At 72.1% G+C, this 55,545-nt stretch carries 57 protein-coding genes, 1 tRNA gene and 2 pseudogenes (1 of these 60 running past the window's edge); 27 read left to right on the top strand and 33 right to left on the bottom strand.

Features of this window, described 5'->3' with window-relative positions; all coding sequences use genetic code 11:
- On the bottom strand, positions 1 to 1,740 hold the 5' portion of the coding sequence (gene dnaK / locus MW084_RS14885; RefSeq protein WP_010471734.1) for a molecular chaperone DnaK. 111 nt of this gene lie to the left of the window's left edge; 1,740 of the gene's 1,851 nt are visible here — the first part of the coding sequence; its start codon is at positions 1,738 to 1,740; its stop codon lies beyond the left edge, outside the window.
- A 684-nt stretch (positions 1,741 to 2,424) separates the two neighbouring features.
- Here dnaK and MW084_RS14880 point away from each other — a divergent pair.
- Both MW084_RS14880 and MW084_RS14875 read left to right on the top strand, forming a co-directional pair.
- Positions 2,425 to 4,704, top strand: coding sequence for a (Fe-S)-binding protein (locus MW084_RS14880; RefSeq protein WP_010471732.1), 2,280 nt, complete (start codon positions 2,425 to 2,427; stop codon positions 4,702 to 4,704).
- 177 nt (positions 4,705 to 4,881) lie between these two features.
- Positions 4,882 to 5,763 carry a Yip1 family protein gene (locus MW084_RS14875; protein ID WP_010471731.1) on the top strand — a complete coding sequence of 294 codons (882 nt, stop codon included), beginning with the start codon at positions 4,882 to 4,884 and terminating at the stop codon, positions 5,761 to 5,763.
- A 68-nt stretch (positions 5,764 to 5,831) separates the two neighbouring features.
- Here the strand turns inward: MW084_RS14875 and MW084_RS14870 are convergent, their stop codons facing one another.
- From MW084_RS14870 to MW084_RS14860, 3 genes are all read right to left on the bottom strand, one after another.
- The gene (locus tag MW084_RS14870; RefSeq protein WP_010471730.1) at positions 5,832 to 6,329 is read right to left on the bottom strand and encodes a phosphoribosyltransferase; all 498 of its coding nucleotides are present in this window, start codon (positions 6,327 to 6,329) and stop codon (positions 5,832 to 5,834) included.
- A gap of 2 nt (positions 6,330 to 6,331) precedes the next feature.
- On the bottom strand, positions 6,332 to 6,907 hold the full coding sequence (gene dcd, locus MW084_RS14865; RefSeq protein ID WP_010471728.1) for a dCTP deaminase: 576 nt from the start codon (positions 6,905 to 6,907) through the stop codon (positions 6,332 to 6,334).
- A gap of 90 nt (positions 6,908 to 6,997) precedes the next feature.
- Positions 6,998 to 7,177: a hypothetical protein gene (locus MW084_RS14860; protein WP_010471726.1), complete on the bottom strand. Its 180-nt coding sequence runs from the start codon at positions 7,175 to 7,177 to the stop codon at positions 6,998 to 7,000.
- 219 nt (positions 7,178 to 7,396) lie between these two features.
- Between MW084_RS14860 and MW084_RS14855 the strand changes: the two genes are divergently transcribed.
- Positions 7,397 to 7,470, top strand: a tRNA-Gly gene (locus tag MW084_RS14855).
- 52 nt (positions 7,471 to 7,522) lie between these two features.
- On the opposite strand, the gene MW084_RS14850 is transcribed toward MW084_RS14855, so the two are convergent.
- The 10 genes from MW084_RS14850 to MW084_RS14805 form a co-directional block, all read right to left on the bottom strand.
- Positions 7,523 to 8,680 (bottom strand): tyrosine-type recombinase/integrase, encoded by a 1,158-nt coding sequence (locus MW084_RS14850; protein ID WP_010471724.1) that lies wholly within the window; start codon positions 8,678 to 8,680, stop codon positions 7,523 to 7,525.
- On the bottom strand, positions 8,680 to 8,892 hold the full coding sequence (locus tag MW084_RS14845; RefSeq protein ID WP_010471723.1) for an excisionase family DNA-binding protein: 213 nt from the start codon (positions 8,890 to 8,892) through the stop codon (positions 8,680 to 8,682). The genes MW084_RS14850 and MW084_RS14845 overlap by 1 nt, the downstream gene beginning before the upstream one ends.
- Entirely contained in the window at positions 8,889 to 10,247 is a 1,359-nt protein-coding gene (locus MW084_RS14840; RefSeq protein WP_010471721.1) for a replication initiator, read from the bottom strand. The genes MW084_RS14845 and MW084_RS14840 overlap by 4 nt, the downstream gene beginning before the upstream one ends.
- Positions 10,248 to 10,398: 151 nt before the next feature.
- Complete coding sequence (locus MW084_RS14835) at positions 10,399 to 10,644, bottom strand: hypothetical protein (RefSeq protein WP_010471720.1); 246 nt, start codon at positions 10,642 to 10,644, stop codon at positions 10,399 to 10,401.
- Positions 10,645 to 10,669: 25 nt separating this feature from the next.
- Positions 10,670 to 10,864 carry a hypothetical protein gene (locus tag MW084_RS14830; protein WP_010471719.1) on the bottom strand — a complete coding sequence of 65 codons (195 nt, stop codon included), beginning with the start codon at positions 10,862 to 10,864 and terminating at the stop codon, positions 10,670 to 10,672.
- A gap of 15 nt (positions 10,865 to 10,879) precedes the next feature.
- Positions 10,880 to 11,071, bottom strand: coding sequence for a mobile element transfer protein (locus MW084_RS14825; RefSeq protein ID WP_010471718.1), 192 nt, complete (start codon positions 11,069 to 11,071; stop codon positions 10,880 to 10,882).
- 12 nt (positions 11,072 to 11,083) lie between these two features.
- Entirely contained in the window at positions 11,084 to 11,731 is a 648-nt protein-coding gene (locus MW084_RS14820) for a DUF2637 domain-containing protein (protein WP_010471717.1), read from the bottom strand.
- Positions 11,732 to 11,817: 86 nt separating this feature from the next.
- Positions 11,818 to 13,194: an FtsK/SpoIIIE domain-containing protein gene (locus tag MW084_RS14815; RefSeq protein ID WP_010471716.1), complete on the bottom strand. Its 1,377-nt coding sequence runs from the start codon at positions 13,192 to 13,194 to the stop codon at positions 11,818 to 11,820.
- Positions 13,194 to 13,547 (bottom strand): SCO3933 family regulatory protein, encoded by a 354-nt coding sequence (locus MW084_RS14810; protein ID WP_029553587.1) that lies wholly within the window; start codon positions 13,545 to 13,547, stop codon positions 13,194 to 13,196. Before MW084_RS14810 ends, MW084_RS14815 begins: the two co-directional genes overlap by 1 nt.
- A gap of 165 nt (positions 13,548 to 13,712) precedes the next feature.
- Positions 13,713 to 14,501 carry a GntR family transcriptional regulator gene (locus tag MW084_RS14805; RefSeq protein ID WP_010471713.1) on the bottom strand — a complete coding sequence of 263 codons (789 nt, stop codon included), beginning with the start codon at positions 14,499 to 14,501 and terminating at the stop codon, positions 13,713 to 13,715.
- Positions 14,502 to 14,608: 107 nt separating this feature from the next.
- On the opposite strand from MW084_RS14805, the gene MW084_RS14800 reads away from it, so the two are divergent.
- From MW084_RS14800 to MW084_RS14790, 3 genes are all read left to right on the top strand, one after another.
- On the top strand, positions 14,609 to 15,016 hold the full coding sequence (locus tag MW084_RS14800; protein WP_029553586.1) for an NUDIX hydrolase: 408 nt from the start codon (positions 14,609 to 14,611) through the stop codon (positions 15,014 to 15,016).
- Between the two features lie 46 nt (positions 15,017 to 15,062).
- Complete coding sequence (locus tag MW084_RS14795) at positions 15,063 to 15,494, top strand: ATP-binding protein (RefSeq protein ID WP_029553585.1); 432 nt, start codon at positions 15,063 to 15,065, stop codon at positions 15,492 to 15,494.
- A gap of 167 nt (positions 15,495 to 15,661) precedes the next feature.
- Positions 15,662 to 15,835, top strand: coding sequence for a hypothetical protein (locus tag MW084_RS14790; RefSeq protein ID WP_275563631.1), 174 nt, complete (start codon positions 15,662 to 15,664; stop codon positions 15,833 to 15,835).
- A 439-nt stretch (positions 15,836 to 16,274) separates the two neighbouring features.
- On the opposite strand, the gene MW084_RS14785 is transcribed toward MW084_RS14790, so the two are convergent.
- Complete coding sequence (locus tag MW084_RS14785) at positions 16,275 to 17,486, bottom strand: hypothetical protein (RefSeq protein WP_158684338.1); 1,212 nt, start codon at positions 17,484 to 17,486, stop codon at positions 16,275 to 16,277.
- 651 nt (positions 17,487 to 18,137) lie between these two features.
- Between MW084_RS14785 and MW084_RS14780 the strand changes: the two genes are divergently transcribed.
- The 3 genes and pseudogenes from MW084_RS14780 (at position 18,138) to MW084_RS14770 (ending at position 21,269) form a co-directional block, all read left to right on the top strand.
- Positions 18,138 to 18,851, top strand: a complete 714-nt coding sequence (locus tag MW084_RS14780; RefSeq protein ID WP_078572178.1) for an endonuclease VII domain-containing protein — start codon at positions 18,138 to 18,140, stop codon at positions 18,849 to 18,851.
- Positions 18,852 to 18,926: 75 nt separating this feature from the next.
- A pseudogene (locus tag MW084_RS14775) lies at positions 18,927 to 19,771 on the top strand (IS5 family transposase).
- Positions 19,772 to 20,180: 409 nt separating this feature from the next.
- Positions 20,181 to 21,269, top strand: coding sequence for an IS630 family transposase (locus MW084_RS14770; RefSeq protein WP_255128825.1), 1,089 nt, complete (start codon positions 20,181 to 20,183; stop codon positions 21,267 to 21,269).
- Positions 21,270 to 21,609: 340 nt separating this feature from the next.
- Here the strand turns inward: MW084_RS14770 and MW084_RS14765 are convergent, their stop codons facing one another.
- Positions 21,610 to 21,753 carry a hypothetical protein gene (locus MW084_RS14765; protein WP_275563630.1) on the bottom strand — a complete coding sequence of 48 codons (144 nt, stop codon included), beginning with the start codon at positions 21,751 to 21,753 and terminating at the stop codon, positions 21,610 to 21,612.
- A 661-nt stretch (positions 21,754 to 22,414) separates the two neighbouring features.
- The gene (locus MW084_RS14760) at positions 22,415 to 23,119 is read right to left on the bottom strand and encodes a DUF4386 domain-containing protein (protein WP_039830230.1); all 705 of its coding nucleotides are present in this window, start codon (positions 23,117 to 23,119) and stop codon (positions 22,415 to 22,417) included.
- 117 nt (positions 23,120 to 23,236) lie between these two features.
- Here MW084_RS14760 and MW084_RS14755 point away from each other — a divergent pair, with 117 nt between their 5' ends.
- A complete protein-coding gene (locus MW084_RS14755) occupies positions 23,237 to 23,920 on the top strand; it encodes a TetR/AcrR family transcriptional regulator C-terminal domain-containing protein (protein ID WP_010476397.1) in 684 nt (227 codons plus the stop codon).
- 716 nt (positions 23,921 to 24,636) lie between these two features.
- Here MW084_RS14755 and MW084_RS14750 read toward each other — a convergent pair.
- A complete protein-coding gene (locus tag MW084_RS14750) occupies positions 24,637 to 24,915 on the bottom strand; it encodes a hypothetical protein (RefSeq protein WP_010476395.1) in 279 nt (92 codons plus the stop codon).
- A gap of 45 nt (positions 24,916 to 24,960) precedes the next feature.
- Positions 24,961 to 27,348 carry a type I restriction-modification system subunit M/S gene (locus MW084_RS14745; RefSeq protein ID WP_275563629.1) on the bottom strand — a complete coding sequence of 796 codons (2,388 nt, stop codon included), beginning with the start codon at positions 27,346 to 27,348 and terminating at the stop codon, positions 24,961 to 24,963.
- A gap of 1,458 nt (positions 27,349 to 28,806) precedes the next feature.
- Between MW084_RS14745 and MW084_RS14740 the strand changes: the two genes are divergently transcribed.
- The 3 genes from MW084_RS14740 (at position 28,807) to MW084_RS14730 (ending at position 31,385) form a co-directional block, all read left to right on the top strand.
- Positions 28,807 to 29,010: a cold-shock protein gene (locus MW084_RS14740; protein WP_004986771.1), complete on the top strand. Its 204-nt coding sequence runs from the start codon at positions 28,807 to 28,809 to the stop codon at positions 29,008 to 29,010.
- A 329-nt stretch (positions 29,011 to 29,339) separates the two neighbouring features.
- Positions 29,340 to 30,851, top strand: coding sequence for a DEAD/DEAH box helicase (locus MW084_RS14735; RefSeq protein ID WP_010476384.1), 1,512 nt, complete (start codon positions 29,340 to 29,342; stop codon positions 30,849 to 30,851).
- 228 nt (positions 30,852 to 31,079) lie between these two features.
- Positions 31,080 to 31,385: an SCO5918 family protein gene (locus tag MW084_RS14730; protein WP_010476383.1), complete on the top strand. Its 306-nt coding sequence runs from the start codon at positions 31,080 to 31,082 to the stop codon at positions 31,383 to 31,385.
- A gap of 87 nt (positions 31,386 to 31,472) precedes the next feature.
- On the opposite strand, the gene MW084_RS14725 is transcribed toward MW084_RS14730, so the two are convergent.
- From MW084_RS14725 to MW084_RS14715, 3 genes are all read right to left on the bottom strand, one after another.
- Positions 31,473 to 32,273 (bottom strand): IS30 family transposase (locus MW084_RS14725; protein ID WP_275563628.1); only part of this gene is annotated, 801 nt, incomplete at its 5' end.
- A gap of 7 nt (positions 32,274 to 32,280) precedes the next feature.
- The coding region (locus tag MW084_RS14720; RefSeq protein WP_420833765.1) for a helix-turn-helix domain-containing protein at positions 32,281 to 32,706 on the bottom strand (426 nt) is incomplete at its 3' end.
- Between the two features lie 283 nt (positions 32,707 to 32,989).
- A complete protein-coding gene (locus MW084_RS14715) occupies positions 32,990 to 33,349 on the bottom strand; it encodes a hypothetical protein (protein WP_010468055.1) in 360 nt (119 codons plus the stop codon).
- Positions 33,350 to 34,510: 1,161 nt separating this feature from the next.
- Here MW084_RS14715 and MW084_RS14710 point away from each other — a divergent pair.
- Positions 34,511 to 34,849 (top strand): MerR family transcriptional regulator, encoded by a 339-nt coding sequence (locus tag MW084_RS14710; protein WP_010468054.1) that lies wholly within the window; start codon positions 34,511 to 34,513, stop codon positions 34,847 to 34,849.
- A gap of 117 nt (positions 34,850 to 34,966) precedes the next feature.
- On the opposite strand, the gene MW084_RS14705 is transcribed toward MW084_RS14710, so the two are convergent.
- Complete coding sequence (locus tag MW084_RS14705) at positions 34,967 to 35,317, bottom strand: hypothetical protein (RefSeq protein WP_010468053.1); 351 nt, start codon at positions 35,315 to 35,317, stop codon at positions 34,967 to 34,969.
- Positions 35,318 to 36,107: 790 nt separating this feature from the next.
- Here MW084_RS14705 and MW084_RS14700 point away from each other — a divergent pair.
- A complete protein-coding gene (locus tag MW084_RS14700) occupies positions 36,108 to 36,386 on the top strand; it encodes a hypothetical protein (RefSeq protein WP_010468052.1) in 279 nt (92 codons plus the stop codon).
- Positions 36,387 to 36,458: 72 nt separating this feature from the next.
- Positions 36,459 to 36,833, top strand: a complete 375-nt coding sequence (locus MW084_RS14695) for a hypothetical protein (protein WP_010468051.1) — start codon at positions 36,459 to 36,461, stop codon at positions 36,831 to 36,833.
- A 59-nt stretch (positions 36,834 to 36,892) separates the two neighbouring features.
- On the opposite strand, the gene MW084_RS14690 is transcribed toward MW084_RS14695, so the two are convergent.
- The 3 genes from MW084_RS14690 to MW084_RS14675 all read right to left on the bottom strand — a co-directional run bounded on the left by MW084_RS14690 (position 36,893) and on the right by MW084_RS14675 (position 39,124).
- On the bottom strand, positions 36,893 to 37,147 hold the full coding sequence (locus MW084_RS14690; RefSeq protein ID WP_010468050.1) for an SCO5918 family protein: 255 nt from the start codon (positions 37,145 to 37,147) through the stop codon (positions 36,893 to 36,895).
- A gap of 158 nt (positions 37,148 to 37,305) precedes the next feature.
- Positions 37,306 to 38,770: DEAD/DEAH box helicase (locus tag MW084_RS14685; RefSeq protein ID WP_420833764.1), on the bottom strand; the 1,465-nt coding region annotated here is incomplete at its 3' end.
- A gap of 150 nt (positions 38,771 to 38,920) precedes the next feature.
- On the bottom strand, positions 38,921 to 39,124 hold the full coding sequence (locus MW084_RS14675) for a cold-shock protein (RefSeq protein ID WP_010468045.1): 204 nt from the start codon (positions 39,122 to 39,124) through the stop codon (positions 38,921 to 38,923).
- Positions 39,125 to 39,493: 369 nt separating this feature from the next.
- Here MW084_RS14675 and MW084_RS14670 point away from each other — a divergent pair, with 369 nt between their 5' ends.
- On the top strand, positions 39,494 to 39,877 hold the full coding sequence (locus tag MW084_RS14670; protein ID WP_010468043.1) for a MerR family transcriptional regulator: 384 nt from the start codon (positions 39,494 to 39,496) through the stop codon (positions 39,875 to 39,877).
- Positions 39,878 to 40,112: 235 nt separating this feature from the next.
- On the opposite strand, the gene MW084_RS14665 is transcribed toward MW084_RS14670, so the two are convergent.
- The gene (locus MW084_RS14665; protein WP_158684293.1) at positions 40,113 to 40,619 is read right to left on the bottom strand and encodes a hypothetical protein; all 507 of its coding nucleotides are present in this window, start codon (positions 40,617 to 40,619) and stop codon (positions 40,113 to 40,115) included.
- A 356-nt stretch (positions 40,620 to 40,975) separates the two neighbouring features.
- Between MW084_RS14665 and MW084_RS14660 the strand changes: the two genes are divergently transcribed.
- Complete coding sequence (locus MW084_RS14660) at positions 40,976 to 41,275, top strand: hypothetical protein (protein WP_010468039.1); 300 nt, start codon at positions 40,976 to 40,978, stop codon at positions 41,273 to 41,275.
- 17 nt (positions 41,276 to 41,292) lie between these two features.
- On the opposite strand, the gene MW084_RS14655 is transcribed toward MW084_RS14660, so the two are convergent.
- Together MW084_RS14655 and MW084_RS14650 are read right to left on the bottom strand one after the other, a co-directional pair.
- Entirely contained in the window at positions 41,293 to 42,441 is a 1,149-nt protein-coding gene (locus tag MW084_RS14655) for an FAD-dependent monooxygenase (RefSeq protein WP_010468037.1), read from the bottom strand.
- Positions 42,438 to 43,061, bottom strand: a complete 624-nt coding sequence (locus MW084_RS14650; RefSeq protein ID WP_010468035.1) for a TetR/AcrR family transcriptional regulator — start codon at positions 43,059 to 43,061, stop codon at positions 42,438 to 42,440. The genes MW084_RS14655 and MW084_RS14650 overlap by 4 nt, the downstream gene beginning before the upstream one ends.
- Before the next feature lie 173 nt (positions 43,062 to 43,234).
- On the opposite strand from MW084_RS14650, the gene MW084_RS14645 reads away from it, so the two are divergent.
- The 7 genes from MW084_RS14645 to MW084_RS14615 all read left to right on the top strand — a co-directional run bounded on the left by MW084_RS14645 (position 43,235) and on the right by MW084_RS14615 (position 50,365).
- Entirely contained in the window at positions 43,235 to 44,125 is an 891-nt protein-coding gene (locus MW084_RS14645; protein WP_029553234.1) for a sigma factor, read from the top strand.
- A gap of 181 nt (positions 44,126 to 44,306) precedes the next feature.
- Positions 44,307 to 45,404 (top strand): tetratricopeptide repeat protein, encoded by a 1,098-nt coding sequence (locus MW084_RS14640; RefSeq protein WP_050986695.1) that lies wholly within the window; start codon positions 44,307 to 44,309, stop codon positions 45,402 to 45,404.
- 105 nt (positions 45,405 to 45,509) lie between these two features.
- Complete coding sequence (locus MW084_RS14635; RefSeq protein WP_029553232.1) at positions 45,510 to 46,580, top strand: polyprenyl synthetase family protein; 1,071 nt, start codon at positions 45,510 to 45,512, stop codon at positions 46,578 to 46,580.
- 311 nt (positions 46,581 to 46,891) lie between these two features.
- On the top strand, positions 46,892 to 47,959 hold the full coding sequence (locus MW084_RS14630; RefSeq protein ID WP_010468026.1) for a polyprenyl synthetase family protein: 1,068 nt from the start codon (positions 46,892 to 46,894) through the stop codon (positions 47,957 to 47,959).
- A 52-nt stretch (positions 47,960 to 48,011) separates the two neighbouring features.
- Positions 48,012 to 48,911 carry a somaliensene A/B synthase gene (locus tag MW084_RS14625; RefSeq protein WP_010468024.1) on the top strand — a complete coding sequence of 300 codons (900 nt, stop codon included), beginning with the start codon at positions 48,012 to 48,014 and terminating at the stop codon, positions 48,909 to 48,911.
- Positions 48,912 to 48,926: 15 nt separating this feature from the next.
- Positions 48,927 to 49,562, top strand: a complete 636-nt coding sequence (locus MW084_RS14620; RefSeq protein WP_010468022.1) for an ABC transporter ATP-binding protein — start codon at positions 48,927 to 48,929, stop codon at positions 49,560 to 49,562.
- A complete protein-coding gene (locus MW084_RS14615) occupies positions 49,559 to 50,365 on the top strand; it encodes a hypothetical protein (RefSeq protein WP_106428003.1) in 807 nt (268 codons plus the stop codon). The genes MW084_RS14620 and MW084_RS14615 overlap by 4 nt, the downstream gene beginning before the upstream one ends.
- Positions 50,366 to 50,439: 74 nt before the next feature.
- Here the strand turns inward: MW084_RS14615 and shc are convergent.
- On the bottom strand, positions 50,440 to 52,408 hold a 1,969-nt coding region (shc, locus tag MW084_RS14610), incomplete at its 3' end, for a squalene--hopene cyclase (RefSeq protein ID WP_275563627.1).
- 441 nt (positions 52,409 to 52,849) lie between these two features.
- Here shc and MW084_RS14605 point away from each other — a divergent pair.
- Entirely contained in the window at positions 52,850 to 53,215 is a 366-nt protein-coding gene (locus MW084_RS14605) for a PH domain-containing protein (protein ID WP_010468018.1), read from the top strand.
- A gap of 120 nt (positions 53,216 to 53,335) precedes the next feature.
- Entirely contained in the window at positions 53,336 to 53,746 is a 411-nt protein-coding gene (locus MW084_RS14600) for a MerR family transcriptional regulator (protein WP_010468016.1), read from the top strand.
- A 132-nt stretch (positions 53,747 to 53,878) separates the two neighbouring features.
- Here the strand turns inward: MW084_RS14600 and MW084_RS14595 are convergent, their stop codons facing one another.
- From MW084_RS14595 to MW084_RS14585, 3 genes and pseudogenes are all read right to left on the bottom strand, one after another.
- Positions 53,879 to 54,676, bottom strand: coding sequence for a VOC family protein (locus MW084_RS14595; RefSeq protein ID WP_010468014.1), 798 nt, complete (start codon positions 54,674 to 54,676; stop codon positions 53,879 to 53,881).
- Positions 54,677 to 54,812: 136 nt separating this feature from the next.
- Positions 54,813 to 55,175: a fluoride efflux transporter CrcB gene (gene crcB / locus MW084_RS14590; protein ID WP_010468012.1), complete on the bottom strand. Its 363-nt coding sequence runs from the start codon at positions 55,173 to 55,175 to the stop codon at positions 54,813 to 54,815.
- A pseudogene (locus tag MW084_RS14585) lies at positions 55,172 to 55,545 on the bottom strand (fluoride efflux transporter FluC); the annotation flags it as partial. The gene crcB and the pseudogene MW084_RS14585, both read right to left, overlap by 4 nt.

Genomic DNA, 55,545 nt, shown 5'->3' with positions numbered 1-55,545 from the left:
GGCCGCCTGGGCGTCGGCGTACATGGCCTGGCCGAGCTTCTGGGAGACGGCCGCGACCTTCTCGGTGGCGGTGCGGATCTCCGCGGTGTCCTCGCCCTTCAGCTTCTCCTTGAGCTCGTTCACCGCCGTCTCGACCTCGGTCTTGATCTCGCCCGGGACCTTGTCGGCGTTGTCGGCGAGGAACTTCTCGGTCTGGTAGACGAGCTGCTCGCCCTGGTTGCGCGTCTCGGCGGCCTCGCGGCGCTTGTGGTCCTCCTCCGCGTACCGCTCGGCCTCCTCGCGCATCCGGTCGACCTCGTCCTTCGGGAGCGAGGAGCCGCCGGTGACGGTCATCTTCTGCTCCTTGCCCGTGCCGAGGTCCTTGGCCGTGACGTGCATGATGCCGTTGGCGTCGATGTCGAAGGAGACCTCGATCTGCGGGACGCCGCGCGGGGCCGGCGGAAGGCCGGTCAGCTCGAACATGCCGAGCTTCTTGTTGTACGCGGCGATCTCGCGCTCGCCCTGGTAGACCTGGATCTGCACCGACGGCTGGTTGTCCTCCGCCGTGGTGAAGATCTCGGAGCGCTTCGTCGGGATCGTGGTGTTCCGCTCGATGAGCTTGGTCATGATGCCGCCCTTGGTCTCGATGCCGAGGGACAGCGGGGTCACGTCGAGGAGCAGGACGTCCTTGACCTCGCCCTTGAGGACACCGGCCTGGAGCGAGGCGCCGATCGCCACGACCTCGTCCGGGTTCACGCCCTTGTTGGCCTCCTTGCCGCCGGTCAGCTCCTTGACGAGCTCGGCGACGGCGGGCATGCGGGTCGAACCGCCGACGAGGACGACGTGGTCGATCTCGGAGAGCTGGATGCCCGCGTCCTTGATGACGTTGTGGAACGGGATCTTGCAGCGCTCGAGCAGGTCGGCGGTGAGCTGCTGGAACTGGGCGCGGGTGAGCTTCTCGTCCAGGTGCAGCGGGCCCTCGGCGGACGCCGTGATGTACGGGAGGTTGATCGAGGTCTCGGTGGACGAGGACAGCTCGATCTTCGCCTTCTCGGCGGCCTCGCGGAGGCGCTGGAGCGCCATCTTGTCCTTGGAGAGGTCCACGCCGTGGCCGCTGTGGAACTGCTTGACCAGGTAGTCGACGACGCGCTGGTCCCAGTCGTCGCCACCGAGGTGGTTGTCGCCGTTGGTGGCCTTCACCTCGACGACGCCGTCACCGATCTCCAGCAGCGAGACGTCGAAGGTGCCGCCGCCGAGGTCGAAGACGAGGATCGTCTGGTCGTCCTTGTCGAGGCCGTACGCCAGGGCAGCGGCGGTGGGCTCGTTGACGATGCGCAGGACGTTCAGGCCGGCGATCTCGCCGGCCTCCTTGGTCGCCTGCCGCTCGGAGTCGTTGAAGTACGCCGGGACGGTGATGACCGCGTCCGTGACCTTCTCGCCCAGGTACGCCTCGGCGTCCCGCTTCAGCTTCTGCAGGATGAACGCGGACATCTGCTGCGGGTTGAACTTCTTCCCGTCCAGCTCGATCTTCCAGTCCGTGCCCATGTGGCGCTTGACCGAGCGGATGGTCCGGTCGACGTTGGTGACGGCCTGCCGCTTGGCGACCTCACCCACGAGGACCTCGCCGTTCTTGGCGAAGGCGACGACGGACGGCGTGGTCCTGGCGCCCTCGGCGTTGGTGATGACGGTGGGCTCGCCGCCTTCCAGAACGCTGACGACGGAGTTAGTCGTGCCCAGGTCGATGCCGACCGCACGTGCCATTTCGATTCCTCCAGCTGACTTGAGCGGAACAGACTCAAGGATGCACCAGCCGCCTGCCCCCGTCAACAGACCTGAGCCGATCCGGCTCAACTTTTATCCGGCTCTTATACGCAATGCATGGCGCATCGAGCCGCCGCGCGGACGTCCCCAGCCCATCCTGCTGCACATCAGGTGATTCTCACCGCTTTAACCCTCTCTACACCTCTTGCCGGATTTACCCATCAGGTCACCCGGAACGGCTGCCACCACCCCGCCACGACCCCCCGGAACGGCCGGGTGCCGCGCCACGCCCCCGAACGCATCCCGGATCCGGCCCCCGGCCCGCTCCGCACTCCTCGCCCTCGCCGCACCCGCGCCCCTCGTCGCCGCGACCGTCCGCGACCCGCGCCACCCGCCCGGCGATGTCCTCCTACGAGAGACCGCGACCGGCCCGCACGGCCGGACCCTCACCCCGCGCACCCCGCCCGTACGCCCACTGCCCCTGGACGCGCCGTCACGGTCGCCCCGCGCCGTACGGGGCGAGATGCCGCCGGCCGCGGGCGGCGGCCCGGCGCGCCTGAGCGACGCAGATCACCGCGTACGCGGCTACAGTGCGGCGGAATAACTGGGTACGCTCGACAGCGAACCCAATAAGTTACCGCTTAGTAGTGCCGAACTCCCACCTCGCAGGCCCGAGGAGCCCCCATGCAACTCGCCGCGATCATTGTGTCGCTGACCCTGACCGTGGTCGGCGTTGCGCTCTTTGCCCGAGCGATCGCGCACATCTACCGGTTCGTCAGGCTCGGCCAGCCCGTGCCGGCCGGCAGCCGCACCGACGACTGGAAGGCCCGGACCGCCACCGTGGTCCGGGAGTTCCTCGGCCACACCCGGATGAACCGCTGGGGGATCGTCGGCTTCGCGCACTGGTTCGTCGCGATCGGCTTCCTCACCCTGCCGCCCACCCTGGCGCAGGCGTACGGGCAGCTCTTCCGGGCCGACTGGACCCTGCCGGTCGTCGGCGGCTTCCTGCCGTTCGAGATGTACACCGAGGCGATCGGCCTGGCCACCGTCCTCGGCATCGCCGTCCTGATCGTGATCCGGCTGCTGAGCCTGCCGTCCCGGCCCGGCCGCAAGTCGCGCTTCGCCGGCTCCAAGGCCTGGCAGGCGTACTTCGTCGAGTACGTCATCCTCACCATCGGCCTGGTCATCCTGGTCCTGCGCGGCCTGGAGGGCGCGCTGCACCACGTCGACTCGTACGACCCGGCCTACTTCGTGTCGTACCCGCTCGTCCTCGCCTTCGACGGGCTGAGCACCGGCACCCTGCAGAACCTGGTGTACCTCGCTGCCATGGTGAAGATCAGTGTCTCCCTGATCTGGATGATCACGGTCTCGCTCAACACCAACATGGGCGTCGCCTGGCACCGCTTCCTCGGCTTCCCCAACATCTGGTTCAAGCGCAACGCCGACGGCGGGACCGCGCTGGGCGCCCTGCTGCCGATGACGTCCGGCGGCAAGGAGATCGACTTCGAAACCGTCTTCGACGACGAGGAGGGCGCCGAGGAGACCGTCTTCGGCGTCTCCCAGGTCGAGCACTTCTCCTGGAAGGGCATCCTCGACTTCTCCACCTGCACCGAGTGCGGCCGCTGCCAGTCGCAGTGCCCCGCCTGGAACACCGGCAAGCCGCTCTCCCCGAAGCTGCTGATCATGTCGCTGCGCGACCACGCGCACGCCAAGGCCCCGTACCTGCTCGCCGGCGGCGGCAAGACCGCGGAGGGCGAGGAGAAGGCGTCCGCCGAGGCGCTGAAGGACGTCCCCGCCTCCGCCCTCGCCGAGGCCGAGCGCCCGCTGATCGGCACCGCCGAGGAGAACGGCGTCATCGACCCGGACGTCCTGTGGTCCTGCACCACCTGCGGCGCCTGCGTCGAGCAGTGCCCCGTCGACATCGAGCACGTCGACCACATCGTCGACATGCGCCGCTACCAGGTGATGATCGAGTCCGCGTTCCCGTCCGAGGCGGGCACGATGCTCAAGAACCTGGAGAAGAAGGGCAACCCCTGGGGCCTGGCGAAGAAGCAGCGCGTCGAGTGGACCAAGGAGGTCGACTTCGAGGTCCCGATCGTGGGCAAGGACGTCGAGGACCTCTCCGAGGTCGACTACCTGTACTGGGTCGGCTGCGCCGGCGCCCTGGAGGACCGCGCCAAGAAGACCACCAAGGCCTTCGCGGAGCTGCTGCACATGGCGGGCGTCAAGTTCGCGATCATGGGCGGGGACGAGAAGTGCACCGGCGACTCCGCCCGCCGCCTGGGTAACGAGCCGCTGTTCCAGCAGCTCGGCCAGGAGAACGTCGCGATGCTGAACATGGCGTTCGGCGAGGACGAGGACGAGCCGTCGACGAAGAAGCCGAAGTCGGCGAAGAAGATCGTCGCGACCTGCCCGCACTGCTTCAACACGATCGCGAACGAGTACCCGCAGCTCGGCGGCGAGTTCGAGGTCATCCACCACACGCAGCTGCTCCAGCACCTCGTCGACGAGGGCAGGCTCGTCCCGGTGACCCCGGTCGACGGCCTGATCACCTACCACGACCCGTGCTACCTGGGCCGGCACAACAAGGTCTACACGCCGCCGCGCGAGATCATGTCCGCCGTCCCCGGCCTGCGCCAGCAGGAGATGCACCGCCACAAGGAACGCGGCTTCTGCTGCGGCGCCGGCGGCGCGCGGATGTGGATGGAGGAGCGCATCGGCAAGCGCATCAACACCGAGCGCGTCGACGAGGCCCTGTCGCTCAACCCGGACATCGTGTCCACGGCCTGCCCGTTCTGCCTGGTCATGCTGACGGACTCGGTGAACGGCAAGAAGAACGACGGCCAGGCCAAGGAGTCGCTCCAGGTCGTGGACGTGGCGCAGCTCCTCCTGGAGTCGGTCAGGACCCCGAAGCCCGAGGCCCCGGCGTCCGACGCGGCCCCGGAGCCCGAGCCGGCGAAGTAACGCCGGCGCCCGGCGGCGCGCCACGGCGGGGCGGCCGGACCGACCACCACGGGTCGGCCCGGCCGCCCCGCCGTTCCCGCACCCGCGTCCGCCCGGGATGTCACAGCTCGGCAGCAAACAGGGCCCGCCGCAAGGCCGGTTACGCCCGTACGGACGTAACCGGGTACGTTCGTAGACGTGGCTGGATTCAGGATCGGACGCGGCCGGGGCAACCGCACCCCGCGCCAACAGGGGCAGCAGCCCCCGCACCCCCACCAGGGGCCGTACGGCAACGGCGAGGCGCCGCCGTACGCCCCGCCGCAGCAGTGGCCGAGGGACGACCGCGCGCACGGCGAGCCCGAGTACTTCGGCGACCCGTACCACCAGCAGGCCGCGCCGCACCCGCACCACCCCCGGCAGTCCCACGCGTCCCACGCGCACACCGCGAACAACCCTGGCCACACCCAGATGTTCAGCGTGCACGAGGACCCGTACGGGCCGCCGGAGACCCACCGCGCGGACCCCGCCGCCCCCTCGGGGCCGCGCCTGCCGTGGCAGCGGCTCCTGACCGGCATCGTGGTGCGCCCGGGCGCGACGTTCTGGCAGATGCGCGACCACGCGGTCTGGCTGCCGGCCCTGACGGTCACCTTCGTCTACGGCCTGCTGGCACTGTTCGGCTTCGACAAGGCCCGCGAGGAGACGATCAACTCGACCCTCTCGACCGCGGTGCCGGCGGTCCTGCTCACCGGCGTCATGTTCGTCGTGGGCGGCCTGATCCTCGGCGCGGTGACGCACACCCTGGCCCGTCAGCTCGGCGGCAACGGGGCGTGGCAGCCGACGGTGGGCCTGTCGATGCTGATCATGGCGATGACGGACGCCCCGCGCCTGCTGTTCGCGATGTTCCTGGGCGGGGAGAACGGCCTGGTGCAGGTGATCGGCTGGCTGTCGTGGCTGGCGGCGGGCGCGCTGTTCACGTCCATGGTGAGCAAGTCCCACGACCTGCCCTGGCCGAAGGCCCTGGGCGCGTCGGCGATCCAGTTGGTGGCGCTGCTGTCGCTGATCAAGCTGGGAACGCTGTAGGAACCGCGCCGACCGGCGCGAAGGGGGAGCTGCCCGCGGGCCGCTCCCCCTTCCGCGTTCCCGCGCCCTCAGGCGTCGAGGACCTGCCCGGAGCGCCGGACCACGGGCCCCTCGACGCTCCAGGGGAAGTTGATCCAGTCGTCGGTGCGCTTCCAGACGTACTCGCACTTCACGAGGGACTGGGGCTTCTCGTAGATGACGGCAGACCGGACCTCGGCGACATGGCCGAGGCAGAAGTCGTGGACGAGCTTCAGGGTCTTCCCGGTGTCGGCGACGTCGTCGGCGATCAGGACCCTCTTGTCGCTGAAGTCGATCACGTTCGGGACGGGCGCGAGCATCACCGGCATCTCCAGGGTGGTGCCGACACCCGTGTAGAACTCCACGTTCACGAGGTGGATGTTCTTGCAGTCGAGCGCGTAGGCGAGGCCACCGGCCACGAAGACGCCGCCGCGGGCGATGGACAGCACCACGTCCGGCTCGTAGCCGTCGTCCGCGATGGTCCGGGCCAGTTCGCGCACCGCGCGCCCGAAGCCCTCGTAGGTGAGGTCCTCCCGTGCACCGCTCATGCTCACACCTGCGTCCGATGGAAGTTCTGGAAGGACCGCGAGGCCGTCGGGCCGCGCTGCCCCTGGTACCGGGACCCGTACCGCTCGCTGCCGTACGGGAACTCGGCCGGCGAGCTGAGCCGGAACATGCACAGCTGGCCGATCTTCATCCCCGGCCACAGCTTGATCGGCAGGGTCGCGAGGTTCGACAGCTCCAGGGTGACATGCCCGGAGAAACCGGGGTCGATGAAACCCGCGGTCGAGTGGGTGACGAGGCCGAGCCGCCCGAGGGAGCTCTTCCCCTCCAGCCGGGAGGCGATGTCGTCGGGCAGGGACACGACCTCGTACGTCGAGGCGAGCACGAACTCCCCGGGGTGCAGGATGAACGCCTCGTCCCCGTCCGGCTCCACCAGCCGGGTGAGGTCGACCTGCTCGACGGCCGGGTCGATGTGGGGGTGGCGGTGGTTCTCGAACACCCGGAAGTAGCGGTCGAGCCGCACGTCGATGCTCGAGGGCTGGACCATGGATTCGTCGTACGGGTCGATCCGCACCCGTCCGGATTCGATCTCGGCCCGGATGTCCTTGTCTGAGAGAAGCACGCCCCGAGGATACGCAGAGCGCGCGGGGCCGCCCCAACCGGACGGGCGCCCGCGCGCCTCCCACCAGGGGTGACGGAGCCGTACGGGCCGTCAGCCCCGCTCGGCCGCCGCCCCCACGGGCACGGCGTGCCGGAGCCGCGCGCACCGGGGGCAGCGCAGGAGCCGCCCGGGCCCGATCCGCCCGGCCCCGAGGTTCTGCATCGGGAACGTCGCGGTACTGAACACGTGCCCCTCGGCACACCGGACGACGGTTCGCTCCATGAAGTCCATCAGGCCCTTTCCCCAGCAAGCGGTGGACGAGACAGCCACATTAGGGGATCAACGGGACACCGCTCCAGGCGGCACCCCGGCCTTCACCCTATGCCCCAACTCCCGTCCCCCAAGCGCCGGATCCCCGGCGCCCGACACACGAAGACCCCACGGCGCGACACACCGAGGGGCGGATGGGGTAAAGTGAGCGGCGATGCGGCCCGGACCTCCGGCCGCTGTGCGGGTGTAGTTTAATGGTAGAACATGAGCTTCCCAAGCTCAGAGCGCGGGTTCGATTCCCGTCACCCGCTCCATAGCGAAGGCCCTGGTCATGGGGCCAGGGCCTTGTCTGTTGTCTGGACCACGCTAGGCGTCGCGCACCAGATCCGCACCAGATGACGGATCGGCGCCCTTTCGGCGGGCGGCCCGCACGAGGTCGTCGAGCCCCCTTGCAACCTCCTGCTGCCGGGTCAGGTCCGAGTGCTGGTAGATCAGCGCGGCCTTCTCCGACGACTGCCCCGCGCGGACCATCGTGTCCTTGAGCGTGGCGCCCGAACGGGTCGCCAGGGTGTGGCCGGTGTGGCGAAGATCGTAGAAGCGGAAGCCGTCCGGCATGCCGACTGCGGCACGGGCGCGGCGCCACTTCCGGCCGAAGGTGGAGCGGCGGAACGGCTTGCCCTTCTCCCCCACGAACAGCAGCCCCTCCGGCCCCTTCTCCGCGTACCAGTCGAGATGGCGCCGGAGGTCGGCCCGGAGGAAGGCCGGCAGGACGACGACCCGCCTTCCGGCTTCGGACTTGGTGGGCCCTTCCGCACGCTTGCCGGTGGTCAGCTCGGGCGCGGCACGGCGTACCCGGATGGTCATGGCGTCCAGGTCGACGTCCTTGCGGCGCAGCTCGGCCTGTTCCTCCGGGCGCATGGGCCCGTAGGCCCCGAGGAAGACCATCAGCCGCCAGCGGGGCCCGACGGCGTCGGCGAGCGCGTCGACCTGGTCGACGGTGGCGATCTGCCGTTCGGCGGCGGCCTCCTTGCCCGCGCCCCGGATGCGGCACGGGTTCCGGCGGATCAGCTCGTCGTCGACCGCGGTTTCCATGATGGCCTTCAGGAGCCGGTACGCCTTGGCAACGGTCGTGGCACCCGTGGCCTTGAGGCGTTCGGTCCGCCAGGTGCGGACACGCGGGGCGGTGATCTCGTCGAGGTTCAGGTCCTCGAAGGCGGGGAGGAGGTGCAGCCGGAGGAGGCGCCGGTACAGCTCGTCGGTCGTGGCGGCGAGCCCGCGTTCGTCGACCCACTGGAGGGCGTACTCCTTGAAGTTCACGGCGCCCGCGTCCGGGTCCTGCCAGTTCCCGCGCGACAGGTCGGCTTCGATCTGTGAGAGCCAGACCTCCGCGTCCCGCTTGGTCGCGAACGTCTCGGGCGAACGGAATTCCTGCCCGTCCGGCCCCTGGTAGCTCGCGGTCCAGCGACCGGAGCGGTACTGACGTACGGCACCGAACCGACGCCGGGTGCCCTTCTTGTTCCCCATCAGGCCGCCCTTCCATAGCGGGAGCGCCGGCGGCGGATCGGCTGGACGGTGTTGCCCTCGATGTACGCCTCCAGGACCCGCGCCGGTATGCGGACGTGGCGGCCGACCTTCACGAAGGTGATCCGGCGTTCCGCGATGAGCCGCCGGGGGAAGCGGGTGGTGGTGCCGAGGCGTTCGGCGGCCTGCTCGACGGTCAGGAGGACGTCACTCACGACCGGTCTCCTTTCATGGCGTACAGGGCTTCACGGGCGGTTTCGCTGTTGGGCTGGAGGTCCCGGGCGAGGGACGCGGAAAGCCACTCTTCGGCGGGGCCGAGACCGGTACCGGCGTAGGCCCAGTGGGCGAGGACGTACGTCGTCTCCTCCCGGCCGTCCGGGTCGTCGCCGGCCGGGCGTCGTTCGTCGGGTAGGGAGGCGAGCGCCTGTGCGCGGCGCCATGCGGCGCGGGCGTCGCGGAGGGCGCCGAGGGTGGTGGAGTAGCGGCGGGACTTGGTGGAGAAGTGGCCGCGGAAGCCGAGCATGTGGGCCCAGGCGCGCAGGCGGAGGTGTTTCAGGTCTTTGTGGGCGCCGAGGGTCCAGGCGGTGCGGATGAGGCGGCGGGCGTGGTCGCTGATGTCGAGTTGGGCGAGTTCGGCGGCGAACTTCAGCGGCCGGTCGAGGGCGCCCGTCGCCGTCTCGGCGCCCTTGGTGGCGTACTTGGCGATGTAGGCGGCCACGGCCCGTTCGGTCAGTTCCCGGCCGCCGTCGAAGTCGACCGAGCGGATCGTACGGATGTCGAGCTGTCGGCCGAAGGCGAAGGTGTGGGCGCGGCCGTCGACGACCGGGCCGTCGACGCGGACAGCGGTGGCGGCGGCCCGGATGGCGTCGGTCAGCAGTTCGGCGGTGGCCCAGGCCGGAGGCGGGGAGTCGCCACCGTCGGGGCCGTCGATGCGGATGACGGCGTGGAAGTGGACGGCGCCGCGCTTCTGGTACTCGGCAACCTTGGCGAAGGACACCCGCGCGTGTTCGCGGAAGGCCCGTTGGGTGAGGCCGGCGCGCTTGGCGACCTCCCGGCGCAGATAGATCGAGAAGCGTCGCCACAGCGGACCGGCGTGCGCGTTCCACAGCACGGCCGCTTCGTAGTCGTAGGTGTCCGGGTCGAGGGCGGTGCCGAGGACGGCGTCGTCCTGGTCGTGGCGGGCGCCGCAGCGGCAGGGGCGGACCGTGCCGGCCGGGCCGGTGGGACGGTTGTGGACCGGGCCGAAGCCGGGAGCGGTGAAGGTGGCGAAGACCCGCGGATGGGTGGCGACCTGCTCGGGGACGCCCTTGCCGCCGCGCAGTCCGGCGGTGATCAGCTGGAAGGTGTCGCGGCGGTAGACCTCGGCGCAGGCCGCGCAGCGGGTCGTACGCCGGTTGTTGCAGCGCACGAGGAGCTGACCGGCCGGGAGGGCCGACGAGTCGAGGTGGTGCAGGACGCGGCCGATCTCACCGGTCCGGGTGTTCACGTCGTACTCGGTGCGGTGGCCGTCGAGGCGGATCGGGTGCGTGCAGCCGCCGAGTCCGGCGAGTTGGCGCAGGAGCGCGGGCATGGTGCCGAGGGCGGCCAGTTCGCCGAGTTCGCGGAGCGGAGGCGGAGTGGCGCGGGTGATGATGGCTTTCTCCTTCTGGTTCGGCTGGAGGGAGACGGCCCCGGGGCGGCGGATGCTTGGCGGTATCGAGGCCGCCCCGGGGTCCGGTGCGTCAGCGGCGGTGCTGGTCGCGCAGCAGCGAGCGCAGGACCACGGCGGCGACGGCCACGGAGACGGCCGTGACGGCGACGGCCGCCAGGAGCGCGGTCAGCACGACGCCGCCGACGAGGACGGCCACGACCGCTCCGGTGCTGACGGAGACCTGCGGGACCGGACGCCGGACGGGCGCCCGGTCGGCCGTGGTGGGGGTGTGCGCGGGCGGCGGAGTGGGGCTGTCGGGGTACTTGGGCAGGAACACGGCGAAGCTCTCCTTACCTACTCGTCTAGTCATGTGAGCCGTTGATGATGTCCACGCCGGAGCGCGTGCCGGACTCGATGGCCGGGGCCATGAAGGTCTGCGAGAGCCAGAAGCCGAAGAGCGTGATCATGACGACGATCCAGGTGCGGACGCCGAGGAACTTGACCGCTCCCCAGGCGAAGAAGCCGAGGACGACGACGAGCGGCAGGCTGACGGTCACGGTGTGCGGGTCCTTTCAGCGGACGGGGCAGCGGTGGGTACGGGCGGCCAGCTCGGCGGCGGCACGGCTGTCGTAGTCGGCGGAGAAGCCGCAGCGCGGAGCCGTGCAGGCGGCGGCGTGCTTCTCCCGGCCGCGGCCGTCGTAGTACGTGCCGACCTGTACCGGGCCGATGCGGATGACGGAGCGGAAGCGGCGACGGGCGGTCATGCGGGTCTCCTCTCAGAGGTGGGCGGCGATGGCTTCGGCCAGGGGCGCGGGGACGCCGAGGCGGGCGCGCAGGGTCGGGGTGTCGATGGGTGCTCCGGTACGGGCGTGGTGCTCCGCGGCGACCTTGCGGGCGTGTTCGACCAGTGCGGCCGGGACGGCCACGGCGGGCCGCGCGGGTGGTGCTTCCACGGCGTCGGGCCGGGTGGACGGTTCCTCGGGCGGGGGTTCGGAGTCGTCCTCCTGGTCCCCGGTGCCCTCATCGCGCTGGGCGGACTTGGTTTCCTTGTCCGCCGTCGGCGGCGTGGAGTGGGCGAGGAGGGTTCCGCCGAGGAAGGCGACCGCGGGCCAGCCTGCGACGAGGATGCGCAGCCAGGCGGGGACCTCGTCCATGTCGAGCAGGCCGGCGGTGGCGACGTTCGCGCCGAGGGAGGCGGCGAGCGCGATCACGAACCAGCACCACCCGGCAGCTTTCGCCTCACCGGACCGAAGCCGGCGCCAGGCGGCAACGAGCAGCAGGTCGACCGATACGGGGTAGGCCCACGCCTTCCACCCGTCCTGCCCGGCCGCCGAGGCGAGGTCGTGCAGGTGGGCGAAGGACAGCGCGGCGGCGATGACCGCTTGGACGAGCACCGCGTCGACACGGGCCAGGTGGACGCGCATGCGGCGGCTCCTTTTCGGATTCGGGCATGGGAGGGGTAGGGACGTGGCGTGAGACGGTCACGCCGACCGGGTCGGGAAGGGGACGGTCAGCCGGTCGCCGGACGCGGCTGGACGACCGGGGCCGGGGGTTCGACCGGCCGTACGGGCACGTCGGGCCGGAAGGGCTTGAGCGCGGGCAGGTCGGGCACCAGGTGCGCCGCCTTGCGGCAGATGTCGGCGGCCTCCCCGAGGGAGAGGTACGGGGTGCGGATGCGGGACCAGCCGCCGGAGGTGTCACCGGCCACGGCCAGACCCGGCCGTTCGGGCGCGATGGCGCAGGCGGCCATGACCGCCTCGGGGGCGATGTCGCCGAGCGCCATCTTCGCGGAGGCTTCGTCGTTGACGCGGTGGCAGACGCGGCCGGTCAACTGGGCCCGCAGCATGGTCGCCCCCTTGCCCAACTCGGCGCCGAAGCGCTGCCCGCACACCTCCAGGTAGATGCCGGCGGCCCGACCGAGCTGAGCGAGGCGGATGAGCTGGGTGACCATCTCGTCCCGGCGTTCCTCGTCCTTCTTCGTGGCGACGAGGAAGAGTTCTGCCACCTCGTCCACGAACAGCACCACCGGTATGGGCCGTTCGTTCTCCGGCAGGCCCCAGACGTCGGAGGTGATCTCCTCCGCCGGGGTGTCGGGTGCGATGCCCTGCCGGGCCTTGATCAGGTCGTACCGGTCCTCCATTTCCCTCACGAGCACGGGCAGCAGCTCGGCCGCCTGTTCTGGGTCGGTCGCGAGAGCCGACAGTCGGGCGGCGAACGGCGCCAGCTCCACGCCCCGCTTGCAGTCGACGCCGACCAGGGCAACCGGCTGACGGGCGAGGCCGGCGACGAGGTGCCGCAGGTACATGGACTTGCCGGACAGCGTCGCACCGAGGGTGAGTTGGTGCGGGATGGTCCGGTAGTCGCGTACGAAGGGGGTGGCGTCCTCGCGCAGCGCGACGGGCACCTTCAGCAGCCCGGCGTCGATCTTGCGGGGCATCCGCACCCGCCGCAGCACGTCGAAGCCGACGAGCCGGAGTTCGACGACACCCGGCTTGACCGTCCTGACGTACACGGCGTGCACCCCCCAGGCGTGCCGCAGCCGTTCGGCCGAGGCCGCCACGTCCGCCGGTTCCTGCCCCGGAGCGAGCCGCAGCCGGAGCCGTAATCCGGTCGAGGTGGGCCGGATGATGCCCCGGCGGGGCGGTACGGGCCGGACCTCACGGCGAGTGGTGGCCTTGACCGCCAGGACCCGCAGCCGGGAAGGCGCCACGGTCAGGCCGCACGCCTCCATGACCGAGCCGTACGAGCCGAGCAGCCGGACCGTGGAGACCGGCAGGCCGACCGCGGACCAGTAGACCGCCGGATGCTTGGCCCGGGCGTAGGCGGCCCCTCCACCGAGCGCGGCGAGGGGGCCACCCACCTCCAGGAGCGTCGCGAGGTCCGTCATCAGGCGGCCCCCACGGCGGCCGGGAACGGGGCCGGGGTGACGGCGGCGGCACGGAAGGCGATGCCGTGCCGCTGCTGCCCGTTGAAGACGCTCTCCCACGGGCGGGCCACCAGTCCCGGCAGCGAGACCGGCGAGCCGAGGACCAGCCCCTCGGAAACGCCGCTCTCCGGAACCGTGACCTTGATCAGCGACGATTCCCCGTCCTCGATGTAGACGACACCGATCGTCATCAGCGCCTCACCGCTCACGGCGTCCTTGGCGACCTCCCCCGTCTGGCGGTCGCGGACCTTGGGCTCGGGAGCCTCGGTCAGCAGGATCGTCGCGGCCGAGGTCTCCACACGGATGGTACGCAAGACTTCTCCCCATCTACTCGTCTATACAAGATGTGACCTTCGAACCCGATCTCCGGGAACGACGACCACCTTGCCACACAACTTGCCCACTCGTCTATACGAGTATGCCTGTTGGGGTGTACGAGTCCGGAGAAGCACCCCCGCGCACCACCACCGCCCCCGCGATCAGGTCGCCGGGAGCTGATACGACAGGACGTAGGCGTCCGCCGCCATGACCGTGTCGCAGACCTCCACGGGTCGCCCCTCCGTGTCGTACGCGGTCCGGATCAGGTGGATCACGGGCACGCCGGAGGCTAGCCGGAGTGTCTTGACCTCGTCCGGCGAGGGCATCCGGGCGCGGATCTCCTCTTCGAAGTGGTCCAGGCGATGACCCAGCTCCTCAAGGCGGGCGTAGATCCCGCCGGGTCCCGGGTTGGGTTCGGCGATCGGCGTACCGCGCGCGATGTCGAGCGGCAGGTACGAGGTGGCGAACTCCACCGGGCGGCCGTCCAGCAGGTAGCGGCGGCGACGGGCGAGCACGCGGCGCACGGACCCGAGTCGGGTGGAGACGTCCTGGCCGGCCTTCTCCTCCTTGACCTCCAGGCTGTCGACCTGGGGGTGACTGCCGGCCGCGTCCGCTTCCACGATGAACGCGGACTTGCCCTGCTCCCGGTGGCGCCGGGCGAACCGGTCGGAGGCGAGCCGCCGCACGGGCGGCCGTGGTCGCACGAAGACGCCCTTGCCGTGTTCGGCGTGCACGAGCCCTTCCCCCTGGAGGACGGAGAAGGAGTTGCGGACGGTCATCCGGGACACCCCGTAGTGCTCCACGAGCTCGGCTTCCGAGGGCAGCTTCTCGCCCTCCTTGAAACGGCCGCGGTCGATGGCTTCGCGCAACTGGTCGGCGATCTGCCGGAAGACCGCACGATCACTCGTGGGGTCGAGGGCACCCAGCAGGCCGGAGCGGAGGGGGGACACATGTACTCCTTTAGGTATCTAGACGAGTGGGCGAGTGTTGTTGCTACGGTGGAGAGCCTAGCCAGCCGAGAGGGCCGAGGACCGTGAGCACCGACCGTCCGCATTCCGTGAGCGTCGCCGGAGTCATCGTCGACGACCAGGGCCGGGCCCTCCTGATCAAGCGCCGCGACAATGGCCACTGGGAGCCCCCGGGCGGAGTCCTCGAACGCGAGGAGACCATTCCCGAAGCCCTCCAGCGCGAAGTCCTCGAAGAGACCGGTATCAAGATCGCGCTTCCCGCGACCTTGACCGGTGTCTACAAGAACATGACGGGCCTGATCGTCTCCCTGGTCTTCCGCTGCGAGGCCGCCGACGGCACGCCCACCACGGGCGAGGAGACCCGTGCGCTGCGCTGGGCCACCCGTGAGGAAGTCACCGAACTCGCCGACGAGGCGTACGCGATCCGCGTCCTGGACGCACTCGACGCGATATCCCCGCCGGCCGTCCGCGCCCACGACGGAGTGAAACTCGTCTAGCCCGAACCCGCTGCACATGGCGGCCTACCAGCATGAAGGAACTTGTATGCACGAGTATACGAGTATGGCCCGGGTCTGGGGATTGTCTTGCCCAGGTTTCCCCGAAGAGGTCAGCCGGGCCCGCCGCTGGACCCGGGACATCCTGCGTGGATCTCCCCTGGTCGACGACGCCGAGCTGATCGTGAGCGAGCTGAGTGCGAACGCCGTCCTCTACACGGCCAGCGGCTCACACTCCGGCAGCTTCCACCTGGCGGTCGCCGTCTCCCCGCGGGTGGTGGCCCTGTCGGTGACGGACGAGGGAGGAGCCGGTACGGTCCCGAAGGCCCGGAGGCAGGGCGAACGGGCCGAGCACGGCCGGGGCCTGAGCATGGTCAACGCCCTCGCCCACCGGGTCGTCGTCCACGACAACCACGGTGGTTACACGGTCACCGCGGAACTCCTCACCGGAGCCGGCTCCCCGGAAGACCGCCCATGCTGAGGTTCCTACGCCACCGTGCATCGAACGCGGACGGCCCGTTCCTCCCCTACCGGTGTACGGCCGCCGCCTACCCCCTGCACGAGGTCCGCGCCATCCCATTGGGATCACACGACACCGCGAGCCCACGTCTGGCACTGCGCTGGTTACAGGAGCGCACACGGCACGTCGTGGATCAGCTCGACGCTCCTCACGCACAACCGGGCCTGCACTGGCTGACCGACGACACCGAACACGAACGCGCCCTCGCCTACCTGACCACAGGCACCGGCTACCAACTCACCCTTCACGACGAGAGCGCCCGCTACGTCCTCGCGGTCCACCCGACAGGAGCGATGCCGTGAACAGGCCCACCCGCGGCTACTGGTGCGAATGCTGGACCCAGGACCTCACCACCACCGAGGCGCCGATGCTCCGACGCCTACTCGGCATCCCAGGCCAACTGAGTTACAACCTTCTCTACGGGTTCAAGGCCCGCGCACGGCGCGGGCGCGCCGCCTCTGCGGCGCGGCCTGCCTCCTGTCTCCGCCCCGGCTGGCCGCGCCCGGCGGCGCGCTGCATGCATGTATGCGGGCAGAGACAGGAAAACCCTCTGTGGCTGGGGCCGGTCGGCTCCACGGCTTTAGGCAGCCAATTTGGCGCGAGCCTCGAAGATCATGGCCCAAAATCGGGCACTAACGGGCAGGCTCACAAACCTGCCCGATTCGCGGGCCAGCGTAATGGGCCATGATCACTCGCGCCAAATCAGCTCCAGCCCAAAGCCGCTCCGCCGGCCTCCGCACCTCACCAATCCATATTCATCGCTTGCTCAACGTGAGCTGAGGTGCGCGACAGGTGATCCCTGAACTCTGCTTCCCCTTCACTGACCTTCCCCCTGAAAATTTTGAGTGATTCTTCATCCAGGGGAACATCCAAGCCGTATTTCACCCACTCCAGCGAAGCCCACAGCGGACCAGAGCAGAGAAAATCGTCAATCTCATCGAAGAGAGTGCAGAGTTCATCGAATCCCTGATCTCGTTCTGGGAAAATGTGAAATTCCGGCATGTTTGTAACATTCGAGAGGCCGACAGGGATTACGCCGATCCCCTCGACATGAAACCCGACCGCCTGGTGCATTTTATCGAATCCGCCATGACTATACGGATTCCTCCAGACTTCCGCAACTTCCTTAAGCTTCTCCCGCAGCCTTTGGGCTTGCTTGTTTTTATTCCCCGAGAATATGCGGTCATACTTCTCAAACAAGCGCGAACCAATAAAAGAGGCGACGGACTCCTGTCGAGGATTGAAGTCGGTCGAAGGGAGAGTCAATACCAGCGTGTGCTCCAACAAGCTGAAGTAAGCATTTACCATGGCGACGGTTGCATACAATCCCTCGCGTCGGACAGCCATGAAGTGGTTCAACTTTCCGGCTATGAGGGTCCCTGAATCTTCACGTTCCGATGCGCGGGCCAATAGACCATTGCCTGCGTACGCTTCAAGAGCAGCTTCACGGAAATACTTGTACATCCCCTGCAGCTTGTAATACAGGTTCGGAACGGTAACGTTCCCCAGCGCCAGTGCCTGCTGACCCATTAGCGACAGGAGGTTTTTTTCCATCATGCGTCCAGCGGCGGCGACCTTGCCGACTATCTCGCGAGCGCACTTCTCTGAACTTGCGTCCCCATCGGTAGTTTTACCGACGTAAATGCGCGTACCGAACTTTTCCAGACTGATACTGCACTCGCGTCCACGGAAAATGAAAGGGTATTCCCAGGCTAATTTTTCAGCCCTCCCTAGATCATGACATCTTAGGAGAACGCGAAAAGTCATAGCCGCGATCAATGGGACAGGGATTTTTGATGGGTCTACAGGAAACTTGCAACTCGCCTTGCCCGACCTAGCGAAGCCTTCGCGGTCATCGTCGTTCGCTTGAAAATCCCGTAGGGGTCGTCGGCATATTTCAAGTTCGGCTTCAATCGCTTCCGCGATTTCCTCAGCATTGAGCGGCATCGCCATTATGCACGGCCTCCTGTCCGATGATACGGCTGCCTAATAGTAGCCACCTACCGTGTTCAGGCGCACGAACTTTTCATTGAGCGTCCTGGACATCAGCATGGACAGGCTTCTGCCAGCGTGGAAGCGCTCGGGAAGGCTTCCCCTACTTCGAGCCCCTCAGCCGTGATGATGTCGGCGATCCGCTCATCGAGGGGGCGCCGGTCGACCCGCGCGATCGCTCGCCCGGCGCCGGTTCAGCCACGTCCTCCTGCCGCAGTACACCGAACGCGCGGAGGGCAACCCCGCGCAAGACCTCATGCCCGCGCATGACTTCAGCCAGGGATAGAAGCTCAGTAATGTTCCAGTGGACGGTAGGACCAGGTGCCCACGGTGCGCTCGCGCCTCTCGGCAGCGTCGCCTGGCCGTCCAGCGGATCTAGGGCGATCACCGCCGATGACGTCGGCGCTACAGAGCTTTCTGCGGTCCGCCACGGTCTCAAGTCAACGCGCTAAGAAAGGCATCTACTGGTTGGTCGTCGGCTAGCTGCACATCAGTAGTTGATGTTTGCGCGCTTACACAAACACCGATCGTGACAGCGTCAGAACCCGACTGTCAGTGGCAAGTGAGAGAATGCCGGGCGGTCCAACATGTCAGTAGCTAAGGAGTAGTTGGGTGCTAAAGCGTTGCTCCGTACCAGGCTGTGAGCGGCCGTTCGTAGCCAAGGACTACTGCAGGCTTCACTATGACCGGGTTCAGAAGACGGGATCGCCAGACGCCCCCTACCCAGAGTTGGAAGAGAAGGCATGCACCGACTGCAAGATCGTCAAGCCGGTAAGTGAGTACAGCAGAAAGGGGCGCGGCAAGTGGGGGCAGCAGAAGTACCAGTCATACTGCAAAAGTTGCGAGAACGAGCGGAGAAAGGCGCGCCCCAAGACCCTGGAGCAGATCGAGGCCGCCCGGAACTATAGACGAGAGTGGGCGGATCGGAACCGGGAGAAGCTCAATCGGCAGCAGGCAGCGCGCAGGGCCAAGGACCCCGAATTGTACGCTTGGCGAGAGTATAAGAACCATCTTTGGAAGAAGTACCGGCTTACCTGGGAGGAGTACGAGCGGCTCTACCAAGAACAGGCAGGTAAGTGCGCAATTTGTCCTGCGAAATTGGAGGATAACGCCAGGAGGCGCCCAGCCGTCGATCACGACCACGATTCCGGAGTGGTGCGGGGGCTGCTCTGTGACCCGTGCAACAAGGGATTAGGCCATTTCAGGGACAACCTAGCCCTGCTCCGGGCGGCCGTTTCGTACCTTGAGCGTTCCAGCATGGAGCTGGAGTCGAGTCAAGAAGCATCGTTACAAGCCGCAGCAGAAGTCACCGAACAGCGTGGCTGATGCCGGTGGGGGGTGGAGCGAAACACACGGGCGTCTAGGCAGTTTCGTTTGGATCAGTCGGTCGTTGGTCCGGGCGTGTCGTTGACTGATGCGCAGTGGGCGCGGATCGAGCCGTTGCTCCCGGACCGGACGCCGAAGCGGGGTGGCCGCTGGCGGGACCACCGTCAGGTGATCGACGCGATCGCCTTCAAGTTCCAGACCGGTACCCAGTTGGGTGCACCTGCCGGAGAAGTACGGCAACTGGCGGGGCGTCTACAACCGGCTGCGGATGTGGGCCGTCGACGGAACCTGAGAGCGGGTGTTCACCGCCCTGGCGGCCCAGGCCGATGCCGACGAGGACCTGGGCTGGGCCGTGTCGGTGGACTCCACGATCGTGCGGGCCCACCAGCACGCGGCCGGGGCCCGCAAAAGGGGGCCCCGGCCGGCGAACCCGACGACCACGCCATCGGCCGCTCCCGCGGCGGACTGACCACCAAGATCCACCTTGCCGCCGACGGCCATTGCCGGCCCCTGACCTTCCACCTCACCGCCGGCCAGGCCGGCGACGCACCTGCCTTCACCGAGGTGATGGCCCGCCTGCGCGTTCCCCGACAGCGCGGTCGTCCGCGCACCAGACCGGACATGGTCCTGGACGACAAGGCCTGCTCCTCCCGCGAGATTCGCGACCACCTGCGCAGACGCGGCATCCGGGGGTGATCCCGGAACGGGCCGACCAGCAGGCCAACCGGAAGCGGCGCGGACAGGCCGGCGGCAGACCGCCGGCCTTCGACCGGGAGGCGTACAAGCAGCGCAACACCGTCGAGCGGTGCATCAACCGCCTGAAGCAGTGGCGCGGCATCGCCACCCGCTACGAGAAGACCGCGACCATCTACCTGGCCGGACTGCACATCGCTGGCATCTTCCTCTGGTCCGCCCGATGATCCAAACGAAACCGCCTAGCCGGGCTCCACACCGCAGGCATCTTTCCTCTACTCCGCCCGATGATCCAAACGAAACTGCCTAGTTGGCAGGCGCACCCGCCGTCGTGGCTGACTGTCGTGGGCTGAGGTTCGTGCCACAACTGTGCCAGATGCAGCGGTCAGTCACGGTCAACGCCGGTGCACTGCGGTCGAGTAGCCTCCCACTTCGTCGGCAGACGAAGCCCCAGCTCAGCCCGCAGATCACCCAGCCTCTCTCCGAAAGCGGCTGTCAGCCCACCTGGCCCGGCTCGAACGGGCTGGCCCCCTCCACAACGGGCCGGTGCTGCGGGTCTACAGCTGCCGGCCGACGCAGGCAGGGCGATCCTAGTGTTCTGAGTCGTTAGTTCGTTGGCGGTTGTAGGGTTGGGGGATGCCGGGTCCGAAGCCGTTGTCATTGGAGTTGTCCGAGCGCGAGCGCAGGGTTCTGCGGGGCTGGTTGCGCAAGCGGACCGCGGGGCAGGCCCTGGTGCTGCGCGCGAGGATCGTGCTGGCGTGTGCCGAGGGCCGCCCGAACGCGCAGGTCGCGCAAGAGCTCGGTATCTCGCGGGAGACGGTGCGCAAGTGGCGGTCCAGGTTCGCTGCCGACCGTCTTGAGGGGCTGGTCGACGCTCCGCGCTCCGGTGCCCCGCGCCGGATCACCGACGAGCAGGTGGAGTCCCTGGTCGCCCGGACCCTGGACCAGGCGCCCCCTTCGGGGGATTCGCACTGGTCGACGCGGTCGATGGCCCAAGCCGCGGGCATGTCGCAGTCGGCCGTCTCGCGGATCTGGCGGGCGTTCGGCCTCAAGCCGCACATCGTGCAGACATGGAAGCTGTCCACCGACCCGCAGTTCGTGACCAAGGTCCGCGACGTGGTCGGCATCTACCTGTCCCCGCCGGAGAACGCCCTGGTGCTGGCGGTGGACGAGAAGTCGCAGATCCAGGCCCTGGACCGCACCCAGCCGGTGCTGCCCATGTCGCCGACCACGCCGGCGCGGATGACGCACGACTACGTCCGGCACGGCACCACCAGCCTGTTCGCCGCCCTGGACATCGCCTCCGGCTCGGTCATAGCCCAGCACTACCGACGCCACCGCCACCAGGAGTTCCTCCGTTTCCTGAAGACCATCGACGCCGCCGTACCCAAGAACCTGGACCTGCACCTGGTCCTGGACAACTACGCCACCCACAAGACCGAAGCGGTCAAGAAGTGGCTGCTGCGACACCCCCGCTTCCACCTGCACTTCACCCCCACCTCCGCCTCCTGGCTCAACCTCGTCGAGCGCTGGTTCGCCGAGCTGACCTGCCGCAAACTCCGCCGCTCGGCCCACCGCAGCGTCACCGAACTCGAACGCGACATCCGCCGATGGATCAACGAGTGGAACAAGAACCCCAAACCGTTCGTGTGGACCAAGACCGCCGACGACATCCTCGGCACCCTCGCCGCGTACTGCACACGAACTAACGACTCAGGACACTAGGGCAGTGCCGTGCCCTCCCGCACCGGAGTTCGCCGTACGACTGGCGCACCAGAACGGCACCCAATGGAGCGGGGAACCACGGTCAATAGCGGTTCGGTCTGGAGGCGGGACGCAACGGCTCGGGCAGCTGTTGCACCTGGTGAGGGCACCAAGGCGGCTCGAACGACCGGTGATTCCCAGCTGAGGGCTCAGGCGCCGTGGTCACGGACCAGCCGTCGTGCCCAGCTCTGGTCGACGGCACTGGCAGCGTGGTGGAGGTCGGTGGGGGGTACAGCGAGGCACACGCGCGCTTGGTCGGCCGGCGCACCCGCCATCGTGGCTGACTGTCGTCGGCTGAGGTTCACACGGGGGTCCGCCGCACACCGGTGCACGCGATCAGGCTGCTGCCGTCCTCAGTGAGGAACAACATGAAGGCCCAGGAACCATCGGCAGCCATGATCTGCCCCAGACGAACCGGGTACCGATGCCGGCCGAGCAGTTCCATGGCCCGGGCCAGGTTCGTGGTCTCGACACCCCGGCGACGCGTGTACCGCAGCCGACGTGCATACACATGGAAGAGCGACTCAGCAGACGTAGCCCCGTCCCAGACGGCGTGAGAACCACCGCCGCGAAGCGCAGCCAGAGCAGCCACGGACGCCTCGTCACTGCCGACAAGCAGCCGCTCAAGTAGGCCCCGCTCCACCGCCCTCACCCCCACCGGGATCCTGCTGTACAGCAACCGGGTACAGCAACCACAGCAACCGGCCCCGCCCCGTAGCATCCCCGCAGGGCCGATGCGCGACCTGTATGACCGCCAGCGACCGATCTCTGTAGAGCTACGGATCAAAAGGTGCGGCCGTGGTGTGGGCACCATGGCCGCACCAGAAGTGCACCAGATGGAGCGGAGAACAGCGGTCAACAGCGGTTCCCCGTAGGGGCACTACGCTCCGTCCAGGAGAACTGTTTCAGCAGGTCACAGCCTCGAAGTGGCCGTAGGCGTCGGTGATTCCCAAGCTCAGAGCGCGGGTTCGATTCCCGTCACCCGCTCCATAGCGAAGGCCCTGGTCATGGGGCCAGGGCCTTGTTCGTTGTCCAGATCTCCCAGTCCTTCACGGCGATGGGCGGGCGGTGACAACGACGGCGCGGTCGTCAGGCTCGGGTCGGCCTCACCGACGGGCACCTGCCGGATCAGCCACTTCTCCGTCTGCCCGGGACGCGCTGTCTGAGCCGGGTCCGAATCCCCTGACGAGCAGCCACCCGGCCAGTCCCAGCTCCCAGGCGAACACCGGGAGCGCGGCGGCTGCCCCCGCCACGGAGAGCTGCGCGTAGGCCCCGAACACCACGGCGACGGCCGAGGCGCAGATCAGTGGTCCACCGACCAGCCCGAGCACGGCGATGAAGCGCGGTACGAGCCGTGCGCGGTACGCCAGGTACGCGAGCAGGACAGTGTTCAGGCCGAGGGCGATGTTGGGCCCGAGCAGGAACGTCCAGTCGTGCACGGCCACCAGCGCGGCATCGGCGCCGTCCGCCGTCCCCGCGTCCCGCCGCAGGGTGACGAGCGCCAGGACGGCGACGATCCCGAGGGCGATGACGGCTGCCTCCAGCAGCCGCCCGAAGGCGTACCCGAGCGCGAGCCCCTCGCCGTGGCGCCGCAGGACGGGGAACAGCGCCGCCCCGGTACCGGCCACCGCCACCACCAACACCATCTCGCAGAGCGCCCCGAGCAGTGCCTGCGTGTCGGCACCCTGCGCGAGCCGGCCGTCCGCGGCGCCCAACAAGGGGCGGTACAGGATCGCCCCGGCTATCGCGGCGCCCTCGGTCAACAGGAACAGCGACCCGGCGGCCACCGCGGTTCTCCGGTCCGGACTCATCTTCTCCAGCCCCCTTGTTCAATGGTGGTGTACGTCGTACACCTGACAATGACCATAGGTGTACGTCGTACACTCGTCAAGGAGAAGGCCGTCGAGGAGGGAAGGGGCCGAACGGAAGTGACCCCGCAGGAAGCCGCGCGCACGCAGCGGATCCCCCTGAACAGGGACCGCGTCCTGCGCGCCGCCGTCGCGCTCGCCGACGCCACCGGCATCGACGCGCTCAGCATGCGCAGGCTCGCGCAGGAGCTGGGCGTCGTACCGATGGCCCTCTACAAGCACGTGGCCAACAAGGAGGAGTTGCTCGACGGCATGGTCGACGCCGTCGTCGGCGAGATCGACCCGCCGGCCCCGGGCCCCGACTGGCAGCGCGTGGTCCGCGGGCGGATCCTCTCGGCCCGGCGGGTCCTGCTGCGCCACCCCTGGGCGGCGCGGGTCATCGAGTCGCGGACCGGCCCCACCCCGGCCGTGCTCGCGTACCTGGACTCGATGGCCGGGAGCTTCCGGGACGGCGGCCTCTCCGCCGACCTCACGCATCACGCCATGCACGCGATGGGCAGCCGCCTCCTCGGCTTCAGCCAGGAACTGTTCGACACCTCCGCCCCCTCCGGCCCACCGGACCCCGGCCTGGCGGCGCGCTACCCGCACATCGCGGAACTGGCCGCGACGGCCGCGCACGACGGGGGCTCCACGGTCGGTGGCGGCTGCGACGACCAGTTCGAGTTCGAATTCACCCTGGACCTCCTCCTGGACGGCTTCGAAAACCTCCGCCGCCAAGGCTGGACGTCCACGCGGAAGACGTAGCGGGTGCGGGGACTGATCGAGCAGCGGAGGGAGTCCTCGAAGCCGACTTTCCGATCGAGTCCGGGACGGCGATCCGGAGACGCATCCGCGCTCGCTCCGACTTCCCCACCCCCGCAGGCACCTGCTCAATGTTCTGGCACCGCGCCCCGGTCGTGCCCTTCGGAGCGGTGAACAGCGATGAACAGCGATGAACAGCGGTGAACGAGGATATCGCCAGACCGTCCACCAGTGCCGCCGCGGAGAACGTTTTAGCAGGTCAGAAATTAGGCGGCCAAAATGGGTGGCGGTGATTCCCCAGCTGATAGCTCACGCTCCGTCGTGACGGTGCCGGCCGTCGCGGGTTGCTCTGGTCGACGGCGCAAGCCAGTAGCGCGGCTGAGGCCGGCGGGGGTGCAGCGAAACACACACGCGTGCCTGGTCGGTCGGCGCGCCCGCCGTCGTGGCTGACCGTCGTCGGCTGAGGTTCGTGCCACGACCGTGCCGGATGCAGAGGTCAGTCACGGTCAACGCCGGTGCCCCGCGATCGGGTAGCAGCCCGCTACCCCGCTCGAGAATGCCGTAGCTCAGACCCGAGATCACTGAGCCTCTTTCAGAGCGCGGGTTCGATTCCCGTCACCCGCTCCATGCGGAAGGCCCCGGTCGGCGGCCGGGGCCTTGTTCGTTGCCGAATCTCCCGTGGGCAAGCGCGGCAGGGGCCGAGTCTCGTCGGCCGCCGGTCACCGGACGGGGCGCTCGGACTCCACCGTGTCGAGGTCGGCGTTACCCGCTGTCCCGCTCCGAAGCACCGCGACTGCTCCCACCGCGCCGAAGCAGAGCCCCGCCGTCGCGCCGAACGCGTTGCCCGCGCAGAGAACCACGTCAGCGAAGCGCGTGCCGGTCGCGTGCTTCAGCGCGCCCACGCAGACGGCGACCAGCGTGGAGAAGAGGACGATGACGAGCAGCCAGAGCGCCCGGATGACGGACGGGGATGCGTGCGCGGCATTGGACCTGGTCATGACCGTGAGTTCCTTTCGTTGCCTCTGTGGGTCGCTCTGCGCAGGTCACACGGTGGGGCGGATGGCGGACGGAACGCCCGTCAGCTCTTCGGCGAGCAGTCTCTGGGCCGAGGCGACCGCTCCCGCCAGCTCCCGGTGGGCGCTGGACCGCTCCCGGAGAACGGCGAGCAGCTCGGCGACCTCCCGCTGCACGTCGAGGGGCGGCAGCAGGACTTCCTGGCTCTGCAGCACCGCCTTGGTGATGAACGGTGCGGCAGTGGCGGCCGCGCGGTCCTTGACCCAGTCGAGGGCGTCCGGGCGACTCAGCACGGCGAGCAGGTAGCCGGGCAGGACCTCAGCCCTCTCGTGGCAGCGGAGCCTGACCACGTTGGAGCTCATGAGCCATCCCGTCTGGTGCCCCCGCACCAGGGCGGGTGGCTTCATGACACCCGTGCGTACGCAGACGATGTCGTCTGCCTCGAGTCGGTAGCGCTTCAGCCGTTCGGCGAGTCCCGCGGAGACACGCTCGTCACCGCCCTCGCTCACCTCTCCGTCCCTCAGGTGCTTGGGGGAGACGACCGGCACGGTGCCGTGCGGCGTCCGATCCCTCGGCGCCAGCAAGGCGTGTGACGGCCCGGCCTGGATGTCGCACAGCTCCGCGAGGACAACCTTGCGCCGACGCGCCCGACGCACCCGGTCGGTCTCCAGCCCGGCCCGTACCTCAGCCGTGCGCTCGTCGAGGAGCCGGCACCGCTCCGTCAGCGTGGAGACCCCGGTCCAGGCGTCCTCCTCCGTGGCACCTGCCGTGCCGGTGTCCGGTGCCGGGGACCCGCCGACGTGGTGGATGGGGTTGAGTGAGTAGTCGGCATCACGCAGAGCCGCCCTGTCGACGCGTGCGCCGGGCACGATCGCTCCCGAGGAGCCGTACGGCGTGGCGCTGCCCCCTCCCGTGCGATTGGCCAGGTAGGAGTGGATGACGCGGCGGACATCGCCGTACGTGAGAACGCGCCGCCCGCCACGTCGCACGGCGCCCAGGCCACGTGCGTCCAGGAACAGGACGTGGTCCCCGGCATCGGCCGGATGCCGCAGGAGCCAGACGCACACCGGAACCGGGGTTCCCGAGAAGAGTTTGTCGGGCAATGCGACAACGCACTCCACCACGCCCTGCTCCACGAAGGCCCGGCGAATCGCCAGTTCCGCCGCGTTACCGGAATTGCCCGCCTTGTTCGGCATGACCACCGCCGCGCGTCCGCCCTCGGCCAGGAGCGACAGGGCGTACTGCGCATAGGCCAGGTTGTCGTTGCCCACCGGAGGAGCACCGTAGGGCCAGTCCCCGGAACGCGCGGTCTCCTGCACAGTGTCCTTCATGTTGAAGGGGGGGTTGGTGAGCACCAGGTCGACCGGTTCGCGCGGCCACGCCTCCTCCCAGGGCCGCCCGCCGGTCTTCAGCCGGAGGGCGAACCGAGCTCCGCGCAGTGCCAGGTTCATGCTCGCGAGCGGCAGGGTCGCCCGGTTCGGCGTCTGTCCCAGCATCCCGGGCGGCGGAGAGCCGACAGCGTTCGGCCCGCCCCTCGCCCACGCCGCCGTGTCGATGGCCGCACCGAGGAGTTCCCCGCCCCGGACGTACGGGTCGTACACACTGCTCGCGGCGGTTGCCCTGGCGTTCCGTCCCAGTTCCGCCATCAGATGCGCGACCGGGAGCGGCGTGAAGAACTCCCGGCTGCCCAACCGGGTCTTCTCCTCATAGCCTTCGACGATCAGTTGGAAGGCGTGAGGGCCAAGGCGGGCCACCAGTCGGACGACCTCCACGACGTCCTCGAACCGCCTGGGCTCGAGGCGGGACAGGGCCTCCTGCATGTCGGGCAGGGACCCGCTGGTGTACAGGGCCGCATCCGCCTCCGAGCCGATGAGCCTGAGCAGCGCGCCACTGCTCCTCAGACCCTCGCCGGATGTGGGGTACTCCTCCACCCTTCGCCAGCCGGCAGGCCTCGTCATCCGCAGGAAGTACAGGGCGGCCAGCAGGCTCAGATAGCCGACCGCCTCGTCCGCGCCTCCCACCCTCTCGGCCAGGGGGCCCATGAGCGTGCGTACGGTCTCGACATCCCGCGGGTCCGGTTCCTCCCGCGGGGCGAACCCGGACTGGGCGGAGTTCTCCGTCGGGTCCTCTTGGGTGGTGGGAGCGGGCAGACCGCGTCGGCGTGCCCGGTCTCCGTACGTGGTGTGCTCGTCCTCCCCCGGAGCCCGACGGTGCGAAGGCACTCGCTTTCCGTCGAGCCAGGCGAGGATCTCGGACTCGTAGAAGTAGTCCTGGCCCGCGGTACGCCGGGAGGTGGGGAAATCCGCCGCCCGTCTCTCCCAGGTGGTGACCGCTGCTCGTGTCACCCCTGCCATGTCCGCGATCTGCGTACGGGTGAGGAGGCGGGCGCCGTCAGGCCCACCGCTGTTGTTCTTCATGTCACATCACGACCCTTCCACGTGGTCCCCGCGGACCGTTCATCAGACGTGAGCATAGGACGGTCAACACCTATGGACCCAGTGAGTATTGGCAATACTCAGATACTCATGGCATGCGAAAGGTGGTGGACGGAAGGACGGGGAAGCCTCCTCACTGCTCAAGAGGTGTTGTCTGCCGTGGAGGCCTCGGAAGCCTGAAATGACGCCGGGTTAACACTCTGTCCGTCTCGGGCCCATCCGTGAGAACGATGGCTCAACGCCGTACCGCGTGGGGTCCGGGCGAAGGGCACGACGTCCCGGCCCGGGGCGCGCCCCCGCACTCGATGCCTTCTCACCCTCGGTCCTCACGAGCCCGTCGGGCCCCCGGGAGCTTTCCTGCCGTCCGTGGCCGGGGCGCCGGCCGGCGGGTGCGGTCCTCTCGGCCGGCCGGTGCCCACACACAAGTCCCCGTGTTCCCGGTCGTGGCGCCGGGGCACGCCGCCTCGGGACGACCAGCGTGGCGGAGGCCGCGGAAACGGAGGTCAACGGTCGGGCCGGTGACGGCCCGGCACCTGCGCCACTTCCGTCCGGAGGCGAAGCGGCGGATCGAGTCGCCCTCCTCCCTGTGGACGACGGTCCGCTCCGCGCCCGACGGCACACGGGGCGGGGAGACGGCGAAGACGGGTCGCCATGACGGGCGGCGGGACCATGCGGACCGTTTCACGACCGCTTCCCGGTCCACGCCCTGCCGACCGGGTGATCGGGGGAGCCGGCCGGACGGCATGGTACCGACCGACCTCCCCGGCCCGGGCGAGACCCGCGCGTACGTTCCCGCTCCCGGGAGACCCCGCGACTGCGGGCCGGGTCGACAGGGGCTTCGTGCCACCGGGGCGCCGGTTCCGACTGCGACCCGCGCGAGCGTGCGGCGAGACCCCGGAAAGGGATGACCGGGGAAGGGGATGGCCGGGAAGGGGCACCGCACAGGGAGTGAGCGTCACCAACGGTGTTCGTTTCCGGTGATGCCGGCGCCCGGCGGCAACCGGCACGGACACCGGCGGTCGGTTTCGGAGCCCGGTGGATACCCGACAGGGCGCGGGGCGCGGCGGCCTGCACCGGTGGGCGGCACGACCGGCCTGACGAGGACGAACCCCCGGGCCGGCGGCCCGCGGGGACCCTGCCGAAAACACCACACGGGGGCGAGCCGATATCTGTCTCCGCCGGGCGAGGTTTTACCGGACCGCGCGGTGAGGGTTTTTTCCACTGCGGCGGAGCGTGAATTTCCGCCCCGCACGGGGCGCCGCAACGTGCTACTGTCGATGTCAGTTGCAGTTGTGGTTCCCAAAACTTCGAGCACCCCGGCGGGCTTTTGTTCCGCCGGGATCGCTTATGTATTTCCGGTCTTTTTCCGGACGGGGTAATCATCGCGGCGACACGGTGTCCGCGCAGTGCGGACCCGTTGCACCCCGAAGGAGATATGACATGGCTACTGGCACCGTGAAGTGGTTCAACGCGGAAAAGGGCTTCGGCTTCATCGAGCAGGACGGCGGCGGCGCCGACGTGTTCGCCCACTACTCGAACATCGCCGCCCAGGGCTTCCGCGAGCTGCTGGAGGGCCAGAAGGTGAGCTTCGACATCGCGCAGGGCCAGAAGGGCCCGACGGCCGAGAACATCGTTCCCGCCTGACGCGACGCGCCACCACGCAGCCGGGGCCCGCATCCTTCGGGGTGCGGGCCCCGGCCGTACGCGTTCACACACGTTTCCCGCGGCGCCGCGCGCGGGATGATTCCGGGGGCCCGCGCCCCACCGGACGCCGACACTTCCCGGGCCGCTGCACACCGGCCTCCCCGGGTTCCGCCCCCACCCCACACGACCCGCTTCAGCGCCTGCGCCCGGCATTTCCTCCTGCCGGCCGGATTCGCTTCCGGGTTCCATTCGGCCCGTTCTTGCGATTCTCCGCGCTGCCTTTCCGATGCGGGAATTCCTTGATATGTGCCGCATCGAGGAAGGTTCCCATGAACCGCACACGCACGAACGACCGCACCCGCACGAACGGCCGCGCCCGCACGAACGGCCGCGCCCGTACGAACGGCCGCTCCCCCTCCCGCCGCGACTCCGGCGCCGGCTCCGGTCGCCCCGGCAGCCGCACCGGTGGCCGCCCCGGGCGGAGCACCCCGGCGCGGGGTGAGTTCGCGCTCCCAGAGACGATCACCCCCGCGCTGCCCGCCGTCGAGGCGTTCGCCGACCTCGACATGCCCGAGCAGTTGCTGGCCGCGCTCCGGGCCGAGGGCGTGACCGTACCGTTCCCGATCCAGGGCGCGACCCTGCCGAACGCCCTCGCGGGCCGCGACGTCCTGGGCCGCGGCCGCACCGGGTCCGGCAAGACGCTCGCCTTCGGGCTGGCCCTGCTGGCCCGTACCGCCGGGCGGCGCGCCGAGCCCCGGCAGCCGCTCGCCCTGGTCCTCGTCCCCACCCGCGAACTGGCGCAGCAGGTGACCGACGCGCTCACCCCGTACGCCCGGACGCTGAGGCTGCGGCTGGCCACCGTCGTGGGCGGCGTGTCGATCGGCGGGCAGGTGCGTGCGCTGCGGAGCGGTGCCGAGGTCGTCGTCGCGACCCCGGGCCGGCTCAAGGACCTCATCGACCGCGGCGACTGCCGGCTGGACCGGGTGGACGTCACCGTCCTGGACGAGGCCGACCAGATGGCGGACATGGGGTTCCTGCCCCAGGTCTCCGCCCTGCTCGACCAGGTGCGCACCGAGGGGCAGCGGATGCTGTTCTCCGCCACCCTGGACCGCAACGTCGACCTGCTGGTCCGCCGGTACCTGACCGACCCCGTCGTCCACTCCGTGGACCCCTCGGCCGGCGCGGTCACCACGATGGAACACCACGTCCTGCACGTCCACAGCGCCGACAAGCAGGCCACCACGACGCAGATCGCGGCGCGCGACGGCCGCGTGATCATGTTCCTGGACACCAAGCACGCCGTGGACCGGCTCACCCGGAGTCTGCTGGACAGCGGTGTACGGGCCGCCGCACTGCACGGCGGCAAGTCCCAGCCGCAGCGCACCCGTACGCTGAACCAGTTCAAGGAAGGCCACGTCACGGTGCTGGTCGCGACGAACGTCGCCGCCCGCGGCATCCACGTCGACGACCTCGACCTCGTCGTCAACGTCGACCCGCCGACCGACCACAAGGACTACCTGCACCGAGGCGGCCGCACCGCCCGCGCGGGCGAGTCCGGCAGCGTCGTCACCCTCGTCACCCCGAACCAGCGCGGCGGCGTCAGGCGCCTCATGTCGGACGCGGGCATCCGCCCGCGGGTCACCGAAGTCCGCTCCGGCGAGGCCGAACTGAGCCGCATCACCGGCGCGCAGGCCCCCTCCGGCATCCCGGTCGTCATCACGGCACCCGCCGCCGAACGCCCCGTGCGCGGCGCCGGTGCCGGCTCCCGTTCGCGGCGCCGCCGTCCCGCGTCGGCGACGCGCCGTGCTCCCCGGCGGCCCGCCCTCGGCCCGGCGGCATAGGCCCCCGGCCGGCGGCACCCCTCCAGCCCGTGGGAGTCGTCGGTGACGGCGGTCCGCACGCGGCCCCGCGCGGCCTCCTCGGCCTCCTCGGCCTCCTCGGCGGCCACCGGGCCCGGGCGCCCGCCGTACCGCGGCTGTCCGGGACTCCGCACACGGTCGCGGAGGGGGCCGTACGCCCCTCCCGGTGAAACGCCCCTATCGGATTCCTCTTCCCCCTGTGAGGCCCTCATGCGCTGCGTCATCGCCCGTTTCCCGTTCCACCTGACGAAGATCGGCGTGCTGGAGACGATGAAAGGCGTCAAGCCCGAACCGGTCACCGGGGAGACCGTGACCATCGGGCGCCGCCGGTACCCGGTCAAGCAGGTCGGCGAGGCCGTCACCGGCCAGGACCGCCGCGACTTCAGCACCGGCGAGGTCGTACGGGCCATGACCCGCCTCGGTTTCGTCTGCCGGCCGGCTCCCGGGGACACGCCCTCGGACGCCACCCCGCTCCAGCAGGCGTCCGCCCTGCTCGGCGCTCCCGCGCCGGCCTGACCCGCGGGCGCGGACCGCGCCCCGGCAGTGACGAGGGCCCGGCCGGGCGTTCTTGGGTTCAAGGGGTCGTCGCAACACCGCTTGGTTTCAGGTGGTGAGTAGATCACGTAGACGCTCGGCTGGGGTATCCCAGTCGAGCGTCTTGCGTGGGCGGCCGTTGAGTTCCTGGGCGACGTGTTCGAGGTCTTCGGGGGTGTGCGGGCTCAGGTCGGTGCCCTTGGGGAAGTACTGCCGCAGCAGCCCGTTGGTGTTCTCGTTGGAGCCGCGTTGCCAGGGTGAGGCCGGGTCGCAGAAGTAGACGGGCATGCCGGTGGCCATGGTGAACTGCTTGTGGCGTGCCATCTCGCTGCCCTGGTCCCAGGTGAGGGAGCCGCGCAGGTGGTCGGGCAGGGTCTGGATCGTGGCGACGAGGCCGTCGCGGACGGTCTGGGCATCGTGAGCGCCGCCCGGCAGGTGGACCAGCATGGTGTACCGGGTGCTGCGCTCGACCAGGGTGGCGATCGCGGAGCGCCCGCCCGCACCGATGATCAGGTCGCCTTCCCAATGTCCGGGCACGGCCCGGTCCTCGACGTCGGCGGGACGGTCACTGATCATCACCATCGGGTCGATGAACCGCGGGGTGCGCCGCTGGGGGTCCCGGCGTGGTTTGCGGCGGGTGCGGCCGGAACGGATCGCGGCCTGCACTTCCCGCTTCAGGCCGCCGCGGGCCTGGAAATACAGCGCCTGGTAGACCGTCTCCACGCTCACCCGCATGCTCTCGTCGTCGGGATGCTCCATCCTCAGAGCGTGGCAGATCTGCTCCGGCGACCACCTCTTGCGCAGTGCGTCCTGGACGAAGCGGCGCAGCCGTCCCTCGCGCAGCAGTTTGCGGTCCTTGGGCCGGGGCCTNCNCNGNGGNGGCCCGGTGGGCGGCGTAGGGCTGGTAGCCCTCGCGGCCGGCGTTCGCGTCGATCTCCCGCTTGATGGTGCTGGCCGGCCGGCCCAGGGCGCGTCCGATCGCCCGCAGCGAGTGGCCTGCCGCACGTAGATCACGGATCTGCTCGCGCTCGGCCAGAGTCAAGAACCGGGGATGCAACTGCTTGTCCAGGGCCGTCAGACCCACTGATGCTGTGGTCACACCGCACATCGTGGCGGTCCCCGTCGCGTAGTCGACACGGCGGCCGTCGACATACGTCCTGGTCGTTGCGGTCTTCTTGACGCCCCAGTCCCAGTCCCTGGCCGTGCGCTCGTTCACCCCGACGCGCCGGGCGGCCTCGGACTGCGAGGTGCCCGTGGCGCGCAGTCGCTCGTACTCGTCCCGCCGAGGATGCCGACGCGGCAGGCGCTGCGAACGGTGTCCCGCCCTCCGGGCCCAGCCGAAAGCGGTGTTCCGGTTCACCCCCAGCTCACGCGCCACCACCGTCACGTTCCCCACAGCATCCAGCCGTACGAGGAAACGCTTCCGCAACCCCGCAAGATCACGTTCAACACCCACGGTCCTCGCAACTCCCACAGATCACGGGTGTTGCGAGGACCGATAGAACCCAAGGTTCCGGCCGGGCCCTCGTCGTGCCCCGTCCCGCTCGCCGCCTCGGCGACTCGGCGGGACCGCTCGGCGGGACCGCTCAGTGGTCGGAGTAGCTGAAGTCGCCCACCGTCCAGGCGCTGACGTCCTCGATCGCGACGCGGTACATCCCGCCCGTCTCCGGGATGCCCACCGTTCCCTGGAGGATCCGGGCGACGTGGAAGTGCAGATGGGTCGGCGGGCCGTTTCTCGGCGCCGACGCGCCGAAGGCGTCGGCGAACTCGCCGAGGCGGGCCGAGTCCGCCAGGACCTCCGACACCCGCTGCCGCCATACCGCTTCGGGAGCCAGCCGGCCGGTGATGACGGCTCCACCCGCGACCACGCTCAGGGACATCTGGTTGCTCTGTCCGGACTCGACCCTGGCGGCGATGTCGACGAGCAACTCGTCAGGCTTAGACATGAGAGCCGATTCTATTTACCCGCCGTCCGGCCGGTTCACGTGGTGGTGCCGACGGGCGGGACCGGCGGGCGCCGGCCCGGTTCCGGTGGCGCGCGTGCCCGACGGCCGCCGCCGCTGCCGCTGCCGTCGCTGCTGCCGTCGCTGCTGCCGCCGGACGGGCGCCGGGACGCGGGCGGTCCCCACACGGCGGCCGTCGCGCCGTACGGGCTCCCGCGCCCGCCCGGGTCCCCACCCGTCCCGTCGTACCCGCNCCCCGCACCCCCGGCTCCCGGCCGGGGGTGCCGTCGTGACGGAGGCGGGCGTGCGCGGCGGGCGCGAGCCACTCCCCGCGGGCCGGCCCACCGGGTGATCCACCGGGTGATCCACCGGCCGGCCCGCCGGATGACCCAGCGGGTGAATCGGCGGACGGCCCGGCCGTACGCGACCGCCTCCGGCCCCGCCGTGAGGCGGCCGGAGGGATTCCGAGGCCGACGGGTACGAAAATCTATCGTGGCCACGGTAGACATTCGCTTGTGCCGTGGTTATGGTTTCTCTCGTAACCGAGATCGAGCAAGGCCCGGCAGAGACGACCTGCCGGGCCGCGGTACCCGCAGTGAGCAAGACGGTGCGGTGGTGGAGTCCCGAAGCCACGGTTGTCCCATGACGGCGACGGGGCTGACCACCGGACCGGGTGGCCCGCAGTGATCAGGGGCCGCCGTCAGCGGTACGCGCAGCCGCGGCTCCCGTGGGCGCGGTGGGCGGTACCGGCAGTGCGGCATTCGGTAGTACCTCGGTGAAGGCGCCAGGCCGCGGGCGCGCGCACCGCGGGCTCGGTCCCCGAGCCGGAGTGGACGCAGCACGGCACGGGGACCACGGGTGGCGCCCCGGCGCCACCGGGCTCGCGGCAGGCGGGCCGGTCCGGAGGAAGAGAGGAAGAACGGAGGAGTCGGGCACCATCGGGATCGCCCGGGCGGAGTCGCACCCCGGGTACCGCAGGACATCGACAGGCAGGTGGTCTCCGGTCACACATCCGCGATCCCCGCACCCCCGAGCCCCGCAGCGGGCGGCGGTGCGGACACAATGAGCCGGCGCAGCACCGAGGCCGGCAGGTGGTGCAGTTCCTTCGGGGCCCTGGTGCCGTACGGCACCAGGGCCCCTCGACGCGTTCCGCAGAGAGGCGAGATGACAGCAGACGATCCGATCAGCCGTCTCGAAGACGACGACTACCCCGCCTACACGATGGGGCGGGCGGCCGAGATACTCGGCACCACCCCCGGTTTCCTGCGCGCCATCGGCGAGGCGCGGCTGATCACCCCGCTCCGTTCGGAGGGCGGCCACCGGCGGTACTCCCGCTACCAGTTGCGCATCGCGGCCCGCGCCCGGGAACTCGTCGACCAGGGCACTCCCATCGAGGCCGCCTGCCGCATCATCATCCTCGAGGACCAACTCGAGGAAGCCCAGCGCATCAACGCGGAATACCGCCGCGCCACGGCCGAACCGCCTTCGCCGACCACGGCCTGAAGGGTACGTGCCCGCCGCGCCGGCGGGCACCGCACCGCCCCGGGGCGAGGTGACGGGAGGCGCCGCCCGCCGGCGCCCCGCCCGGCCGCCCCCCCCCNNGACCGCCCGCCGCTTCCGTCAGCCGGCGTTCCACACGACGGCCTGGAACCTCCCGGTCGTGTCGAGGGCGCCACCGGACGTCTCGACGGCCTTCAGACGAGCGATCCTGCCCTCGGTGGTCCTGGCGCAGACGACCATGCCGGTCTTCATGGTCATGTCCTTCATGGTGCCCTCGGCGCCGACGAGGGCGGCGCAGTCCGCGTACGAGGGCAGCGTGCCCGGGTCCGCCCAGATCGCCGCCCTCACACCGTGCTCGGGGCGCAACATGCGCTCGGTGAACCTGAAGACCGAGAAGTCGTTCTCCCTGTTGATCTCCGACTGTTCGGGCGGTGCGGCGTCGAAGTCCTTGTCGTCGGCGTCGACGATCACCGTCGTGCCCTCCCAGTGGACGGTGCCGCCCGCCTTCGCCGTGGGCGTCGGGGCCGGGGCCGGCGCGGACGCCGAGGCGCGGCCGGTGGTTCCGGGGCCGGTTGCGAGGGGGCCGGGGCGGAGGACGACGGGGCCGGTGCCGGGGCGGGGGGCGGCGCGCTCGCGGACCGGTCTCCGCCGGACCCCAGCAGATAGGCTCCGACCACGGTGATCACGGCGCCCAGCAGGGTCGCCCCGGCGCCGATCCACGCCCCCCGGTGGCCGCCGCGCCCTCCGGGGGCCGCCGCGCCCGTGGGTCCCGCGTCCCCGAAGCCCGTGCCGGTGGCCCGGGGCTCCGGTGGGTGCCCGTCACCCGACCTGCCGTCAGAAGCCGTGCGTCCGTGGTCTCCTGGCCGGCCGCCGCTCACTGCCGCCTCCCCCGCGTCCGTGCTCCGTCGCAGGTCAGGTCAACCCTCCCGGCCCGCGGACCGCTTGCCGATTCCGGGCCCTCCGGCGGCCGGGCCCGGCCGGGGCGATCCGGGCGGTCCCGTACGGGGCATCCGTACGGGACGGCCACCGCGGTGGCCGGGGCACCCGGCTCGTGGGCGGGGAACGGAAGGAGTGGCGCGGGGCGTTGCGGGGTACCGCCGGGCGGCCGGCCGGGAGCGGAGCGCGTAGTCTGCGGGGAGGGGCGCCCCGGGTGGTTCGCCAGGGCGCACACCGTCCGGGGACCGCGCCCCGGCGGGCGGGGCACGCAGCCCGTCACCCCGTCACGCCCCCGGGTCCGTACCGCCGTACCGAGGAGATCGCCGTGCACGACGACATCCAGCTGCCCTCCGCGGGCCGTGCCGACGTACGGATCGTCGCGGCGACACCCGAAGTGGCCCGCAGGGTGGCGGAGGTGGTGCGCCGATGCTTCGCCGCCACGGAGCAACGCAGCTACCCCGCGGGGCCGGAGGGCGGGACGCTCCTGCACCTCGGCGTGGACACGACGCAGCCGGCGGGGCCGGCGCGGTCCTGGTTGGAGAGCAGCGAGTCGGTGTCCGGGGAGGGGCCCGCGGAGGGCGCTCCCCGGCGGGAGGAGCCCTGACGGAGGGGGCCGCCGGGAAGCGGCGCGTGCGCGGGCGTCCCGTTCCGGCGCCCGGGCTTGTAGGTTCGGGTCATGACGAAGCCTGATGCACTGCTCGTGGACGTCGCGGCCACCGTCGAGTCGGAGCGGTCCAATCAGATGTCCCTCACCGTCGTGGTCGACGGCGCGGTCGTCACGGGACGGCTCGCCCCCGAGGCCGTGTGGCGGGAGCGGGTGGCGGAGGTCCTGCGGGACTCGGAGCGGCTGGGCGGGTTCGCCGGGGTGTTCGCCCCCTCCGCGGGGAGCTCGCGCCCGCCGCGTGACGGGGCCCCGACGCACCTGCACTTCCACGTGGCGAGGATCCTCCAGGGCACGCTCGGCATCCCGGAGACGGGCGGCATGTACCGCGTGGCCATCGAGGACGTGAGCGCCTGGACGGTGGGCGACTTCAGCTACACCGACGGCTGAGGGACGCCTCCCGCCCGGCCCGTCGGGCGGGGCGGGAGGCGTCCCTCGGGTCCGCCGGGTCAGCCCAGGAGGTCGCCGGCGGGGGCCGGCGCCTGGTCCACGCAGGTGAAACCGAGGCGGCGCAGCGCCCTGGTCACCTCCAGGGCGGTGAAGTCGCGGCGGTCCTGGCGGGTGATGACCTCGCCGACCTGCTTGACCGGGTACGTGCGGCGGCCGATGACCGCGCACGGGCCGACCGCCGGTTCCGGACGGACGTTCGCCATCAGTGCCTCCACCTCGCTCGCCACGAAGTCGAACGGGAAGCTGGCGATCACACAGCGCATGGTTGCCTCACGGGGTCGGGGCGGTGGGACGGACGTGCCGCGGCGCGGCGGGGCGTCACCGCTGGTGCGGCGCGCGGCGCGGGCGGCGGCGCGTTCCGGACCGGCGGCGGGAGGAGGAACCCGGCGCGCCGGCCGCCCGGGCCGGGGNNGACGGGGCGCGGGGGGCGCGATCACGACCGGTATCCCCGACGGGGTGCGGGCGCCGGTGATGCGGCTCAGTTCGGCGTCGCCGCCGGACCGTACCGCCGTCGTCTTCGGGCGGATGCCCGCATGGCTCATCAGGCTGTCCATGTCGCGCCGCTGGTGCGGCAGGACGAGGGTGACGACGCTGCCGGACTCGCCCGCGCGGGCGGTGCGGCCGCCCCGGTGCAGGTAGTCCTTGTGGTCGGCGGGCGGGTCGACGTTGACGACGAGGTCCAGGTCGTCGACGTGGATGCCGCGGGCGGCGACGTTCGTCGCGACCAGCACCGTGACGTGGCCCTCCTTGAACTGGGTCAGCGTACGGGTGCGCTGCGGCTGGGACTTGCCGCCGTGCAGCGCGGAGGCCCGTACGCCGCTCTTGAGGAGGTGCTTGGTGAGCCGGTCCACCGCGTGCTTGGTGTCCAGGAACATGATCACGCGGCCGTCGCGCGCCGCGATCTCGGTGGCCGTGGCGTTCTTGTCGGCCTCCTGGACATGCAGGACGTGGTGCTCCATCGACGTCACCACGCCCGCCGTCGGGTCCACGGAGTGGACGACCGGGTCGTGGAGGTAGCGCCGCACGAGGGAGTCGACGTTCCGGTCGAGGGTGGCGGAGAACAGCATCCGCTGCCCGTCGGGCCTGGTCAGCTCCAGCAGGCCGGTGATCTGCGGCAGGAAGCCCATGTCGGTCATCTGGTCGGCCTCGTCGAGGACGGTGACGTCCACGTCGTCGAGGAGGCAGTCGCCGCGCGTGACGAGGTCCCGCAGCCGGCCGGGGGTGGCGACCAGCACGTCCGCGCCGGCGCGCAGGGCGGAGACCTGGCGGCCGATCGACACGCCGCCGACGACCGTGGCCTGCCGCAGCCCGAGGGCGCGGGCGTACGGGGCGAGGGCGTCGGTCACCTGCTGCGCCAGCTCCCGCGTCGGGACGAGGACCAGGGCGAGCGGGCGCTTCGGCTCGGCGCGGACCCCGTCCAGGCGGGCGAGGAGCGCGAGGCCGAAGGCGAGGGTCTTCCCGGAGCCGGTGCGGTCCCGGCCCAGCACGTCGCGGCCTGCGAGGGAGTTCGGGAGGGTCGCCGCCTGGATCGGGAACGGGGCCGTCACCCCTTCGGCCTCCAGCGCGCGCAGCAGCGCGGGAGGGAAGCCGAGGTCGGCGAAGGACCCGACGGGCGGCAGCGGCGGGGTGAGCGTCACCGGCAGGGTGAAGTCGCCGGGCGGCGGCGGGGCGGAGCGGCGGCGGGACTGCGTCCGGGAGGCCGGCTTGGCGGACCTCTGCGGCTTCGAGGCGGCGGAGGCCGTCGCGGACTTCGCAGGCTTGGCGGACTTCGCCGCGTTCTCTGACTGGCTGGTCTTCGCTCGGCGGACCGGCGCAGCAGCGGCCTGGCGGGTCCCCGAGTGGTGACCCCGGGAAGGGGACGTACGGGCCATGGGAATGTTCCTCAATACGATATCGAGGAATTCACGGCCCTCGATTCAGCCGGGCGGGCGGCGGCACGCCGGGCCTGGGCCGGGCGGCGGCGCCGGGGAACGGCGCGGGGCCCGCACCCAAGGTGCGGGCCCCGGCGGCGTCGGAACGCCTCGTCGTCAGGCGGGGAGGATGTTCTCCGCCTGCGGGCCCTTCTGGCCCTGCGTCACGTCGAAGGTGACCTTCTGGCCTTCCTGCAGCTCGCGGAAACCGCTGGTCGCGATGTTGGAGTAGTGGGCGAACACGTCCGCACCGCCACCGTCCTGCTGGATGAAGCCGAAGCCCTTTTCCGCGTTGAACCACTTCACTACGCCAGTAGCCATAATTCTTCTCCTCACGGGGAATTTCTGGACCCGCACCGTGCGAGCCTCGCGTCGCCGCGATGATTGCCCCGCGCCGGATCGAAAGAACCGGCCACACAAAAATGCTCCTCCGCCGTGGGGCGGGAGGGGCACTTTGAAGCTCTGGGAACCACAACTGCAACTGACTACGACACTAGCACGCGGATTTCGCATCCGCACGGAATTCGGGCGGGCCATTTTCCCGGCGGAGGAAATCTGGCGTCCCGCCCGGTGGGAATCTGCACCGGCCGGAATAGACATTCGCCACTCGCGGCGGCTACCGTTCCCGCGCGAGGTACATCACCGTCCGTGAGGCCGGCCTCGCCCGGACGCCCAGGACGAAAGGCGCGCATGGCTCCAGGAGGGCGGCAGAACCCCGCCGACAACCTCGACGACGACGACTACCCGGCCTACACCATGGGCCGCGCCGCGGAGCTGATCGGCACCACACCGGCCTTCCTCCGCGCGCTCGGCGAGGCCCGGCTCATCACCCCGCTGCGGTCGGACGGCGGCCACCGCCGGTACTCCCGCTACCAGCTCCGGATCGCCGCGCGGGCCCGCGAGCTCGTCGACCAGGGCACCCCCATCGAGGCCGCCTGCCGGATCATCATCCTGGAGGACCAGCTGGAGGAGGCCCAGCGGCTCAACGAGGAGCTGCGGGCGCGGCACGCCGGCCCGCGGACCGGCCCCGGCCGCACGGGGGGTACGGGCGGCGAGGCGCCCCCGGAGCGCTGAGGAGCGCAGGGCGGCGAGGAGCCCCGGAACGGCGGGCGCCCGTACGGGGGCGGCCCGGGGTGGTGCGGCGGCTCCCGGCGGGCGGTCCAGGCGGGGCGGCCCGGGCGGCCCGGGCGAGGCCGCCCGGGCGGCCCAGGCGGGGCGGCCTGGGCGGCCCGGGCGGTCGCGCCCGGACTGCGGGGGCAGGGGCACAGGGGCCGGGACGGCCGGCGCGACCGAGGGGTCGGGCGGCCGGTCACCCGGCGCGTTCGTCGCTGTGGCCGCAGAGCCAGGCCAGCGCGTCGTGCACGCCCCGTACGTAGGCGCGCTCCTCCGGCGGGCACACGGGGTCGTCGAGCAGTACCGCGGCGGCGTCCGCCTCCGCGGTCAGCCGCCACAGGTCCGGCACCTCGCGGGTGGGGACGCCCGTGACCGGACCGTGCCCCTCGCGGGCCAGCGCCCAGCGGTAGGCGTCGGCGGCGCCCTCGGACGCGGCGCCGGGCGGTTCGTCCCCGGCGCCGCCGGGGACGGCGCCCTGCCGCACCGGCTGCCGCGCGCCCTCCCGCGCCTGCTCGCGGCCGGGGTCCGGGGCCGGCGTCCGCCCGGTGCCCCACGGTGCGCCGCGGCCCGGCGCGGGCCCGTCGCCGGCCTCCCCTCGCGCCGCGGCCCGGCCGGCCTCGGCGGCGAGGGTCCGGTACACCGACTCGACGTCCTCCGCGGGGCGGACACCGATCCGTTCGGGTCGTTCTCGCGTTCGCGTCATGTGGCGGGTCGTCATGCGCGTACACCCCATCCTCGTGGCTCGCGGCTGCGGATCCCCGTTCTTCCGGGTCCCCCCGTTCCGGCGGGATATACGCCCCGCCGCCGTCCGGAGGGCGGGGACCGGCGTTCCCGGCCCCGGCGGCGGGGCCGGCCGGGTGCCCCGCCGCCGGGAATCCCACCGGATTCCCGGGCCGCTCGGGTCGACTTCGCCCGGCCGTCCGGCGCATGGTGGTTGCTAGGACCGACGCACGCTCTCCGGCCCCCTCGGAAAGCGCCGGGCGAACCCCCCTGCTCCGCCTTCGTCCGGCGCCGCCCTCCCTCCGGTGAGCCGCGCGGTACGGCGAGAGGGGTGCGGGTATGAGCGGCTGGGCGTCATGGACGACGGTCAACGTCTTCGCGGGTGCGGGCGGCGTCCGGACCGTGGAACTGGGAGTGCTCACGGGGAACCTGAGCGTGCACACCACCTGGCAGGGCACCGAGGCGGACGTCGCGGTCCAGTACAGCGGCGGCTCCGACTGGTACACGATGGCCGGCAGCCCCGTGCCGTGCCGGTCCGAGGAGGAGAGCCGCGCGCTGCACCAGGCGGCGGTGGAGGCCGTGCAGACCGGCCGCGGCGCGGTCCTGGACCCCCTGGCGCACCGCCACCGGACCGGCTGACCGCCCCGGCGCCGCCCTCACGCCAGCGGGTGCCGCAGCAGTGCGAGCGCCGGGTCGACCAGGCTCCGGTACTGGCGTTCCGTGAAGGAGTCCGGCATGCGGCGGAACACCGCCTCGCGCAGGGCGCGGGCCGCCGGGTTGCGCCAGCCGGCGACCGTCCCGCTGTGGCGGGACGCCAGCTGCAGCGCCCGCACGCGGCGGTGCCGCAGCGCGCGGTACCGCTCCGCCGCGCCCTCGGCGCCCGGGCGCAGGGCCAGGGCCAGGGCGTACGCGTCCTCGACGGCCATCGCCGCGCCCTGCCCGAGGTTCGGGGTCATCGCGTGCGCCGCGTCGCCCAGCAGCAGCACCCGGCCCCGCCCCCACACCGGGGTGTCCAGTTCCTCCAGGTCGTGGTGGAGGGGCGGCGGTCCGGCCAGCGAGTCGAGGAGGCGGGCCGGCGCGCCCCGGTGGTGGGCGAAGACGTCGCGGAACCCGTCCGGCCACCGGGGTGCGGGAGCGCGGCGCGGGGCCGGGCGGACGAAGTAGTAGTACAGCCGGTCGTCGGGCAGCGGCACGAGCCCGCACCGGGTGCCGGGGCCCCAGGACTCGACCGCCGAGGTGACGCCGGGGTTGTCGGTGAGGCCGCGCCAGCAGGTCAGGCCGCTGTGGCGGAGGGCCGGCGGGCGGGCGGCGGCGTGCGCGCGGACGGTGGAGCGGATGCCGTCGGCGCCGACGACGAGGTCGTAGGCCTCCTCGGGCGCGTCCGGCGCGGCGCCCTCGAAGCGGACGGCCACCGAGGTGCCCGTGTCGCGCAGGGAGGCGACCGCGCGGTCGTGGACGGGCCGGGCGGCCGGGGGGAGGGCCTCCAGGACCGCCGTGTGCAGGGCCGTGCGGGACAGGGCGCGGGTGTGCCCGTACCCGCCCGCCAGGTCCTGGGTCCCGACGCTCCGCAGCACCGTCCCGTCCGCCGCCGCCACGTCGAACGACGGCAGGGGCAGGCTGTGCGGCACCAGGTCGACGCCGAGCGCGTCGAGCACGCGCAGGGCGTTGGGCGCCATGACGATGCCGGCCCCGGCGGGCGCGAACCGCGGGGCGCGCTCGGCGACGGTGACGTCGTGGCCGGAGCGGGTCAGGGCGAGCGCGGCGGTCAGGCCGCCGATGCCGCCGCCCGCGACGAGGATCCTCATGCCCGCTCCTCCCCCGTCGTGCCGACGATCCGCCGCAGCGCCGCTTCGAGCAGCCGGACCCGGTCGGCGGGGTCCAGCTCGCCGCGCAGCCCGGCGACGAGGACGCCGAGGTAGAGGGAGAAGTACGCGGTGAACGCCACTTCCGGGTCGATCGGCGGGATCGTCCCCGCGTCGGCGGCCCGGGCGAACTCGCCGGCCACCCAGACGCGGAACTCCGCCATCCGGCGCTCGGTCGGCCCGTCGGGGTGGTGGTGGAAGAGGGAGGCGGAGAGGTACTGGCGGGACAGCTCCGGTTCGCGGTCGTAGCTGTCGTACAGCTCCGCGGCGACGTGCACGAGGCGGGCGACCGGGTCGCCGTCCTCGGGGAGGGTGCGCAGGGCGGTGTCGAGGGCGCGACCGACGTGCTCGTCGAGGAGGGTCTCGACGAGGGTGCCCAGGTCGGGGAAGTGGACGAAGAAGGTCCCGGCGGCGACGCCCGCCTCGGCGGCGACCTCCCGCGTGGTGAGCCCGCTCGTGCCGCGCCGTTCCAGCACCCGCCGCGCGGCCGCGAGGAGCGCCTGCCGCGTCCGCTGCTTGCGCTGCTGCCGTACCCCCGGAGGGGTGTTCGAAGTCTCGGACATGTCGCTGAGCATACTCACTGAGCATGTTCAGCGAAAAGTGGGGGCCGAGCGCCCCGATGCGCCGGTCCCGCGACTTCGCGCCCACCCGTTCCGCCGACCGCCTGCCGCGACCGGCCCCCGCGCCGTATGGTCCTCACGGCGACAGGACGATTCAGGACACGGGGACGGGCGAGATGAGCAAGAAAAGAGCATCGGCGGAACGGTTCGAGGAGCACCGGCCCCGGCTGCGGGCGGTGGCCTACCGGATGCTGGGTTCACTCGGCGACGCGGAGGACGCGGTGCGGGAGGCGCGGCTGCGGCTGGATCCCGCCGGTGACGGCGACGCACCGGACCCGGTCGGCCGGCTCACCGCGGCCGTCGCCCGCGTCTGCCTGGACCGGCTCCGCGCCCGCGCGGCCCGCCGCACGGAGCCGCTCCTGGGCGAGGACGGGCGGATGCGGCTGCCCGACCCGGTCGTCAGCCCGGTCTCCGGGCCGGACCCCGAGCAGGCCGCGCTCGTCGCCGACGAGGCGGGCTTCGCCCTGATGATCGTGCTGGACGCGCTGAGCCCGGCCGAGCGGCTGGCGTTCGTGCTGCACGACCTGTTCGCGGTGCCCTTCGAGGACGTCGCGGAGGTGCTGGGCGGTACGGCCGAATCGGCCCGGACCCTCGCCGAACGCGCCCGCCACCGCGTCCGGGCGGCGGTGCCCCTGCCGGACGGCGACGCGGACCGCCGCCGGGTGGTGGAGGCGTTCCTGGCGGCGGCCCGCGGCGGCGACCTGGACGCGCTGACCGCCGTGCTGGACCCGGACGTGGTGGCGCGCTCCGACGGCGGCACCCTCCGCCCGAGCGTGCTGCGCCGGGGCGCGAGGACCGTCGCCTCCCAGGCCGTCGTCTTCGCCCGCCTCGCGGAGGCCGCCCATCCGGTCCTGGTCAACGGTGCGCCGGGCGTCCTCGCCGTGTCGGAGGGCCGGGTGGTCTCGGTGATGTCCTTCACGGTCCACGGCGCCCGCGTCACGTCCCTGGACCTCCTCACCGACCCCGACCGCCTCAGCCGCCTGGACACCGGCACCCTGGTGGGGTGAGGTCCCACCGCCCGCCCCGGCCCCCGCCCGGATCCGCCCTCCGGTCCCGTACGTCTCGGTGACGACGCCGCGCGGCGGCGTAGCACTCAGGTATGACCCACGACCCGCACGGCGGGGGACTCGCGGAACCTCCGCCCGCTCATACCGTCTTGATCGGTGAGAACCGGACGACGGAGGGGACATGACGGTGGGTCGGACATCGGGGACGGCGGGCCCGGCGGTGCGGGGCAGGGCGGTGGCGCCCGAGTACCAGGGGGCGCTGGGGTCGCTGTCGGTGAACTCGTCGCTGACCGAGGTCCTGGAGCGGGGCGTCCGGGAACTGCGGGCCGCCGAGGCCGCCGGGGAGCGGCGGGAGGCGGCGCGGTGCGGGCTCGCGGTCGCGGAGGCGTACCGGCGGCTCGGGCGCGCCGAGGACGCCGACCGGGCGTGGAAGGCCAGCTTCCGGGCCGCGCGGGACGCCGGGGACGCGGGGGCGATGGCGTGGGCGCTGTGGAGCGGCGGCACCCTCGCCCGGCAGCGCGGCGCCCTCGCCCTCGCGTACCGGCTGCTGCGCCTCGCGGCCGACGCGGGCGAGCGCGGCGGGGACGTCGTCGTCCGCGGCTACTCCCTGGCGGGCCTCGCCGAGACCGGGCGGATACAGGGCGACTACCGGGCCGTCGGCGAGCTCCACGAGCAGCTCCTCGTCGAGGCCCGGCGGCGCGGCGAGGCCCGGCACACCGTGTGGGCGCTGGAGGGCATCGCCCAGATGCACCGCAACACCGGCGCGTACGACCGGGCCCTCGCCCTGTTCGAGGAGGCCGCCGAGATCGCCGGGCGGGCCGACGACCGGCGCGGCCGGGCGTGGGCGCTGCGCGGGATCGCCGACGTGGTGTCCGTACGGGACGGGGACGTCGAGCGGGCGCTGCGGCTGCTGTCCGAGGCCGAGGCGGCCTGCCGCGACATGCGGCTGTCCGGCGCCCTGGCGTACAACCGCAAGATGCGCGGCAACGTCCTGTACCGGGCCGGCCGGTACGAGGAGGCGCGCGACGCGTACACGCGGGCGCTGGAGGAGTTCCGCGCCATGGGCGAGCCGCGCGGCACCGCGCTGTCCCGGCTGGGCCTGGCCAAGTCGCGCGCCCGGCTGGGCCGCGACACCGCCGCGACCACCGCCGAACTGGCGGAGCTGCGGGACGCCCTGGACCGGATCGGGCTGCGCCACGCCCGCGACATGGTGGAGAAGGCCGCCGCCGAGCTGGGCGTGGGACCGCTGCCGGCCGCCGGGAAGGCGGTGGGGCGGTGAGGCCGCTGCCGGCCCCGGCCCGGGTGCCGGGGACGGGGGCGGCGGCCNCCGCCCGTNNGNCNGNTGCNGGGACCCGACGCGCGTACGGCTCCCGACGCGCGGCCGATCCCCGGCGCGCGTACGGCCCCCGGCGCGCACGCCGGCGCCACCGCGCTCCTCCTGCGCTGCCGGGCCCTGGTGCGGCCCGCGCTCGTCCGCGCCGTCGGGCGGCTGCACCCGTGGACCGGGGAGATGGCCGCGTTCTCCCTCGGCTGGAGCGACGTGACCGGCACGCCCGCGCCGGGCGCGTCCGAGGGGAAGGGCGTCCGCCAGGCCCTCGCCGTGCTGGGCGCCGAGGCGGTCGGGGCGGACGGCCGGGCCGCCGTGGCGGGCGCCGTGGCCGTGGAGCTGGTCCACGCGTTCTCGCTGCTCCACGACGACGTCATGGACGGCGACACGGTGCGCCGGCGGCGCGAGACGGTGTGGAAGGCGTACGGCACCGGCCCGGCCGTCCTCGCCGGCGACGCCCTGTTCGCGCTCGCCGTGCAGGCGCTCGCGGAGGCGCCCGGCGCGCACGCCGGCCCGGCCGTGCGGCGCCTGAGCGGGACGCTCGCCGACCTCGTGCGCGGCCAGGCGGAGGACCTGTGCTTCGAGGACCGCCCCTGGACGGGTCCCGGCGCGGTGCGGCCCGGCGCGTACCGGAGGATGGCCGAGCACAAGACGGGCTCCCTCCTGGGCTGCGCGGCCGCCCTCGGGGCGCTGCTCGGCGGGGCGCCCGAGGCGACGGTCGCCGCGCTGGACCGGGCCGGACGGCACCTGGGCGTGGCGTTCCAGGTCGTCGACGACCTGCTGGGCGTGTGGGGCGACCCGGCGGCGACCGGCAAGCCCGTCCACGGCGACCTGCGCCGGCGGAAGAAGACGTACCCGGTCCTCGCGGCCCTCGCCGCCGACGTCCCCGCCGCCCGCGAACTGGCCGCCCTGCTCGACGCGCCCGGCCCGGCCGGCACCCTCGACGACCGGGCCGCCGCCCGCGCGGCCGACCTCGTCGAGCGGGCCGGCGGGCGCGGGGCCGCCCTGGGCGAGGCCCGGCGGCACCTGGCCGCCGCACACCGCTCCCTGCACGGCGTGCCCCTCGCCCCCGGCGCCCGCCGCGACCTCGAAGCGCTGCCGGCGTTCCTGCTGCACCGCACGGTGTGACGCCCCGCCCGGCATCCGCCGCGGGGCGCGGGGACCCGTCGGCGGGAACTGGGGTGTACCGGCGCGTTCGGGAGTGAAAGCGCCCTGATCTACACATCCGTACGCCCTGCCGGGGTTGTGGTGAATTTCCGTGTTTCCGGGTTTGCTGGGAAACGCCTGCCCGCCGGACGGAGAAGGCGGACGCGCCGCCCCGGCCATCGGAAGGGCGCTTTCCGGCACCGCCCGTGCCGCCCGCGGCGACGCCGCCGACGGCACGGGCCGCCGGCTCGCCGGAGCACGCAGGCCAGCCGCCGATCCAGGGATGCGATTTCATGATTGCCGAAACACCGACGGTCGAGTCCGACTTCTTCGCCCCCCGCACGGCCATCGACGACCTCCTCCACGAGTTCCTGACGGAGAAGGCGGACACCGCCCCGGTCCCCCGGCAGGCGGCACTGGCCATGCTGCTGCGCGACTTCCTCGACTCGGGCAAGCGGATCCGCCCGCTGCTGTGCATCGCCGGATGGCGCGCGGCGGGCGGCGGCGGGGACCCCGGGCAGGCCGTCCGGCTGGCCGCCTCCATCGAGCTGGCGCACGCCTGCGCCCTGATCCACGACGACATCATGGACGGCGCCCACAGCCGCCGCGGCCGGCCCACGGTCCACCGGCGGCTGGCCGACCACCACCACCTGCCGTCCACGGCCGAGCAGTTCGGCCTCGGCGGCGCCATCCTGGTGGGCGACCTCGCCCTCGTCTGGTCCGACGAACTCCTGCACACCACGCTCATGCCCGAGGCCCACCGGGTCGCCGTGCTGCACTGCGTCGACCTCGCGCGCAGCGAGCTGATCGCCGGCCAGCACCTGGACCTCCTGACCACCGGCGACCTCGGGGTGGACGTCGAGACCGCGCTGACCGTCGTGCGCTACAAGACCGCCAAGTACACGGTCGAACGCCCCCTGCAGGTCGGGGCCGCCCTGGCCGGCGCCGGACAGCCGGTCATGGACGCGTGCAGCGCCTACGGGGTGCCCCTCGGGGAGGCGTTCCAGCTCCGGGACGACGTGCTCGGGGTGTTCGGGGACCCGGAGCGGATGGGCAAGTCGCACCTGGACGACCTGCGCGAGGGGAAGTGCACCAGTCTCGTCGCCCACGCCGTGCGCGCCGGCTCGCCCGCCCAGGCGGACCGGCTGCGCGAGCTGGTCGGCGACCCCCTCCTCGGGGAGCGGGAGGCGGCCGAGGTGCGCGGCATCCTCACGGACACCGGGGCCCGGGCCGCGGTCGAGCGGATGATCGAGGAGCGGTACCAGCAGGCCCTGAGCGCCCTGGCCTCGGCGCCCTTCCCTCCGGACGTGATCCGCACGCTGGTGAACGTGGCGGAAGCGGCCGTGCGCCGGACGGCATGAGGACCGGCGAGCGGGCGGGCACCCGCCCCGACCGGAGGCACGGAGCCGAGCGATGACGACGATGACGACGAACACGCGCAGGACGGTGTGGCGGACCGTCTGGCGGGAGATCCACGTGAGCTGGCTCTTCATCCGCTCCGACCGCTGGACCACCCTCTTCCCCGCCACCTGCTTCGTGCTGGCGGCCGCCGTGCACACCCGGCTGCCCCCGGCGGAGACGGCGGTGGCCGTCGCTTCGGGCGTGCTGTACTTCTGGCTGTTCGTCTACGAGCACACCCTGGCCAACCAGCTCGTCGGCCTTGAGGAGGACCGCGTCAACAAGCCCCTCCGCCCGCTGGTCAGCGGCCGGAGCAGCGTCAGGGGCGCCCGGCTTCGCCTGATCGCCGTCCGGGTCGCCTTCCCCCTCTACGGCTGGTTCCTGGGCGTGCTGGAGTGGGCCCTGCTGTGGCAGGTCCTCTCGCTGCTCCAGCACGAGGGCGGGTGGGGGCGCCACTGGCTCGGCAGGAACCTCTACGCCGGGATCGGGGTCGTCGCCCAGCTGGCGGCGGCCTGGGAGATCGTCGCCCCCGTCACGCCGGACGCGTGGCGCTGGATCGTGACCCTGACGATCACCGTCACCCTCCTCATGTCCGTCCAGGACCTCCGCGACATCACCGGCGACCGGGCGGTCGGCCGCTCCACCATGCCGCTGGTGTTCGGCGAGCGGAACACCCGCGTCTTCCTGTGCGCCGGTTTCGCCCTCGGCCCCCTCGCCATCCACCACTTCCTGATGGCGCCCGCCGGCCCGCACTGGTGGATCGTCGCCACGGACGTCGTCCTGGGCGGGCTGAGCCTGCTGCTGGCGTTCCGGGTGGTGCTGCGGCGCGGCCAGAGGAGCGACCAGCACACCTACCGCCTGGTCGAGCAGTGGTACACCCTCGCCCTCGCCGCCTCCCTCTACACCCTTCGCTGACCGGAGAGGCACGACATGCGACCGGAGACGACGGAGCGGCGGCCGCGGCTGCGCATCAGCGGCGTGTGGAAGGCGTACGGCGGCAGGCAGGTCCTGCGCGGCGCCGACCTGGACGTGCCCGCCGGGTCGCTGGTCGGGATCGTCGGCGAGAACGGCGCGGGCAAGAGCACGCTGCTGCGGATCGCCGTGGGGCAGGTGCCGCCCGACCGGGGGACGGTGGAGCGGGACGGGCCGGTCGGGTACTGCCCGCAGCAGGCCGTGCTGAACGACTCGTTCACCGTCGGGCAGCACCTGAGGCTGTTCCAGGTGGCCTACCGGCTGCCGACGCTGGAGCGCGCCCACGAGCTGATGGACCTCCTGGGGTTCGCCGACTGCGGACGGCGGCGCTCCGGGGAGCTCAGCGGGGGGACCCGCCAGAAGCTGAACCTGCTGCTCGCCCTGATGCACGACCCGCGGCTGCTGGTGCTGGACGAGCCCTACCAGGGCTTCGACTGGGACACCCACCAGCGCTTCTGGGCCCTGGCCACCCGCCTGCGCGACCAGGGCCGGTCGATCGTCGTGGTCTCGCACCTCCTGCACGACCTGCACCATTTCGACGCGGTCGGCCACCTGCGCGGGGGCCGCCTCGACATCGAGGAGCCCACCCGATGAGGTTCCACCGGACGGCGTTCACCGAGATGCTGCGCTGCACCCTGCGCGGCCACCTCCGCAACCGGCTGGCCGTCTTCCTGGCGGTCGCGTTCATCCCCGCCTGGATCACCGTGGCGCGCGTGTGCGCCTCGGACCGGCCGGTGCGCTTCCCCCTGGACTCCGCCGGCGTCACCGCCCTCGCCCCGGCCCACCACGTCGGCCAGGTGGCCAACGCCCTCGCCGCGGTCACCCTGGTCACCGGCTTCACGATGTTCATGGAGACGTTCAAGGCCGGGGAGGTGGACCGCCGGCTCCTGCTGGCCGGCTACCCCCGGCTGCCGCTGCTGATGGCGAAGGTCACCGCCGTCGCCCTCGTCGCCGCGCTCCTCGCCCTCTACACCACGGCCGTGCTGTGGGCCTCCCTGCCCGTGCGGCAGCCGGTCCCCCTGGGCCTCGCCGTCCTCGGCGCCGGCCTGGTATACGGCGGCATCGGCCTCCTCCTCGGCTCGCTGGTGCGCGGCGAGCTGGAGGGGTTCTTCCTCGTCATCATGCTCAGCCTGGTCGACACCGGACTGCAGAACCCGGTCCTCAACGTCGCCGACCTGGCCGGCCTGACCGCCCTCCCCCTGTACGGCGCGAACCAGTCGGCGCTGGCCTCGGCGTTCACCGCCCTCACCCCGTGGCCCCACGCACTGCTCTCACTCGTCTGGTCCGCCGCGGCCGGCGCCCTGGCCCTGCTCGTCCTCCAGGTCCGCACCCGCTCCCACCACGGGACCCGCCCGGCCCCGGACGCCGGCGCGCCCCTGCCGGCGGCCCCCCGCTGACGGGAGGCCGCCGGGCGCCGCCTACGCCTCCGGCCCGGGCCGCGCCCCGCCGGGCGGGGGGCNGGCCGCCGCGNCGCCGGGGCCCCGGCGGTGGACGTAGCGGCCCAGCGCCGTCAGCGGGAAGACGTGCCGGTAGGAGTCGTACCTGCAGGCCACGGCCCGGGGGACGAGGGTGCCGGTGAACTCCGGCTCCTCCCAGGTCCCCTGGTCCGTCTGCCGTTCGGTCAGCCAGCGCACCCCGTCGCGGACCGCGGCGCTGTCGCGCTCCCCCGCCGCGAGCAGGGCCAGCAGGGCCCAGGCGGTCTGCGAGGGCAGGGACGGGCCCCGGCCGGCGCGCTCCGGGTCGGCGTACGACTCCCAGTCCTCGCCCCAGCCGCCGTCCGCGTTCTGCACGGACGTCAGCCAGTCGACGGCGCGCCGGACGGAGGGGTGGCGGGCGGGGACCCCGGCGGCGACGAGCGCCGGGACGACGCAGCCGGTCCCGTAGACGTGGTTCACCCCCCAGCGCCCGTACCACGCACCGCTGTCCTCCTGCCGGTCGAGCAGCCAGCGGACGGCGCGCCGGGTGCGGGGGTCGTGCTCCATCCCGAGGGCGGCCAGCATCTCCACCACGTGGGCGGTGACGTCGGCGGTGGGCGGGTCGACGCAGTACTCGCCGAAGTCGAAGAAGGGGAGCCGGCCGGGCAGGGAGCCGGTGTTGTCGGCGTCGAAGGCCCCCCACCCGCCGTTCCCGCTCTGCATGCCGAGGACCCACCGCGCCGCCCGGTCCACCGCGCCGCCGACGCGCGCCCGGTCGGGGTGGGCGACGCGGAGCAGCGCCAGGACCGCCTCGGCGGTGTCGTCGTTGTCGGGATAGGCCCGGTTGTGGAACTGGAACGCCCAGCCGCCGGGGGCGAGCCGGGGGCGCCGCACGGCCCAGTCGCCGGGCCGCTCGGCCTGCCGGGTGAGCAGCCAGTCGGCGGCCTCGACCAGTGCCGGGTGGTCGGCGGGCAGGCCGGCGTCGAGCAGCGCGGTGAGGGACAGGCAGGTGTCCCACACCGGGCTGTGGACGGTCTGCAGCTCCCGTGCGCCGTCCTCGTGCCAGACGGCGCAGTCCTCCAGGAACCGCCAGGCGGCCTTGAGCGCCGGGTGGTCCGGCGGATAGCCGCACAGGTGCAGGGCGAGGACCACCCAGGTGGTCATCGGGGTGCACGCCCCCCAACTGCCGTCCGTCTCCTGGCGTTCGAGGAGCCAGCGGACGCAGGCGTTCGTCGCGGCCCTGCGCAGCGGCGGGGGGAAGGCCCTGCGGCCGGCGCGCAGAACGGCGTTCAGGCGCCAGTAGGCGCCCTCCCAGCCGCCGGCCCGTACGGGGGCGCGCCCGGAGGCGCCGGGCACGACGAAGAGCTCGTCGATGCCGAAGGGGGCCGGCCGCACGGGCCGGTGCGCGCTGATGACGGCGAGGGCCACGAGCGCCGGCCGCATGACGGCGCCGAAGGAGTAGATGTTCAGGGGCGCCCACGCGGGCAGGGAGATGATCTCCGGCGGGATCTCGGGGAGGTCGTCCCAGCTCCACCAGCCGAACATGGCCAGCCACACGCGGGCCGTCAGCTGGGCGGCCGGGACGCCGCCCCGCGCGCGCACCCACGCCGCGCACCGGAGCATGTGCTCCTCGTCCGGGCCGTCCCCGGCGAGCCGGAGCGCCACGTACGCCTGGACGGTGGTCCCCAGGTGGCCCGCCCCGCCGAAGACGAGGGGCCAGGAGCCGTCCGCGCTCTGGTGCGACCGGATCCACCGGCCGCTCGCCGCGGCCACCCGCTCGTCCGGGACGCCCAGCAGATGCCGCAGGAACAGGTCGTGGGCGTCGTAGCTCACATCGGTCCGGAAGGGTTCCTTCCACCACCCCCCGGCATGCCGGCGGGCCAGCAGGTGGTCGGTGGCCCGCAGCACCGCGCGCCGGGCCGCCTCCTCCGCCTCGTCGGCCGGAGGGGAGCCGAACCCCGCGCCGGGACCCCCTGCCGGAAGCGGACTTCCCGGTCGTGACGCGCCGTCGGATGTCGTCGTCATGGTCTTCCTGCACCTTCCGGTGTTCCGGAACCGTGTACGCCGCGTCGGCCGCCGCCCGCGGCGGGACCGCCGGGACCGGGGCGCCGCGGGCACACCGCGGGCACACCACGGCACGACGGTCCCGGGGGCGGAGGCCACAAGGTAACCGCCGGGCGACGGCGGGACGGGCCGAGCGCGGAAGGACCACCCGTCCGGCCCACAGGGGGCGCGCTCCTCCTCCGCCGACCGCCCGGCGCGCGCCCCGGCGGCGACCCGGCGGCCCCGGCGGACGGCGGNNGCGGTGCCCGGCGGACGGGGACGCCGCGCCACGGGCGCCGACAAGCGGAAGGAGCTGTTCCGGAACCGGCACCGCCCCGTCGGCANNNNGNNNAANCACCNCCCNACCACCGCCCGGCGCCGGTACAGTGCGACGATCGCACGATTCCTTTCACGGGGGGCCTCATGGCACTGTTCGGCAACGCGCACACCATCGACCCGGCGAACGCGCAGCAGGAGTACGCGCGGCTCCTCGGCCCCGGCGAGCGGGTGCACGCCGCGTTCCTCCTGATCCGCGACACGATCCTGTTCACCGACCGCCGCCTGATCCTCGTCGACAAGCAGGGGATCACGGGCAAGAAGGTCGAGTACCACTCGATCCCGTACCGCAGCATCACGCACTTCGCGGTGGAGACGGCGGGCACCTTCGACCTCGACGCCGAGCTGAAGATCTGGATCTCCGGCAACTCCGTCCCCGTCCAGAAGACGTTCACCAAGGGCGTCGACATCTACGAGGTGCAGGCGATCCTTACGCAGTTCGTGGCACCGTGACGGCGGCGCGCCGACGCCGTCACGGCAGGCGGGCGCCCCGTACGTAAGCTGGGCCGATCCGGCGTGGGCGCGCGGACGCGCGGGCGTGCGCGGACGGCGACGAGGCAGGCGGGCGCGGTGATGGCGGACGACCAGCGGTGGCAGATGCGGATCGGCGAGGTGGCCGAGCGGACCGGCCTGTCGTTGCGGGCGATCCGCCACTACGAGGACGTGGGCATCGCCGCCCCGTCCGCCCGCACCAGGGGCGGTTTCCGGCTGTACACCGAGGCCGACGTGGAGCGGCTCCTGCTGGTGGGCCGGATGGCGCCGCTGGGTTTCACCGTGGACGAGGTGCGCGACCTGCTGGGGCTCGTCGACCGGCTGGGCGCGTCGGACGACCCGCCGTCCGGTGAGGAGCGGGAGCGGCTGCGGGCCCGCCTCGCCGCGTACCGGAGCGCCGTCGAGGCGCGGTGCGAGACGCTGCGCGCCCGGCTGCGCGGGGCCGAGGAGTTCTCCGCGGTCCTCCTCGGCCATCTGGACCCGGTCGGCTGAGCCGCGGGCCGGCGTGCCCCGGCGACGACCGGACGGCGCCGGACGGCCGGACCTGCGGCGCCCGGACGGGCCGAGGGGCGGCCGGGGGCGGGAGGGCGACCCGGTGCCGGGTCAGGGTCCGGCGGTCCCGGGTCAGGGTCCGGCGGTCCCGGGCGCTCCGCCCTCCGCCCCGGAGGGGCCGGTCAGGGAGAACGCCGCGCCCTGGGGGTCCACGAGCGTCGCGAACCGCCCGAACGGCCCGTTCACCGGCCCGGACACCAGCTTGGCCCCGTGGGTGGTGGCCCGCCCGACCGCCGCGTCGACGTCGTCGACGGCGAAGTGCACCCCGACGAACGCCCCCATGTCCGGCGGGAAGTCCTCGCCCATCCTCCTCCGGCCGAGCACCGGCTCGCCCCCCGCGCGGAGGACCGCGAAGTCCGCGTCCGCCGGCGGTCCCACCGTGAACGGGAGGACCGCGGAGAAGAACGCGTCGGTCCCCGCCGCGTCCCGCGTGTTGACCTCCGCCCAGCGGTACGCGCCGGGCACGCCCCGCGCCTCGAAGCCCGGACCGGCCCCCGGCCGCCGCACCCCGAAGACGGCCCCGCCCGGGTCGCGGGCGAGCAGCACCGTCCCCTGCCCCCCGGACACCGACGGCCCCGCGACGACCCGGCCGCCGTTCTCCCGCACCCGGCGCGCGACGGCCTCCGGGTCGGACGAGGCGAAGTACAGGCACCAGGCGGACCGCGCCGCCTCGTCGTCCCGGTCCGGCACGGGCGGGACGAGCGCGGCGACCGCCCTGCCGCCGGCGTACGCCCGCACATGACCGCCGTGCTCCGTGACCTCCTCGCGGAAGGTCCAGCCCAGCACGTCGCAGTAGAAACCCCGGGCGCCCTCCAGGTCGGTGAACATCGCGTCCACCCAGACGGGCATCCCCTCGGGCGGTCCGGCCATGACGATCCCCCAGCGGTTCGCGAGCCACTTCCTCGGTGTGGCCTGCCACGCTATCCACACCGCCCGGACGAGACGGCGCACGACGCGTCCCGGCGCGCCCGTACCCGTGCGCCTCCGGTCCCGCGCACCGCTGCGGTCAGGTGCCGAGCATCCGGCCCAGGGCCAGGCCCGCCGCCACCGCGCCCAGGGAGGCGGCGACCGTGGCCGCCGCGTTGGCGACCGCGTACCGGACGGGGCCCTCGCGGCCCAGGCGGAGGGTCTCGTACGAGAACGTGGAGTACGTGGTCAGCGCGCCGCACAGGCCGGTGCCCAGCAGGGCGTGGACGGGGGCCGCCACCGCCGCGCCCGTGAGGACGCCCAGGGTGAGCGAGCCCAGCACGTTGACCGCCAGGGTCCCCCACGGGAAGTCCGGGTCGCAGCGGGAGCGGACGATCAGATCGGCCAGGTACCGCAGCACGGCCCCCAGCGCGCCGCCCACCACGACCGGCAGCCACGTCATCCGGCCGCACCCCTTCCCGCGCGCCGGGCCGACAGGCTCCGCGTCGCCCGCGCCGCCACCGCGACCGCCGTGAGCGCCGCGACCAGGGTGCCCGCCAGGTAGGCGAACGCCGTCAGGGTCCGCCCCCGCTCCAGCAGCGCGTGGGTCTCCAGGGCGTACGCCGAGAACGTCGTGAACCCGCCCAGCAGCCCCGTGCCCACCAGGGGCCGCAGCAGGCGGTGCGGGCGCCGCGCCCCGTCGAGCACCGCCGCGAGCACGCCCATGAGGGCGCAGCCCGCGACGTTCGTCCCCAGGGTCGCCCAGGGGAAGGCGCCCGGCGCGGCGGGCAGCGCCAGCGCCAGCCCGTACCGCGCCCCCGCGCCCAGCGCCC

The organism is Streptomyces sudanensis, from assembly GCF_023614315.1.
In the GTDB taxonomy this organism is placed as follows: Bacteria; Actinomycetota; Actinomycetes; order Streptomycetales; family Streptomycetaceae; genus Streptomyces; species Streptomyces sudanensis.
Note: the sequence above shows the minus strand (reverse complement) of the source record. Positions and strands in the feature narration are given on the sequence as shown.

Coding starts and splice junctions, on each gene's coding strand:
- MW084_RS14880 (WP_010471732.1), top strand. CDS start 2,425: ATGCAACTCGCCGCGATCATTGTGTCGCTGACCCTGACCGTGGTCGGC.
- MW084_RS14870 (WP_010471730.1), bottom strand. CDS start 6,329: ATGAGCGGTGCACGGGAGGACCTCACCTACGAGGGCTTCGGGCGCGCG.
- MW084_RS14860 (WP_010471726.1), bottom strand. CDS start 7,177: ATGGACTTCATGGAGCGAACCGTCGTCCGGTGTGCCGAGGGGCACGTG.
- MW084_RS14850 (WP_010471724.1), bottom strand. CDS start 8,680: ATGGGGAACAAGAAGGGCACCCGGCGTCGGTTCGGTGCCGTACGTCAG.
- MW084_RS14840 (WP_010471721.1), bottom strand. CDS start 10,247: ATGCCCGCGCTCCTGCGCCAACTCGCCGGACTCGGCGGCTGCACGCAC.
- MW084_RS14825 (WP_010471718.1), bottom strand. CDS start 11,071: ATGACCGCCCGTCGCCGCTTCCGCTCCGTCATCCGCATCGGCCCGGTA.
- MW084_RS14820 (WP_010471717.1), bottom strand. CDS start 11,731: ATGCGCGTCCACCTGGCCCGTGTCGACGCGGTGCTCGTCCAAGCGGTC.
- MW084_RS14815 (WP_010471716.1), bottom strand. CDS start 13,194: ATGACGGACCTCGCGACGCTCCTGGAGGTGGGTGGCCCCCTCGCCGCG.
- MW084_RS14795 (WP_029553585.1), top strand. CDS start 15,063: ATGCACGAGTATACGAGTATGGCCCGGGTCTGGGGATTGTCTTGCCCA.
- MW084_RS14785 (WP_158684338.1), bottom strand. CDS start 17,486: ATGGCGATGCCGCTCAATGCTGAGGAAATCGCGGAAGCGATTGAAGCC.
- MW084_RS14770 (WP_255128825.1), top strand. CDS start 20,181: ATGCCGGGTCCGAAGCCGTTGTCATTGGAGTTGTCCGAGCGCGAGCGC.
- MW084_RS14765 (WP_275563630.1), bottom strand. CDS start 21,753: ATGGAACTGCTCGGCCGGCATCGGTACCCGGTTCGTCTGGGGCAGATC.
- MW084_RS14760 (WP_039830230.1), bottom strand. CDS start 23,119: ATGAGTCCGGACCGGAGAACCGCGGTGGCCGCCGGGTCGCTGTTCCTG.
- MW084_RS14750 (WP_010476395.1), bottom strand. CDS start 24,915: ATGACCAGGTCCAATGCCGCGCACGCATCCCCGTCCGTCATCCGGGCG.
- MW084_RS14745 (WP_275563629.1), bottom strand. CDS start 27,348: ATGAAGAACAACAGCGGTGGGCCTGACGGCGCCCGCCTCCTCACCCGT.
- MW084_RS14740 (WP_004986771.1), top strand. CDS start 28,807: ATGGCTACTGGCACCGTGAAGTGGTTCAACGCGGAAAAGGGCTTCGGC.
- MW084_RS14735 (WP_010476384.1), top strand. CDS start 29,340: ATGAACCGCACACGCACGAACGACCGCACCCGCACGAACGGCCGCGCC.
- MW084_RS14730 (WP_010476383.1), top strand. CDS start 31,080: ATGCGCTGCGTCATCGCCCGTTTCCCGTTCCACCTGACGAAGATCGGC.
- MW084_RS14715 (WP_010468055.1), bottom strand. CDS start 33,349: ATGTCTAAGCCTGACGAGTTGCTCGTCGACATCGCCGCCAGGGTCGAG.
- MW084_RS14710 (WP_010468054.1), top strand. CDS start 34,511: ATGACAGCAGACGATCCGATCAGCCGTCTCGAAGACGACGACTACCCC.
- MW084_RS14695 (WP_010468051.1), top strand. CDS start 36,459: ATGACGAAGCCTGATGCACTGCTCGTGGACGTCGCGGCCACCGTCGAG.
- MW084_RS14675 (WP_010468045.1), bottom strand. CDS start 39,124: ATGGCTACTGGCGTAGTGAAGTGGTTCAACGCGGAAAAGGGCTTCGGC.
- MW084_RS14670 (WP_010468043.1), top strand. CDS start 39,494: ATGGCTCCAGGAGGGCGGCAGAACCCCGCCGACAACCTCGACGACGAC.
- MW084_RS14665 (WP_158684293.1), bottom strand. CDS start 40,619: ATGACGCGAACGCGAGAACGACCCGAACGGATCGGTGTCCGCCCCGCG.
- MW084_RS14660 (WP_010468039.1), top strand. CDS start 40,976: ATGAGCGGCTGGGCGTCATGGACGACGGTCAACGTCTTCGCGGGTGCG.
- MW084_RS14655 (WP_010468037.1), bottom strand. CDS start 42,441: ATGAGGATCCTCGTCGCGGGCGGCGGCATCGGCGGCCTGACCGCCGCG.
- MW084_RS14650 (WP_010468035.1), bottom strand. CDS start 43,061: ATGTCCGAGACTTCGAACACCCCTCCGGGGGTACGGCAGCAGCGCAAG.
- MW084_RS14645 (WP_029553234.1), top strand. CDS start 43,235: ATGAGCAAGAAAAGAGCATCGGCGGAACGGTTCGAGGAGCACCGGCCC.
- MW084_RS14640 (WP_050986695.1), top strand. CDS start 44,307: ATGACGGTGGGTCGGACATCGGGGACGGCGGGCCCGGCGGTGCGGGGC.
- MW084_RS14630 (WP_010468026.1), top strand. CDS start 46,892: ATGATTGCCGAAACACCGACGGTCGAGTCCGACTTCTTCGCCCCCCGC.
- MW084_RS14625 (WP_010468024.1), top strand. CDS start 48,012: ATGACGACGATGACGACGAACACGCGCAGGACGGTGTGGCGGACCGTC.
- MW084_RS14620 (WP_010468022.1), top strand. CDS start 48,927: ATGCGACCGGAGACGACGGAGCGGCGGCCGCGGCTGCGCATCAGCGGC.
- MW084_RS14615 (WP_106428003.1), top strand. CDS start 49,559: ATGAGGTTCCACCGGACGGCGTTCACCGAGATGCTGCGCTGCACCCTG.
- MW084_RS14605 (WP_010468018.1), top strand. CDS start 52,850: ATGGCACTGTTCGGCAACGCGCACACCATCGACCCGGCGAACGCGCAG.
- MW084_RS14600 (WP_010468016.1), top strand. CDS start 53,336: ATGGCGGACGACCAGCGGTGGCAGATGCGGATCGGCGAGGTGGCCGAG.
- MW084_RS14595 (WP_010468014.1), bottom strand. CDS start 54,676: ATGGCCGGACCGCCCGAGGGGATGCCCGTCTGGGTGGACGCGATGTTC.
- crcB (WP_010468012.1), bottom strand. CDS start 55,175: ATGACGTGGCTGCCGGTCGTGGTGGGCGGCGCGCTGGGGGCCGTGCTG.